Here is a 56541-nt window from a genome sequence, read left to right on the forward strand (position 1 = left end):
GCGCGGCACTACCTGGCCATCTTCGACAAGGGCAAGACCCTGGCGCTGTATCACACCAAACGCCTGGCCTCCCCCGCGCAACGAATCGTGTTGTACGCCAAGGATCGTGGCTGCACCGCACCCGGCTGCACCGTGCCCGGCTACTACAGCGAAGTCCACCACGTCGTCGGCTACGCCACCTGTGGCTGCACCGACATCAACAACCTCACCTTCGGCTGCGGGCCGCACCACCGGTTGCTGCAACCCGGCGGCTGGACCACGCGAAGACGCGCCAACGGTGACACCGAATGGATCCCACCCCCACACCTCGAACGCGGCCAACCCCGAACCAACACCTACTGGCGCCCCGAAAAACTGCTGTGCGACGGGGACGACGATGACGACAACGATGACGACGATGACGACGACGCCGCATAGCGCGCCAATCTCTATGACGTTGCAGCAATAGTCAGGACTTGTGGACGGGGGCGGCATCGACCCAGCGGTGATAAGCGTCCATGTCGACGTTGCTCCCGCATACGACGGTGACTACGTGTCGCCCGGCGAAGCGGTCGCGGTCTTCGAGGATGGCTGCGATGCCGAGCGCGGCCGACGGTTCGACGACGAGGCCAGCGTTCTCGAGAAGCACCCGCATACCGGCAATGATCGATGCTTCCTGGACCAAGACGGCATCGTCGGCCACCAGGAGCAGGTCGTCCAGGACGGCCGGAATCGGACACTGGATGACGGCAGCGTCTGCGATGGTGTCGGTCGACTCGGTGGTGACAACGCGCCGCTGGCGCCACGAATGTGTCATCGCCGGTGCACCGGCTGGCTGAACGCAGATCACCTCCACGCCGGGTGCGAGGGCCTTCATCACGTGCCCTACACCGGTAGCGAGCGCTCCGCCGCCTAGAGCGATGAGCACGGCGTCGAAGGATAGCCCGGCGTCCACCAGTTCCAGGCCAATGGTCGCCGCGCCCTCGCACGTTTCGATGTCCAAGCTGTCTTCGAGCAAGCGGATGCCGTCGTGCCGCGCAATGGCTGCCGCTCGCGCACGGGCCATCTCGTGGTCGCCGTCCACTGACTCCAATCTGGCGCCCAGTGCGCGCACGCGATCGAGCTTGACCTCGGGTGCAATCCGGGATGCCACGACCGTGACGTCAAGGCCCCTAGCGCGACCGGACCAAGCCAGGGCCTGGCCGAGGTTGCCCCCGCTGGCACACACCACGGCGGACGCGCCGTTGTCGGCGAGCAGGCTCGCGACGACCTCGGTGCCGCGCGCCTTAAAGTTGCGCACCGGGTTCGCTGTTTCGAGCTTGATTCTCACAGCGCACCCAAGGCTTCGTTCCAGAGCCTCGCAGCGGTACAGCGGGGTGTCGAGGAAAATCGGGTCGATTACCCGGCGAGCCGCCTGGATCCGAGCAATGTCGAGGCGAGTCTGTTGCACGACACAGCACGATAGCGCTCCGTCCGCCTAGCTGACCGGCCCGCGCTTTTCGGTCGCACGGTTGATCATCGAGAAGATGCCGTTCGGCGCGATCCGCGACATCCCATACAGAAATTTCGCACGTCCGATACGCAGCTCGGTCCTGTCGCGCGCCAGCGCCTTGACGATGGCCGTGCCGACGGCTTCCGGGCCAATTTTGGGCCCGCCATAGCCACTGGTCATTTCGGTGTCGACAAGCGGCGGGAAGACCTCGAGCACATGGATCGGGTCGCGGCGCGTCTGCCGTCGCAGTGACCGGGTGAAGGCGTGCAAGCCCGCCTTGGCGGTGGAATAGCCGGGGTTGAAGGCCCGCGGCGCGTAAACCAGCCCGGTGCTGACGTTCACGATGGCGGCCTCGGGTCGCTGCCGTAGTACGGGAAGGAGCGCGATACACAGATGCACCGGCGCGGTCAGATCGAGTGCGACGTCGTGTTCCAGCAGGGACCTGGCGTTCGGGTCGTGAAGATCGATTAGGGCCATGCTGCCGGCGTTGTTGACCAGAATGTCGAGGGGCCGGCCGTTGCCGAGTTGCTCGATAAGCCGGTCTCGATCGTCCGGGTCGGCCAGGTCGGCCGCCGCGGTCAGGATGCGCGAATCGTCGCCGCGCGCCGCGTCGAGCCGTGCCTTGCTGCGGCCGACGATCAGCACATCCGAGCCGGCGGCGCGCAGCGCCCGGGTGATCGCCAGGCCGATGCCCGCTCCGCCGCCGGTGACCACGGCGAACTTTCCGTCGAGATTCATCGCGCTTCCCTTCTCACCAAGTCTGTTCGGCCGCGCGCACCAGCATGTGGTTGACCGCCACCCGGCGGTCGCGAGTCACCATGTAGCACACCGCATCCGCAATATCCTCCGGCCGCAATTTGACCATGTCGGCGGTTTGCTTTTCGAACGCCGCACGCGAGGGTGCGGCCAAGTGGGAAAAGATCTCGGTGTCAACGGTTCCCGGACTCACCACGCCCACGCGGACCCTCTTGCCGAGCAACTCCTGTCGGATGCCTTCGCTGAACGCGTTCACCCCGAACTTGGTCAGCGAATAGACCGCGGTGCCAGGTCGGGCGACCCAGCCGCCCGTCGAGCCGATGGTGACCAGGTCGGCCACCCCGCGCGGCGAGTCGGCGGCCGCGCCGATCAGGTGCGGCAGCGCGGCGCGGGTGGCATAGAGGACGCCTTGCACTTTGACGGCGACCATGTCGTCCCAGTCTTGCAATGCCGCCTCGGCGGCGGGCCCCGATTGCATCAGCCCGGCGTTGTTGACCAGGACGTCGAGGCGTCCCAATTCCGCGACGGTGCGCTGCACCGCGGAGGCGACCTGCTCGGCGTCGGTGACGTCGGCGGGCACGACAAGCGCTGTGCCACCGGCGGATTCGATCTGGGTTTTCAGCTCGGTCAGCCGGTCGGCCCGGCGGGCGAGGAGGGCCACCGCGGCGCCCTGGGCCGCCAACGCTTTCGCCGTTGCCGCGCCGATACCGCTGCTGGCGCCGGTCACCAGCGCCGCGGTGCCCGCGAGTGCAGCCGTCATGTTCCGAGTATCTCGTGGAGGACGTAACCGTTGTCCTCGCCCAGGTCCGGTGCGCCGCGCGCAATCCGCGCCGGGGCGCGCGCCATCCGCCACGAGGGGCCCAGGACGGGGCGCTGGCCTTCGCGGTGGTCGCTGACGAAGCGATACAGCCCGCGGTCCCAGAGCCGCTGATCACCGATCACGTCGAGGGCGGTGGCGCTCTTGGTCGCCGGTACCCCGGCCGTGCGCAGGCGGTGAGCCAGCGGTTCGGCGTCGTGGTGCCGCGTCAGCACCGCGAGATCGGCGTCGAGCGCGTCGGCGTGGCCATGCCGGTCTGCTGCCGTGCGGTAGCGCGGATCGGCGGCCAACGCCGCGGCGTCGAGCACGTCGCACAGCCGCCGCCACTCGTCGTCGTCGGCCACCGCCACGGCGATCCACGAACCATCGGAGCAGGGATAGCAGCCATGCGGGCACATGTCGGGGTGATTGTTGCCGTCGGGCCCGAGGCCCTTCCCGGTGAGGCTTTGTTCGAGCAGGCGGTCCCCGATCATCGACGACAGGGTTTCCACGGCGGACACGTCGACGAATTGTCCGGCGCCGGTGAGATCGCGATGCAGCAACGCCACGACTGCGGCGTACGCGGCCGCCGCGCCGACCGTGGAATCCCCGTAACGCATGCTCGTTCCGAGCGGCGGTCCGTCGGGATAGCCGACCAGCGACGCGAGGCCGGCCAGCGCGGCGAAGCACGGCGCGTAGCCCGTTTGATGGCCCAGCGGTCCGTCGTTGCCCCACATCTTGACCGACACCGAGATGATGTCCGGCTTGATCGCCGTGAGCTGTTCATAACCGAGGCCTTGCCGTTCCATCGCGCCCGGGCGCAGGTTGTTGATGACGATGTCGCTGCGGGCGATCAGCTCGTGCAGCCGGGCCATGTCGTCCGGCGACTTGATGTCGAGGTCCACGCTGAGGATTTCGGGGTTGATGCTCAGGAAGTACGGGGCGTGGTTGACGTCGGTGCCGCCGTAGGCCCGCATCTCCTCCGGGTGGGCGGCCGTTTCGACCTTGATCACTTCGGCACCCAGCAGGGCCAGGAGTTTGCCGGCGTACGGGCCGGCCCACACCTTGGTCAGCTCGACGACGCGCACGCCCTGCAGCGGGCCGCCGCGCGGATTCTTGGGCGGCTTGAGTTGTGCCGGCTTGAGTTGTGAAGCCGCCGCCGGCGCCCGCGGGCTGTCGAGGTGTTCCAGGATCGCGGCGGTGTGTTGCCCGAGAGTCGGTGCCGCGGTGGTGATTTCGGCGGGCGAGGCGCTGAGCGTGTACGGCACCGTGGGATACGCCGCCCGACCCAGGACGGAATGTGTGACGTCCTGGAAGAAACCGCGATGGCGGTATTGCGGTGCCTGGTGCAGATCCGCGGCGCCATTGACCGGGACCAACGGCACGCCCAGCCGCTGGGCTTGGTCGGCCGCGGTCTCTTTGGCGAGGCCCCGGACCCAGTCCGCGAATCCGCGCCGAAACGCGGCGACCTTTTCCGGGGTAACGGAGAATTCCAGCCAGTCGTCGTCGAACGCGGCGAGCCACTCGGGCTGACCCATGAGAGCCTTGATGCCCTGCCAATGGGCGCGACTGGTCATGTACAGGTAGACGAAGCCGTCGGCGCACGGGAAGAACGCCGCCGGTCCCTGCTGGTCGTAGTCGTCGCGGGTGCCCGCGGCCGCGACCTCGCCGGTGATGAATCGGCCCAGTATCGAGTCGGCGCGCGAGACCAGCACGGCATGCTCGGAAATGTCGATGGACTCGCCCTGGCCGGTATGCAGGCGCCCGAACAGCGATGCCGCAGTGCACAACGCCGCCTCCAGCCCCGCTTCGTAGTCGGCGAGGAACCGGCCCGGTCCTTGCAGCGGGGGCCGGCAGGGGTCCGGATGGCTGGGAGTGTGGTATCCCCAGCCGCTGGCGTGAAAGACGTTGATGCTCTTGGCCTTGTCGAATTCGGCGGGCGCGCCTTGGCCGAAGGGCGTGATCGAGCAGAACACCACGCCCGGATGTCGTTCGGCCCAGTCGGCCGCGCGCTCGCAGATGACCGCGTCGGCGGTGGCGATGAGCTTGTGCAAGCGCGCGGTGTCGCCGACGTCAAGCTCGATCGATTGCTTGTTCGTGTTGAGGTAGGCGAACAACGCACTGCCGTTAGGACCGTCGGCCAGGATGGGCGCCATCGCCCGGGTGCGACTGCCGCGTCCCGCTGGTTCGACCTTGATGACCTCGGCGCCGAAATCGGCCAGCAGCTTCCCGCAGTACTCCCCCGCGACCGACTCGGCCAGCTCGATGACCCTGATACCGGTCAGCGCCGACATGCCCGCCCTCGCAACGAGATCAGGGCTTCTTGCGCCCGGAGCGGCTCAGGCGCCATTCGGGCGGGAAGTTCATATCGTTGTCCTTCACCACGTTGTTGAGTCCCTTGCCGAAGGTTCCCTCGGTGAGGTCGACCTCGTTGTCCCGGTCGTTGGCGATCAGCGGGAGCATGCCCTCGACCATGCCGGTGAGCAGGCTCCCGAAGTACTCGCCCTTGTGCTGCTTGTAGAGCTCCAGGAAGGTCTTCTGCACCGCGACGGTGTCCGTCGGACGGGAGCGCGAGCACGCCATCGCGTATTTGAGAGTCTCGTCTTCGACTTTCTCGCGCGGGACCACGCTGTTGACGAAGCCGCACTCGTACATCTCCTTTGCGCTGAAAGGCCGCCCGGTGAACAGCATTTCGGAGAACTTGCGCAGACCCATCGTCTCGGCCCACCACCACAGCCGCGGGCCCCAGCCGACGTAGCGGAACGCCGGGTGACCGAACAGGGCGTCGTCGGAGGAGATCACCAAATCGGCGTCACCGGCCTGGTAGAAATGCCATCCGTAGCAATAGCCCTTGGCCTCGATGATGCTGATCTTGCGCAGTTCTTGCAGCGGCCGGTTTCCGGCGGCGGCCTTGGCATAGAAATCGGTGACGGTGGACAGATAGCGGTACGAGCCGCCCGGCGGGTACTTGACGTCGTCGTCGTTGATCGCGAGCTCGTGCAGCAGCGGCATGCCGGGGTTCTCCAGCATCGGGCGCTGCTCGGGCAAATCGCCACCGCTACCGAAATCCTCACCCTCGCCGCGGATCACGACGACTTTAACGTCGTCGTCCACGTTGCACTTGTGGATCAGATCGGCGTAGTTCTGCCGCATCCCCAGGGTGGTGGAGTTCTGCGCGTCGGGACGATCGAAAGTGATGTAGGCGATCCTGTTCTTCTTGTCCTTCTCGAATTTGATGTACTGCTCCGCTTCCTTCTTCAGCTTCACGTAGTCGTACTCAGGCATCGGTTCTCTCCACTTCTGTTATCGGTCATCTAGGCAGCAACGACGGCAGGAACTCCCAGCCCCGCACCGTCGACGTCGGGCTGAGCTTGGCATTGCTCATGTCGATCTCCCACTCGGGGAAGCGCTTCAGGATTTCTTCCAGCGCGACGCGGCCTTCCAGACGCGCCAGCGCCGAACCGAGACAGAAATGGGTGCCCACGCTGAAGGTGAGGTGCGGCCGGGCCTCGCGATGGATGTCGAATTCACCTGCGTCCGGGCCGAACTGGCGCTCGTCACGGCACGCCGCCCCGAGGAGCATCATCATCACGCTGCCCTCGGGCACCGTTCGGTCATGCAGCGCGATGTCGCGGGTCACATACCGTGCCATGTGCGGTGCCGGCGGCTCGAAGCGCAACAGCTCCTCGATCGCCTGCGGGATCAGCGCGGGGTTTTCGGCGAGTTCGCGGCGCTGATCGGGATGTTCGGCGAGAACCTTCCCCGCCCAACCGATCAGGCGCGTCGTCGTTTCGTTTCCCGCTCCCGCGACCACGTTGAGGTACACGAGGATTTCCTCGCGCGTCAGGCGCCGCGTGGTGCCGGTTTCGTCGACGAACTCGACGTTGAGCAGCTCGGTCATGATGTCGTCCGACGGATGCTCGGCGCGCCAGTCGATGTAAGCCTCGAACTGTTCGCCGACGGACAGGCCCTGCTCCGCGGCCTTCATGGGCTTGCCTGCTTCCGTGCGCAGCTGTGCGTTGCCCCGGTCGCGGATGTACTCCTGATCGTCCTCGGGGATGCCGAGCAGCATGCTGATGACCTTCATCGGCATGATCGCGCCAAGATCGGTGACGAAGTCGAATCGCCCCGAACCCACCAGTGGATCCAGCAGCTGCGCGCAGAAGTCCCGGATCAAAGGCTCCAGCGCGTTGATCTTGCGCGGGGTGAACATGCGCGACAGTAGCTTGCGGTGCACGTCGTGGATCGGCGGGTCTTCGAAAATGAGCATGCCCGAGGGGATTTCGAGGTTGGCCTTGATCAGCTCGAGGATCACGCCGCGGGCGGAGCTGTAGGTGCCGTGGTCGATGAGCGCCTTGCTGACATCGGCGTAGCGGCTCAACGCGTAGAAGTCGTATTCGGCGTTGTAATACAGCGGCGCCTCGTCGCGCAGGCGGGCGAACATCGGATATGGGTCAGCGATCAGATCGACATCGTAGGGGTCGAAATGAACCTGACTATCGGTGCTCGCCGTCACGAAATCCCTCCTACCATTAGCGTTTCAGTTGGCGCGCCCGCCCGAACCGGTCAAGCGCCCCTTGTCCGGACTCTTCAGCACGCCGGTAGCGATCGCCGCCAAGATCCGGTCGAGTCGTTCGGGGCTGTCAATGATCCTGTCGCCGTGGGCGAATCGCAGCAGCAGCCCGTTGATGAACGTCAGCGTGATGTTGCTCAAATCGTCGACGACCGCCGACTCCAATTCGGCGCCGCGCGGCATGAGCTGCACCAGGATTTCCCGGTGCAACTTGGTGAACCCATCGGTGGCCTGTTGCAGAATGGCGGCCATCGCCGGATCGCGGACGGCCTGCAACGTCAGCTCGTAGCGTGCCTTCGTTCGGGACAACTGCGGCTCGGCGCCGGCTTGGATCACCACCTGTGACAATCGCGACGGCGACGGGTTGTCCCCTCGGCCATCGGCGGTGTCGGCGATGGACTGCAGGCTTGCGAGGTCCAGCTCGGCCAGTCGCTCCGCGACGGCACGCAGCAGCGCCGAACGCGTCCGGAAGTAGAAGGAAGTGGTGCCGTCGGGCACACCGGCCCTGCGGTCCACCTTCAGATGGCTCAGCCCCTTGGCCCCGTCGTCGGCCAGCAGTTGGATCGCCACATCGCAAAGGTCGCGGCGACGCTCCACGGGATTGGGCTTTCGTCGTTTCGCCGCGGCCGGCGTGTATCGAGCCATGAGACGGCCGACATTACTCTATGTTCGTAGTGTCGGTAAAGAACCTGCCGCTACGATCGGCTTGATCCCGTGTGCGAAAGGAGTGCGGTGGGTCCGGCAAAGAAAGCCGCGAAGAAATCGGCAAAGAAATCGGCAAAGAAATCATTGACGACCGTCGTGCTGCTCGGCGCGGTGACGTGTGGCTGCCAGGCGACTCAGCACCCGGCGTCGCCCACCGCCTCGACCACCAAGGCGCCGCCCGCAACGAGCCAATCGGTGGCGGCACCCGTCAACATTCAGCCCTTGCCGGTTCGGAAGGTAGAGAAGTCGCAACCCGCCTCGCCCGACAAGTGCCCCGCCGCGAATCCGAACGCTCCCGCCGCGCCCGACAAGGTTTTGATGGCCTGTGACCTCGCCCGGACCACTCTCTATACGTTGGGCCCCGAGGCGATGCGGCTCGGGCTGACTCAGGTGGACCCGCCCAAGTCGCTGACCGCCGGCTTCTACGAGGTGCTGCTGACGCTGGACCGACCGTCGGCGGCCGCCTGGGCGTCGTTCACCGCCGCGAATCTGCACGACCACGTTGCCTTCATCCGTGACGATCTCGTCCTCGAAGCCCCGTTGATCGAGTACCAGGTCGCCTCCGGGCAGATCGCGCTGACCACGCAGACCGTTCAGGCCGCGGATCAGTTGACACAACTTGCGGGCCGCCCCGCGTGACCGAGCTCGCCGTCGGCTTCCTCAGCGTGTTCGCGCTTCCGCCGGTGGAGTTCGTCGGTGTCGCGGCGGACCTTGGCTGCCGGCACATCTCGACCGTCGTGCGGGGACAGCCGCTGGTGCCTCTCGGCTTTCGGCCATTCTCGCTGAAGGACCCCGCCGAGAGAAAGGCGCTGCGCGCGGCGATGAACGACAGGGGTGTGACGATCACGCTCGGCGACGGGTTTCTCGTGCTGCCCGGGGCCGATATGCGCGACTTCCGCTCGGATCTCGATGTCCTGGCCGAGCTCGGCGTTCCCCGGATCAACGTGGTCAGCCTCGATCCCGACCTCAGCCGCACATTCGACCAATTCGCGGCGTTGACCGAACTCGGTGCGCAACGCGACATCGAAACCAACGTCGAACCGGTACCGGGCCTGACCGTCGGCGACCTGCCCACCGCGGTCGCCGCCCTGGAACACGTCGGGCGACCCGATTTCCGGCTGTTGATCGACACCATGCATCTGGTGCGCTCGGGGTCCGGCGCCGCGGACCTTTCGGCCTTGGAACCCGAACACATCGGCTACGCCCAACTCAACGACACCACGCTGGCGCCGCGCCTGGACAACTACATGGAGGAAGCCATGTACGAGCGCATGGTTCCCGGTGAAGGCGAATTACCGCTGCGCGACATCCTGGCCGCACTGCCACCGGACGTCGTGATCGAACTCGAAGTACCCCAACGCTCGCTGGCGCTGGCGGGCGTCGGTCCTATCGACCGCCTGCGTCCGTGCGTGGCTGCGGCCCGCCGTTTGTTGGCCGAAATGTCAACTGGCTGAACGGGTTACAGCTGGCTCGGCTCGCGCAGCGGGAGGCCGGCGGCGCGATAGATGGCATCGATCACGGTCATGTTCTCGATCGCGTCCTCCGGTGTCGTCTTGATCGGCTCGCCGCGCAGCACCGCCGCGGCGAAAGCGTCGAGCTGATACGCGTAGGAGGCGCGGCGCGGGAATCGCTCGGTGCGTTTGCCGGCCGGCGAACGAATGGAGAGCCGATGAAAATAAGCGGGCATCACCGGGTTGAGCACCCGTAGCTCGCCCCGGTCGCCAACGACCTTGGCGTTGATCTGCAGCAGGCGCGTCGACCACATCGAGCAGCGAATCCGGCCGGTGTGCCCATCGGCAAACCGCAACTCGGCGGTCATGGCCCGGTCGACCCGGGGATCGCGCAATTTCGCTTGCGCGGAAACGACTTCCGGGGTCGAACCGCCGAACGTACGCACCATGTGCACCGCGTAGCAGCCGGCGTCCATGGTCGCGCCGCCGGCGAGGGAATAGTTGTAGCGGATGTCGGAGAACTTCGGCAGCGGGAAGCACAGCGCGGCCTCCACCCGCTGGAGCTTGCCCAGCTCCCCCGACGCGATGATCTGCTCGACCCGCAATGTCAGCGGGTGGTAGCGGTAGTGAAACGCCTCCATCACCACCCGATCCGACTTCGCGGCCAGTTGGGCGATCTCGCGGGCCTCGGCGGCGTTGGCGGTGAACGGTTTTTCGCACAGCACGTGTTTGCCGGCGGCGAGCGCGGCGCGGGTCCACTTGCCGTGCAAGCCATTCGGCAGCGGGTTGTAGACGGCATCGATGCCCGGGTCGGCGATCAGCTTGTCGTAGTCGTCGTGCACCCGCGCGATGTGGTGCTTGGCGGCGAAGGCTTGGGCGCGCGCCACGTCGCGCGCCGCGACGGCGGCCACGTCGACCTCTGCGTTGTCCTTGGCGGGGTTGGCGAGCGCCAACGGCGCGATGCGGGCCGCACCCAGAATGCCGATGCGTAGGAGTTCAGACACGGACCGACGCTAGCAGCCCCCGCGGGCCGGTTAGGCGGATCCGCGCCGCGCGAATGCGGGCGCGTGCTCGGGTCGAACCCCGACGCCGACGAAATACGCGGGCACCACCGACAGCCACGGCAGCCGCTGCACCAGGCCCAGCAGGGCATCCGGTGGGGTGGGGTCCGCGCCGCGCAGCAGCGGACCCAGCAGCGCCCTCTGCAACACCCGTTGCACGGCCTGGGTCACCACCGTAGGAACGACCCGGCGCCGCCGCACGCCGGCCAGGTCGCGATCCGTGACGCGGTGCCGCCGCAGCGGTTCGGCCAGGATCGTCGCCGCCGCGACGGCGTCTTGGACAGCCAGATTGATGCCGACACCGCCCAGCGGAGACATCGCGTGCGCGGCGTCACCGATGCACAGCAGCCCGTCGGTGTGCCAGCGGCGCAACCGATTCACGTGGACGTCCAGGTGCTTGATATCGTCCATCGAGGTGAGCGCCGCCACCGACACGGCCGCATCGGGCAGCAGCGCGTCGACGTCGCGCCGGAAGGCCTCGATGCCGCGTGCGCGCAACTGCGCATCGCCCCCCTTGGGCCCGAGGTAGGCGATCTGGTCGTAACCTTTGCGCGGGATCACGACGAGGGCCTTGCCGGGGGCCAGGCGAGGCAAGAAGGTGAATTGCTCGTCGCCGTCCCGCGGCAACCTGAACCACCACACGTCGAAGTTCACCGGGAATTCCCGAGTCTTGAGGCCCGCCTCCCGGCGCGCGATCGACCACCGGCCGTCGCACGCCACTGTCAACTCGGCCCGCAGTTCACCCGGGCCGTCGGGAGCTTCGTAGCGCACCCCGGTGACCTTGCCGCCTTCCCGCAGCAACCCGGTGACCTCGGTCTTCATCCGCAACGTGAAGGTCGGCTCGGCCTGGGCGGCCTCGGCCAGCAGGTTGAGCAGGTCCCACTGCGGCACCATGGCGATGAAGGGATGGGGTTGGCGCAGACGCTCGAAGTCGACGTAAGTCACCGAGCGGCCATTGGACTCGAACGCCGCCTTGCGGACCTCGCTATAGTCCAGCTCCGAGAAGCGCTCCCACAAGCCCAGCTCGTCGAGGAGCCGCAGCGTCGTCGGATGCACGGTGTCACCGCGGAAGTCGCGCAGGAAGTCGCCGTGCTTCTCCAGCAGGGTGACGTCGATTCCCGCCCGAGCCAACAACAGCCCGAGGATCATCCCGGCCGGGCCGCCGCCAATAATCGCGCACGTGGTTCTGTCGACCATCAGCGCTCAGCGTACGTGGTGATTTCAGCCGAGCAATTGGGTGTCGATTTCGAAAACGGAAACGGGATCGAGAATCACGCCGCTTTCCTTGACGTAGCGATCCCACAACTCGAGCAGTTCGGCCAGCTTCTCGGGCCGCGCGGCGGCCAGGTCGTCGATTTCACCGGGATCGGCCGAGAGGTCGTAGAGCTGCCAGGTGCCCGGGCCGTACGGTTCGGGCAGCCACAGCGCCTTCCAGTCGCCCTGGCGAATGGCGCGGCGGCCGAACAACTCCCAACCGGTGCCGGTGTCGCCCCCGTGCACCGCGTCGGTGTCGCCCGAGAGATACGGCACCAGCGACCGGCCGCGCATGGGTGCTATTTCGCGGCCGCGGTAACTGGTGCCGGGATGCGTGGCGCCGGCGAGTTCCAGGACCGTTGGGGCGATGTCCATCACGGTCGCGAAGGCGGTGCCGATCTCGCGCTGCCGCTCGAATCCGGGCCAGGTGACGAACCCGACCACCCGGATGCCGCCTTCGGTGGTGAACGCCTTGTGCAGCCGCGACGGCGCCGTGGCAGCTTGGGCCCAGCGCGGCCCGTACCAGATGTACGAGGTGGGCCGCCCGAGGTTGTCGAGGCTGTTGTCGTAGTACTTTTCGATCTGCGCGGCGATCCGGGCGCCATGCAGCGGCATCGCCTCGACGATCGCGCCCTCGGCGCCGTTGTCCGACAAGAAAATCACGACCGTGTCGTCGAGTTCGCCGGTGTCGGCCAGGTAGTCGATCACCCGCCCGATATTCCAGTCCATCCGGTCGACCATGCCGGCGTAGACCTCCATGCTGCGGGCCGAGAGCGCGCGCTGCTCGGCGGTCATGTCGGCCCACTCCGGAGCCCCGTCGGCGACCACGGGATGCGGGGTGACGCCCGGTGGGCACAGGCCGAGTCGCTCGAGCGCCGCCAAGCGAGCGTCGCGCAGGGCGTCCGGACCCGCGTCGTAGCGTCCGCGGTAGGTAACGATGGATTCGTCGGGTGCTTGCAGCGGCCAGTGGGGCGCTTGGAAGGGCAGGTAGGCGAAGAATGGCCGGTCCTGATCTCCGGGACGCTCGGCGCGTTCGCGGAAGTAGCGCAGCAGGGTGTCGGTGTAGAAGTCCGACGAGTAGAAGTTCTCGTCGACCGTGACGAACTGGTCATCCTCGGTGTAAAGCCTTGGCACCGGCGCGAAACCCTCTGCCGCGGCACCGCCGTAATGGCTGGCACCGGCCGGCAACAGCGCGAACGAACGCTCGAATCCGCGGGCCCACGGCGACGTCTCGATGGTGTCGCCCAGGTGCCATTTGCCCGACATGAACGTCAGGTATCCGGCGTCACGCAGCAGCTCCGGCAGCGCGACGACGCGATCGTTCAGATAGCCCTCGTAGCCGGGCGCGCCCTGGAATTCGGGGATCGTGACCTCGAGCATCGTTCCGATGCCGGCGATGTGGTGATCGGTTCCTGTCAACAACATCGCCCGGGTGGGCGAGCAGGCCGGCGCCGAATGGAAATCGGTGAGCCGGATCCCGGCGTAGGCGAGCCGGTCCAGATTCGGCGTGTTGATCTCACCGCCGAAGGCGCCGATATCGGAAAACCCCAGATCGTCCGCCACGATGACCAAGAAGTTGGGCCGCGTCACGGTCAAGCATCCTGTCAGGTCTAGCGGCCGAAGGGAACTTCTGCGGCCGGCGCCATCGCCGATATGGTCATGGGATGCTGCAACAGTTTGGGATGTCCATTCCGTTGGTCGCCGCCCCGATGTCGGGCGGCCCGACGACCCCGGCAATGGTGTCGGCGGCGACCCGCGCGGGTGGTCTGGGTTTCCTCGCGGCCGGATACAAGACCGTGGAGGCTGTCGAAGCCGAGATCAAGACCGTTCGCGCCGAGGGAATCCCGTTCGGCATCAACGTGTTTGCCCCCAACCCGCTACCGGTCGACCCCGACAGCTACCGGGCGTACGCCGCAACGATTCAGAGGGAGGCCGACCAATTCGGCCTGACGGTGCCGTCCGAGCCGATCGAGGACACCGACGCCTTCGACGAGAAGATCGCGCTGTTGCTCGACGATCCGGTGCCGATGGTGTCTTTCACGTTCGGGATACCGCCACGTGACGCGATCGCCGCGCTGCAACGGGCGAATAGCGTTGTCGTTCAAACGGTTACAACCGCCGAGGAGGCCGCGCAAGCGCACGAAGCCGGGGTCGACATGCTTGCCGTGCAGGCTTCGGCCGCGGGCGGGCATTCCGCCACGCTTTCGCCGCGAAAACCGTTGACCCCGGTCCCGCTCGCCGACCTCGTCAAACGGATCACCGCGACCGTGCCGTTGCCGGTGATTGCCACGGGTGGGCTCGCCACTCCGGCCGCGGTGGCCGAGGTCATCCGCGCGGGCGCCACGGCCGCAGCGGTCGGAACGGTCCTGCTTCGTGCCGCCGAAAGCGGAGCCTCGGCCACCCACCAGGCGGCCCTCACCGACCCCGCATACACCGAGACGGTGATCACTCGGGCCTTCACCGGCCGGCCGGCCCGCGGCCTGCGCAATGCGTTCATCGACGCGCACGAGGCGGAGGCCCCGCTGGGCTACCCGGCGCTTCACTACCTCACCACCGCGATGCGCAAGGCCGCGGCCGCGGCGGGCAAACCCGACTACGTCCATCTGTGGGCGGGCACCGGGTACCACCACGCCACCGCGGAGCCGACGGGCGACATTCTGCGACGATTGGCCTCCGAGCTCTGATCGACGCCCTCCGCTAGTCTCCCCCGCCGCCGTGCCCCTTGCCGTGGCCCTTGCCGGGGCCGTGCCCTGGCGGGCCCGGGGGCGGTGCCGGCGGCGTCGGCGGCGGCGCGGGATTGCCGACGGGAACAGGCACGGGTGTGCTGGTGGTCACGGGTTTGGTGGGCGCGTGCGAGGACGACGCATCGAGCGCGAACGCCAGCGGGATCAGCATCAGGACGGCCAACACCGCCACCGCACCCAGCACCTTCCTTCGGGTGCCCGTCATCGGTGGGACTAACGCAGGGAAAAACGTGTTCGTGACCAACCCGGGTGGCGGACCGTCCAGCACTTTGGTGGCTGGACGCCGCGGCGCGGCGACCCGCACGCCCGCCGCCGGCGCGATCCGACCGCCGTGCAGGGCGGCCCGCATCTCCTCGGCGCTGCCAAACCGCTGCCGCGGGTCACGGGCCATCGCGCGTTCGATCACCGCTATCAGGCCGGGCTCGACGTCGGGCCGCAGCGCTGCGAGTGGGGGCGGCCGGCCATGCAAGATGGCGCTGGCCAGCGCGGCCACATTCTCTTGTGGGAACGGGCGATGCCCGGCGAGCGCCTCATAGCCGACGACACCGACCGCGTAGAGGTCGTCGGCAACACAGGCGGGCGCACCGGCGAGGCGCTCGGGGCTCAGATAGGCGATGGTCCCGACGATGTGGCCGGTCAGGGTGTTGGTGGCCTCGGGGATCTTGGCGATCCCGAAGTCCGCGACCTTCATGATCTCGCCGCCCGCCGCGAGCAGGATGTTTCCGGGTTTTATGTCGCGGTGCAGGATCGCAGCTTTATGCGCCGCGGTCAGCGCGGCGAGGACGTTGTCGAGCATCGCACCGGTCCGCGCCGGGGGCAGTGGACCAGCGGCTATCTGGTCGGCCAGGCTCTCTCCGGGCAACCGTTCCATCACGATGAACGGTGTGCCGTCGTGCTCGCCGATGTCGTGGACGGCGACGATGTTCGGGTGGTTGAGCGCCGCGGCCGCGCGCGCCTCGGCGTCGAACCGGTTCCGGATGCCGTTCTGGGCACTCAGCGCCGGGTGCAGGAGTTTGATGGCGACCGGCCGGTGCAATCGGGTGTCCCAGCCGTCACGAACCTCGGCCATGCCACCAAGGCCCAGCCTGCCGTGCATCTCGTACCGGCCAGCGAGCAACACGAGAGTATTCATCTGCCCCGCCCACTCTGTGCGACTTCAGTGACGATCGCGCGACCGGCCGCAAAATCGCCGAAGGGGGGTTACCCCCGCATCGGCAGCTCAAAACGCGAGCGAATAGGCCGCCGCCCGGCGCGGGCAGTCAGAATCCGTCCGGATTCTGCTGCACCTCGACCGGCACCGGGTGCTGGTACAGGCGCGACGCGTTCTCCCACGTGAACTTGCGGATCGCGTCGGGCGGTAGGTCGCCGATTTCTTCGTGGATCGTTTGTTGGGTGTGCGGCCACGTCGAGTCGCAATGCGGATAGTCGGCTTCCAACATGATGTTGTCCACACCGATCCGGTCGCGCTGCACGAACGACGACTTGTCCTCCACCGCGCAGAACCAGAAGTTGCGGGTGAAAACCTCTGCGGGAGACAGACTCTCACCGAGCGCCTGCCAGGTGCCGTACATCGCGTGATAGCTGAGCATGTGATCGAGGCGGTCGAGTAACCCTGCGACCCAGCCGATTCCACCTTCCGACAAGCAGATCTTGAGATCCGGGAACCTGCTGGGCAGGCCGGAATACAACCAGTCGACCGCCGCCGAGATGGCGTAGGCGAAGAACAGCACACCCTGCACGTCCGGCGGCGCGTCGTCGGTGGTCGACGGCGACGAGCCCGACGAACCGATGTGGAGATTGACGACCGTGCCGGTCTCGGCGCATGCCGCGATCATCGGATCCCAATGACCCGAGTGGATGCTCGGCAAGCCGAGCATCGCGGGATTCTCGCTGAATGTCACCGCGTGAAATCCACGCTCGGCGTTCTCACGGATCATCTTCGCGCCCAGCTCGGGGTCCAGCAGCCATGGCAGCTGGCACGGAATGATCCGTTCGGGATACGACCCCGCCCACACCTCGAGGTGCCAGTCGTTCCAGGCGCGGACCGCGGCCAAGGCCAGGTCACGATCCGTGGTCACCTGTTGCAACCGCTGGCCGGCGAATCCGGGTAGGAACGACGGGAAATTGAGCGAGGCGTAGATGCCGTTGAGGTCCATGTCCTTGACCCGTTCGTGGATATCCCATGCGCCCCTGCGCATCTCGTCGAATCTGACCGGCTCGAACCCATATTCGGCCACCGGCCGCCCGACCACGGCGTTGAACCCGACGTTGGGCAATTCGCGGCCGTCGTAGACCCACGTTTGTCCGCCTTCGTCGGTGTCCACCACTTTGGGTGCACGCTCGGCGAACCTGCGTGGCAGGCGTCCGGCGAACGTATCCGGCGGTTCGACGATGTGATCGTCCACCGAGATCACGGTGTAGCGCCGCGCTGCCCGGGGCGGGTCCGGGAGAAACGTGACGGAGCGATCCTCACCGGTCTTCGCGGTGGTGAAGTCCAGGTTGGCGGCCAACTCGTCGATCGATTTCATGATTCACCTGAGCACATCGGGATCGGCCTTGATGGTCATCCGGGCGGCCCCCGCCCAGTACACGTCGGCGGCCCGTTCGATCAGCGACCGTTGCATGCCCGCCATGTCCGGCCAGGTCATTTTCACCGGTTCGGCGCCGGTGAGCATGACGTCGTAGGCCAGCTTGCAGACCCGTTCGATCGATGCGGCGCGATAGACGGCTTGGGCCAGGTTGCTTCCGGTCGCGATGACGCCGTGGTTGGCCAGAATCGTCAGGTTGGCGCCGCCGATACGGGCCGCGAGGTCGGCTGCGCGGGCGGGGCTGTCGATTTCGCCGTCGTACGTGTCGACCAGGCACAGGTCATCCAGGAACAGCGAACCGGTCTGGTGCACCAACTCGGGCAGCCTGCCGAGCGCGGCCAGCACGCAGACGTAATAGGGGTGGTTGTGGATGACGACCCGGGCGTCTTCGCGGACCCGGTGCAGTTCGGTATGGATGTGGATCGCCGGCGTCACGTCCCAACGGCCGCGCACCACCCGCGCGTCGCCATCCACCACGCAGATATCCGAGGAGGTGAGTTCGGCCCACCACAGCCCCCACGGGTTGACGAACATGTCGGTGTGCCCGTCGGGCTGCCAGGTGATGTGTCCCGCCATGTTCTCGGCGAAGCCGATGCCGGCCAGGTGGCGAAACGCCACCGCGAGCGCCTGCTCGTCGGACAGTTCCGGAATCGGGGGCACCACCGAAGGTGCCCAGACCTCCAGACCGCCTCGCCGTGCCTCAGGAGCGTTCATGATCGGCCTCCATCCTTACTCGGATATCGCGGCGGAGCTCGCCTTTGGCGATCTTTCCTCCGGACGATCGGGGTAGTTCGTCGACGACGATGAGTCGTTCCGGCAGCAGCTCCTTGGAAACCCCCAGTGCCAGCAGGTGGTTGACGAGTTCGGGCAAGTCGATGGCCCGCGAATCGGCGAGTTCGGCGTAGAGGCACACTTTTTCGCCGAACACCGCATCGGGCATCGCCACCGCGGCCGCCAGCGCGATCGCCGGGTGCGTCATCACCGCGTCCTCGACCTGGGCGGCGCTGATGTTCTTGCCGCCTCGCACGATGAAATCGGACGTTCGGCCCGTGACGCTCAGATAACCGTCAGAGTCGATCTCGCAGATGTCGCCCATGCGCATCCACCCGTCGCTGGTGAACAGCTGGTCGTGGTCGATGCCGTCGAGGTAGCCCAGACTCGTCGCCGGGCCGCGGCATGCGGGTTGCCCACGCCCGGTGTCGGTGACGTCCCGGTCGCCGTCGAAGAGCCGGACCGCCATCTCGGGGACGATCCGGCCCCCGGTGCGCAGCCGGCGCTGCGGTGAGTCATCCAGCGTGGTCCCGCTGAGCAGCCCGGTCTCATTCGAGCCGTAGAACTGCAGAATCCTTGCGCCCGTGAGGCGCTCGAACTCGACGGCGGGCCGATACGGTAACGCCTCGCCGCCAGCGAACACGACGCGCAAGGTGCTGAGGTCGTAGTCTCGGCACGCGGGGTCGGCCATCAGCATCGTCAATTGTGTACTGACACAGCACAATACGGTGACCCGGTGTCGGGCGATCGCCTCACATGCCGCCTTCGCCGTGAAGCGTTCCAGGATCACCGCGGTGGCACCGAGGTGGATCGGGGTGGTGTGGCTGGTCCATATTCCGAAGCCGAAGGGCGTGGGTATGACCGGCAAGAAGATGTCGTCTGACATCAGGAGCCCGTTGGCCACGGCCTTCTGGTGAAAGTAGTACCAACGATTCTGGGTGTGCACGACGCACTTGGGCAGGCCGGTGGTCCCCGAGGTGGAATTGATCAGGAAGACGTCGTCGGGACCGAGCCCGGAACCGACTTCCGGTGGTTTGGGCTCCACATCGATGTTCAGGCGCAGGCCTCCCGCGTCGTGACTCAAGGTCATCGACTCGATGGACATACCCGTTGCGAGCTCGCGGCGCTGGTGGTCGCTGATCAGGACCTGTGGCCGCGCACCGCGCAGTATCGCGGCGACCTCGCGGGTGCCGGCGCGCGCGCCGATGCCGACGACGACCGCGCCGCAGCGTTCGATTGCCACGAACAGCGCGTGGATCGCGCCGGAGTCGCCGTGCCACACCGCGACTCGATCGCCCCGCGTTATACCCACACCCGCCAGTTGTTCCGCCAGGTTGGTTGCCGCATCGTCGAATTCACGCCACGTCAACGAGGCACCGGCGTGGTCGACATAGGCGAGACGGCCCGGCGACCGGACGGCGTTGCGGCGCACCGCATCCGACAGCGTGGTGTCGGACCACCAGCCGGCCGCACGGAACCGGGCCGGGTCCTCGTCGCTGAAAGCCGGCGAGCCCAGGGTTTCCAGCCCGCCGGCGCTCATCCCCAAATGATAGGAAGTCGCTTCGGCGGCCAAGTACTGGTGGGTAGCGGCTACGGAGTCTGAGCGCCTGGAAGAGCGCGTTGGTGGTCGTGCTGAGTGCCGGGACGCGGGTGCGGGGTGGGACAGGTTTGGAACCGAAGACACCCGCAGTTCCAGCCGATGATGCAGCCGCCGCCACCGACAGGGTGCACCGGCAGCGCGCCGCCACCAGCGGGGGCGTGCCCGGGCGACGGGAGTGCCGGCGCCACACCGGATGCGCTCATTGCGTTGGTCAGCGGCTTGTCGAAATCGCCAACACCCGCGACGGCCAATGCAAGCACGGCCACACCACCGCATATCGTGGCCGCCGTCCCACCCTTACGGCTCAACACAGCTTCCAACTGTAGGTGCTGACCACGGGATGCGCAGAAGCGAAACCGGAGGACGGGAGCAGCCTCACCCTTGGGTGCCCCGACTGTAAAGACGCTGTCAAACTCCCGTTAAAACACTTCGCTGCCATCGCGAATGGGCGCGGGGCCTGCGAAAATTTTGGGCATGCCCACCATCGAGAGCCTCCGCGAGGAGTTGCGCAACTACGCCGTCGAACTGCGGCAGCTGGCATACACGATGCCCCACGGCGTGGGCGAGCATGCTCTCCTGCAACTGTCGGACCGAATGCACGCCGCCGCCGACCACGTGGTCCTCAAGGGCGCCTAGCCTCCCTTGAGGCGAATCTTCCAGCGCACGAAGCATAGATAGAAAACGCTGATCACCACCAGCATGGCCATGTCGAACCACCAGGTGCCGGCATTGTGATGCCAATGTGAATCCTTCGGCACCTGCGGTCCCGGCTCCAGGCGAATCAAATCGATGGTGGAGGCCGACGTCGCGAAACCCCACCGCGCCGGTGTGGCCCAAGACATCTGGTCCAGCCCGATGCGCGCGGTGACGGGAATCATGCCGCCGGAGAACACCAGCTGCGACATGACCGCCACGACGAGCAGCGGCATGATCTGGTCATTGGACTTGGCGATGGCCGACAGCGCCAACCCGAGCATCGCCGAGGCGACCGTGGTCGCCGCGACATCGACGAACAGCTCCAGCCCGGGCTTGCCCAGCGCCGCGGCGCCCTGGGTGGGGCCGCCCTTGCCGAGCAGCGTGATGGCGGTGACGATCGCCGACTGAACGATCGCGAACACGGTATAGACGCAGACCTTCGCGAGTAGGTAGGCGGTGGTGGACAGCCCGACCGCCTGCTCGCGCAGGAAGATGGGGCGCTCGCCGATGAGGTCCCGGATGGTGAGCGCGGTCCCCATGAAGACCGCACCGACGTTGAGCAGCACCAGGATCTGGCCGGGCTCGGTCGGCGCGGCACCCATGGGATTGGGTATGCCGAAGCCGACGTCGCCGGGCACCGACATCGACAGCGAGCCCATGATGAACGGCAGTAGCGCAAGGAAAGCAAAGTAGCCGCGGTCGCTCACGATCAAGCGAATCTGTCGCCGCGCGATCGTGGAGAACTGCCGGACAAGGCTGGTTTGCGGCGGATCGCCCAGCTCGGCGGGTTTCTCCGGGGGTGGCGGCGGCGGGGCCGGGCCCGTCTGCGACAAGTACCGTGCTTTGGCCGCGTCGGGGTCGCCGGCGACCGTGCTGAAGATGTCGGCCCAGTTGGTGGTTCCCATCGCGGGGCCGATTTGGCTGGGCGGCCCGCAGAACGCGGTCTTGCCGCCGGGGGCGAGCAGCAGCACCTGATCGCAGACGTCGAGATAGGTCAGCGAGTGGGTGACCACGAGGACCACCCGGCCGGCGTCGGCGAGCTGCCGCAGCATCGTCATGACCTGCCGGTCCAGGGCGGGGTCCAGACCGGAGGTCGGCTCGTCCAGGATCAGCAGCGACGGCCCGGTCAGCAACTCCAGCGCCACCGACGCGCGCTTGCGCTGGCCGCCCGACAACTTGTCCACCCGAGTCTGCAGGTGCTGGCTCATCTCGAGTTCCTCGAGCACCCGGGCCACCACCTGGGCGCGGTCCTCCTTGGTGGTGTCCGGCGGCAGCCGCAGTTCGGCCGCATACATCAGCGCCTGTTGCACGGTCAGCTGACCGTGCACGACATCGTCCTGCGGCACCATGCCGATCCGGCTGCGCAGCGAGGCATATTCGGCGTGAACGTTGTGGCCCTCGAAGGCCACTGTGCCGTTGGTCGGGCTGGTATACCCGGCTACCAACCTGGCGAACGTCGACTTCCCCGCGCCCGACGGGCCGATGACGGCCGTCAGCGTGCCGGGCAGCGCGCCCAGCGAGATGTCGTCCAGCAGCGTCTTGTTGTTGTCGATCGTCCAGGTCACCCCACGCACGTCGAGGCCGCCGGTGCGCGTCGCGGTCGCGGACTCGTCACGACGCGCCAGGACGCCGCCCGCGAAGACGAGGTCGATGTTGCCGATCGTGACGACGTCGCCCTCGTGCAGCAGCGCCACGTCGACCCGGGATCCGTTGACGAAGGTGCCATTGATGCTGCGGTTGTCATGAATCTCGGTGCCGCGCGTCGTCGGGATGAGGGTGGCGTGGTGGCGCGATGCCAGCACCTCGGGAATGACGATGTCGTTGTCGTTGGCGCGGCCGATCTTGATCGCTCCCGGCGTCGACTCCGCCGCTTTACCCGGCCGCAGCATCTTGATCATCGAGGTCGCGAGGTTCGACGCATCGGCGCCGACGCGCATGGTCTCGGGTCCGGCCGCGGGGGCCTGGGGCGCTTTCGCCGGCGGCGCCCGGTAGATCTGGGGTGACGAGTGCGATCCGCTGGGCGGGGCCGCCGGTTGCGGGCCGGTCGGGTAGCGCGGCTGCGGCCCGGATGGGTGACTGGGCAGCGGGCCCGATGGCTGAACCGGTTGCGGGCCGGTCGGGTAGCGCGGCTGCGGCCCGGACGGGGAGGGTTGCGGCTGGCCCACCCACGGCGAGGTGACGGTTGCCCGCGGGCCCTGGGCCGGTGCTGGGCCGCTCGGTTCGCCCTGCGGGGTGAGAAGCGGAATCGACGTCGTCAAGGGTGGGCGCCCGGCCGAGCCGACGTGGCGACCGACCTCGAAGGCCAGCGCCGGACCGTCCGGGTTTCCGATGTTGACCCGAAGGCCGTCCAGGATGTCGACGGTCGGCACCCGCCGGCTGTTGACATAGAGGCCGTTGAGGCTGCCGTTGTCGATCGCGACCCATCGGCCCTGGTCGAATCGCACCAGCAGGTGCGTGCGCGATATCAGAGGGTGAGCGACGCGGACATCCGCCCGCAGGTCACGCCCGATCACGACATCGTTGCCTGCGGCGAAGGTGCGCTCGGCTCCGTCATACCGCACGGTCAGCACAGGCGGGGCTGGTCGGCTCATTACGCCAACTGTATCGGCTGGCGGCAAACGCAGGGCAAGCCATCGCAACGTTTTCGATGGTGAAACGGCGGGTAACCCGCCGTCCATGCAGCACAGCGACAATGACTTCCCCGACGACGTGCCGGTCGCGGATGCCGTTGAGCAACAGCAGCCGACCTCCGGTTCGCCGGCCGACGAGGACGACGCCACATCCTGGCCCGACGACGGCGACGTGCCGCTCGAGGCGGCCCCCTCCGACTGGCAGGAACAACGTGAGTCGGTCGTGATCGACCCGGAACTCGACGAGCCCGAGCAGTACGAATAGCCCTGCGGTGCAGGCGCTTTCGCGGCAGCTGCTCGGCTCCCGCTATCCGGCGGCGGCGGTGATCTCCGGTGTGCGCCAAGCGCTGCCGGGGCCGGTCGTGACATCCTTGACGAAGTCCCCGATGTAGCGGATGGCGCGCCGCCCCTCGGGCAGGATGTCGGCCGCCAACGGAAAGTCGTGAATCTGCCCGTCCCAAAGATGCAAATCGCAGCGGATTCCACTGGCTTCCAAGCGCTTCGCCATGAGCTCGGCGTCTGGGAGCAACAGCTCATCGGAGCTGGCGTGGATGGCCACCGGAGGCAGCGAGGACAGGTCGGCGTCGACCGGTGAGACCACGCGCGCCTTGGCACTCCCGTTGCCCACCGGCAGTTGCACCTCGCCGAGGTATCGGGCGAACATCGACAACGCCCCGCGGGTGAACATCGAGCACTTGCGTGCGTTCCGATGCTTGAGCTTGCGGGCCGGATCCGGGTCCGTGAAGGGCGAAACCGTCGCGATTCCAGCCGGTTTCGCAAGGCGGTTCCGGATGGCGGCCAGCGTGGTCATGAACGCGAGGTACCCACCGGCGGAGTCGCCCGCCACGACGATTCGGTCATCGTCGTAACCCCGCTGCCGCAACCAGCGCAGCCCGCTGAGGCCGTCTTCGATCGCGTCGCTGATTTGATGCGACGGCAGTTTTCGGTATCCGACCGTGAGCACACCGGCGTCGGCCGCCTTCGACAAACGACACACCACGGAGCGGTGGGTGTTCAGGCCGCAGGTCAGAAACGCGCCGCCGTGTAAGTAGAGGATTGCGCGCGCCGGCGACGCCCCCCGCGCGCGAACCCATTCCGCGCCGCAATGTTCGAGTTGTATCGGTTCGATCGTCGCCGACGAGCGAATGCGTGGCAGCAAACCGGCCATGCTGTCGACGTATTCGAATGGCCAGCGCAGATGCGGCTGAATTGCCCAGGCGCGCACTGCGTTTTTCACGATCAACCGGCTGGCCAACGAAACAGCAACCGATTGTGCGCTGTGCCCGTGGTGAATTCGCCGATTGCCCATGTTGCGCCGCAACGAATGACGGCGACGCTTCGGATCCCTTGTGGCCATTGGCAACAACTCCTATTTGGACAAGCGGATACCCGGCCTCCGGACCAGGAAAACTCTGCGTAAAGCCCGTGGCAAAGTTGGGTTTCTCACGGTTTACGCGTGCGAAAGCCGGGTATTCCGGCTTTATCTATGTGCGCGCCGAGCGCGATGGCCCAAGATATGGGCATGGACGCTATCAACGGTCGGCTGTTGGCGGAGCGGGTCGCGGTCGTCACGGGCGGCGGCGGAGGAATCGGCGCGGCCACCGCGCGGCTGTTCGCCCAGCATGGCGCGCGGGTGGTCATCGCCGACAGCGACGCCGAACTCGCACAACGAACGGCCGACGACATCGCGGCGGCTGGGGGTTCTGCCCTGGCGGTGACCACCGACGTTCGCGACGCCAATCAGGTTGCGGCCTTGGCGCAAACGGTGCTGGATCGCGACGGGCGGATAGATATTTTGGTGAACAATGTCGGTCATTGGTTGCGTCACCCGGGCAATTTCGTCGACACCGACCCGCAGCTGTGGGATGAGCTCTACCGCATCAACCTGCACCATGTTTTCCTCGTCACCCACGCATTCCTGCCGGCGATGATCGGCCAGCGCGCGGGTGCGATCGTCAACGTCTCGTCGGTCGAAGGCTTGCGCGGTTACCCGGAGGATCCGGTCTACGCCGCGTTCAAAGCGGCCGTCATCCACTTCACGCGCAGCCTCGCGGTCCAGGTGGGCCGCGATGGAGTGCGGGTCAACGGCGTTGGTCCTGACGTGACCGAATCGCTGCAGGTGCCCTACTCGCAGTGGCTATCCGCCGAGGAGCAGACGCAGTGGCCGCAATGGGTTCCCGTCGGCCGGATGGGCCTGCCCGAGGACCAGGCCCGCGTCATCCTCTTCCTGGCGTCGGACCTGTCGGCGTTCGTCACCGGCCACACCATCCCGACCGACGGCGGCACCGGGGCGGCGGGCGGATGGTTCCGCTCGTCGCGCCGGGCGGATCGCGAATGGACGAATCGCCCGATCGCACCCTGACCCAGCCGTCAACTTCCGGGGACCGAGAGAGTGGCTTGCTGCTCGACCTGCAGCCCCTGTTGCTCGTCTTGCTGGGCTTGCTGGAGGTCCAGTCGCTCTTGCTCTTGGGCCTGCTGTTCGGCCTGTTGCATCTGCTGCTGGGCCTGGAGCTGTTGTTGCAGTTGGGCTTCGTCGTCGTTGCCGTCTGCTACGACGCGGGTAAGCTCCGATCCCCCAACGGTTTTCGTGTCGTCATATTGCGGGGTGTGAAATAGCGCCAGCATCGCAAACGTCGCGATACCGGCGAGAACGGTTTGGATCAAAATGCGTTGCTTGTGCGCCGCCATCACGCAACATTGCGCTTCGGTGTTAGCAGCGGCCTGGATCGCAGTTATCGATCCGCTGTGAGATCAGACGCTTTGCGCGGCTCGAAATCGCGCTTGCTCGTGGATCACGGTGACCGGAATACCGTTGAGGACACCATTACCGGAGGGCTCGTCGATGAACGCCGGCGGGGAAAGCACATTGGTGTTGGCGCCCGGCGAGCTGTTGGCCACCGACATGCGGGTGCCCGGCTTGCCGTGGCCCCAGCCGTGCGGCATCGACACCACGCCGGGTTTGATCGCGTCGGTGATCTCGACGGGGACCCTGATCTCGCCGGCCTCCGATTTCACGGTGACGACGTCGTCGTCGGCCACACCGAAGCGCGCGGCGTCGTCGGGGTGGATCAGCAGCGTGCACCGGTCCTTGCCCTTCATCAGCGCGGGCACGTTGTGCAGCCAGGTGTTGTTCGAACGCAGATGTCGCCGGCTGACCAGCACCAGCGGCTCGTCGCGCCGTTCCAGGCGCGCGGCTAGCCGCGGCAGGTCGTCGAGCAGGTATTGGGGGGCGAGCCGGATTTTCTTGTCGGGCGTGCCCAGGATGTCGGGCAGCTGGGGCACCATCGGCCCGAAGTCGATCCCGTTGGGGTTGGCCTTGAGCATGTCCAACGTGAGGCCGCCCGGGTTCTGCCCGTACTGGTCCCCGAACGGGCCGGTCCGCAGCGTCAGGTCGAGCATCCGTTCCGGGCCGCCTTTCAAACCGGCATCGTCATAGAGCTTGCGGATCTCCGCGCCGTCGAGGCCGCGCGTGAACGCCAGGTAGTCGAAGAAGCCGTCGTCGATCGCCGCGACGTCGACGTCTTCGGCGGGTGTGCCGGTGCACAGGCCCGTCAGCCGGATCAGGATCTCCCATTCGTGCGGGCGATCACCCGGGTCAAACACCGGGGCCGAGTAGTTCGCGATGCTGCGGATCGCAAACAACAAGATGAGGTCGTCGTGGTGAGGTTGCTCGAGCGGGGAGAGCCCCGGCAGGATCACGTCGGCGTGCCGCGTTGTCTCGTTGAGCCACAGGTCAATCGAGATCATCGCGTCCAGCATCGGCAGCACCTCGTCGAGTTTGTCTCCCCCCGGCGTGGACAACACCGGGTTGCCCGCGACCGTGATCAGCGCCTTGAGCTGCCCGTCGCCCCGCGTAGCGATCTCTTCGGCCATGCACGACACCGGCGCCTGGCCGAGAACTTCCTTCGCGCCGCGAACGCGCGTGTGCCACCGGCCGAATTCGGCGGCGCCGCCCTCCAGGCCGGGCAGCGGCTGGGAGGTGATCGACCAGGCCGCCGGCTTCGGGAACATCGCCCCGCCGGGCGTGTCGAAGTGGCCGATCAAGATGTTGATCACGTCGACCAGCCAGCTGGCCAGGCTGCCAAACTCCTGATTGCACAGGCCAATTCGGCCGTACACCACCGACTTGGGGGTGCCCGTGAGCTCACGGGCCAGCCCGCGGATCCGATCCGCGTCGATGCCGGTGACGGCGCTGACCCGTTCCGGCGGCCAATCCGCGGCGACCCGGCGCATCGTATCGACGCCGTCGACGTGCGGTCCTGGGTCGATCAGGTCTTCGTCAAACAGCGTGTGCGCGACCGCAAGCAGCAGCGCCGCATCGGTGCCCGGGACGATAGGAAGCCACTCGTCGGCGCGGGCGGCGGTCAGCGTGCGCACCGGATCGATCACGATCACCTTGCCGCGTTTGCGGATCGCTTCGATCAGGCCCATCACGTTGGGCGCGGCCAGCAGCGATCCCTGCGACGCGGCGGGGTTGGCGCCCATGATGACCATCAGGTCGGTGCGTTCGATGTCGGGCACCGGGAAGTTCCACCAGAGGCCGTACATCAGGTGCGACGACAGGTTCTTGGGCCACTGGTCGACGGTCCCCGGCGAATACGTGACTGGCATCCCCGACATGCCCAGCAGCACGCCCGAGTAGCGGGCCAGCGAGAAGGAATGTGCTAGCGGGTTGCCGGTGTAGGCGCTGACCGCGCCGATCCCGTACTTTTCGATGACCGGCGTCAGCAGCTCGGTGCAGCGGCGAAACGCCGCGTCCCAGCTGACCTCCTGCCAGCGACCGTCGACCTTGATCAGTGGGCGGCGGATGCGGTCCGGGTCGTCGTGCAGCGCGGCCAGTGACACGCCTTTGGGACAGATGTGTCCGCGGCTCCACACGTCGTCGGGATTGCCGCGGATGCTGGTGACCTTCCCGTCTGTGGGGCCGCCTTCGACGTGAATTTCCAAGCCGCACATGGCTTCACACAGTGGACAGGTACGCAGATGCCTGCCGTTATTGCCGGTCGTCACCCACTCACTGTATTCCGCTACTCTCGGTAGCGGAAGTACCCAAAAATCGCGGCACTCGCTGACAAACCGCTGATGATCGGGTCTGAGACACATTTGAATCTGACAAGTCGGCTGTACAACGGCGAGACGCCGACCCTAGCGTCGAGTACATGACCGATCGGCACGACATCGAGTACCTGCGCCGCGAGGTCCTCGACCGGATCGATGCGCACCCTTTCGAGGACTGGTCCCCCGCCCTCTTGCGGGCCCTGATCGCCGTCTTCGACCTAAACGGAGTCACGCGGGCGGCCACCCACGGCTTCCGCCCCCACCTCGTCAGGTAACTCCGCAGCGCTGACTAAAGTCCCGACGATGGAGATGTGGGAACTGGTCGCGCGTGAGCAGATCCGCGACACCCTCGCGCGGTACAACTGGTCGGGTGATGCCGGACGGCTCGACGGACTTGCCGAAACATTCTGCGCGGACGGTGTTCTCGAGATACGTGGGTCCGAACCACTGCGCGGTCGAGCCCAGATCGCGGCCTTTCTCGGCGGTGTCACCGGCAACCTCGCCGACAACATCGACGTCAAACCGGTTGTGCGGCACAACGTCGCCACCGTGGTGTTCACCGGCCTGACCCCGGACGAGGCCCACGTCGAGTCGTACTTCACCGTGGTCACCCATATCGGGCTCGACCATTTCGGTCGTTATCGCGACGTCCTGGTGCCCGACGGTGATACCTGGCTGATCAAGCACCGCAAGGTATCGACCGATTGGGCGGCCCCCGACTCGGTCATGGCCCGACGGCCGCCGAACGTGTAATCAGTGCGACCGGCGTCGGCGTGTCGTCGCAGCGGTTACACGTTCGGCGCCGAAACGCCAACCGTCATGATGTTGAGCCGGCAGCCTTCCGCGCCGGCGCGCCAGGCGTGGTCGACGCCCGTGACCACAGCGCTGTCGCCGACCGTCAGTAGGTGCACACCGTCATCGAGGATCAATTCCACCGAGCCCGAAAGCACGACATCGAAATCGACCGTGTCCGTATGGTGCATGGAGAATTCCGCGCCAGGACCGTACTCGATGGCCGCCCAACGGATCGAGCCCGGCGGGACCGCGAGGTCGAGCAGATCGGCCACGCGGCCGCCCGCATCGATCGATGGGGCCGACGCCGTCGCGTAGAGAATCGAATACCGGATGCCGCCGAGGCCGGCGTCCCCCTGCAGGGTGATTGGGCCATCCTGGGCGGCGCATGACCGCCCAGCCGCGTCAACGCCGGTGACCAGCAAGCGCATGCATCAAGACTGTAGACGAGGCGGCGACCGATCAGCGGAACCACCGCTCCCGCCCGACGCGGCGGCATGGCAGGGTGACCTCGTGGCCAAGACTTCGACCGTCGAGCACGACCTGCGTGAGATCAGCACCCCGAAGGGCGCTTTGCGCTACTACGACTGCGGCCCCGAGTCCGGACCGGTGTTGCTGTTCCTGCACGGCTCCGGCCCCGGGGTCACCGGGTGGCGCAACTTCCGCGGGGTACTGCCTACCTTCGCCGAGCGCTTCCGGTGCCTGATCCTGGAATTCCCCGGCTTCGGGGTCAGCGACGACTTCGGCGGCCACCCGATGGTGACGGCGTTCGGCACCGTGTCGCCCTTCCTGGACGCGCTGGGCGTCGACAAGGTGCACATCGTCGGCAACTCGATGGGCGGCGGCGTCGGTATCAATTTCGCCATCGCCAATCCCGATCGCGTCGGCCGGCTGGTCACCATCGGCGGCATCGGGACCAATATCTTCAGCCCCAGCCCCAGCGAGGGCATCCGGCTGTTGCAGGAGTTCGTCGAAGACCCCACCCGGCAGCGGCTGGTCGACTGGCTGAAATCGATGGTGTACGACCAGTCGTTGGTCACCGACGAGCTGGTCGAGGAACGCTGGTCGCTGGCCACCGATCCCGCGACGCTGGACGCCGCCCGCCGCATGTACGGCAAGGCGGCGTTCGCCGCGATGAACTCCGCCATGGCGGCGTCCGACCGGCCGCTGCCGTGGGCCGTCATGCACAAGCTGACGGTGCCAACCCTGCTGACCTGGGGCCGCGACGACAGGGTGAGCCCGCCCGACATGGCGCTGATCCCCATGCGCACCATTCCCGACGCGGAACTTCACATATTCCCCAACTCCGGGCACTGGGCGATGATCGAAGCCAAGGAGGCGTTCGAAAGTACGGTCCTGGCATTCCTGTCCCGTGGGAACGGCTAACTGCCCGTCGAGCCCTCATCGCTGGGTGGCACCCGCGTCGACGGGCAGGGTCACTGCGGTGATGTACCGCGCCTCGTCGGAGGCAAGGAACAGCGCCGCGTTGGCCACGTCAACAGCATCCACCCACGGCACCCCAAGCATGTTCATGTTCCGCGCCGACTCGGCGAATTCGGCGCGTGTGGGCGGCCGGTCCAAGTCGGGGCGAAACGCGCTCCTGACGGCGTCGTTCTGAATCATCGGAGTGTCGACATTCGTGGGGTGAACGCAATTGACCCGGACGTTGTGCGGCGCGAGCTCGTTGGCCAGGCTGCGCATCAGGCCGACCACTCCGTGCTTGGCGGCAGTGTAGTGCGCAACCCCGACCAGCCCGCGCAGTCCAGCGATCGAGTTCGTCAGAATCATCGCACCGGCACCGCGCGCGATCAGGTGGGGCGCACCGGCCCGGCAGGTGTGCCACACACCGGTGAGGTTGACATCCAGCATGGCGCGCCACGCGGTTTCGTTCAGATCGACGGCCATGCCGCGAGAGGTGATTCCCGCGGTCGCACACACCACGTCCAGTCCGCCGAACCGCTCGACGCCGTGGTCGGTGGCGGCATGCATGCCGGCGAGGTCCCGCACGTCGACGATCTCCGTGTGCACCCGGGCACCAGCCTCGGTGACCAGGGCGGCCGTCCTGTCGAGGTCGGCGGGCGTGCTGTGCGGGATCACCACCGTATCGACGGGTCCGCACACGTCGAGCGCCACGATGTCGGCGCCCTCCTGCGCGAAGCGCACCGCTTGCGCGCGCCCGATCCCGCGCGCCGCGCCGGTGATCAGGGCGACTTTTCCCGCAAGCCGCCCTTTCACGTCGTCTTCTGCGTCAGACCCGCGTCGACGACGAGCTGCGTACCCGTGATGTAGCGGGCCTCGTCGGAGGCCAAGAACACCACGGCGTTGGCCACGTCGACCGGTTCGAGCCACGGCACCGGCAGCAGGTTGCGCGCCTGGAGGACCTCGGCTGCATCGGCCGCCGTGGGGTTCTCCAGATCGGGCCGCAGGCGCTTGAACGTCGCCTGGTTGAGCACCGTGGTTGTTGCGACCGCGCCGGGGTGGACAGTGTTGACCCGGATGCTGCGCGGCCCGAGTTCGTTGGCCAGGGTGCGTGCCAGGCCCACCACCGCGTGCTTGCTGGCGGTGTAGTGGGCGGTGTTGGTCGTGCCGCGAATCCCGTTGGTGGAACTAATGATTGTGATGGAGCCGCCGCCCTCCCCCATGTGCGGCACAGCCGCCTTGATGGTGTGCCATACGCCGGTGAGGTTGACGTCGAGCGTGCGCTGCCAGTCCCGGGGGTCCAGTTCCCACGAGGGCGCGCCGGGGAGGTGGATTCCGGCGTTGGCGACGATCACGTCAAGCCGACCCAGCTCGGCGACGCCGTGATCGATCGCGGCCGTCATCGCTTCGAGGTCGCTCACATCGGCCACGCCGGCCACGCAGCGCCGGCCCCTATTTTCGATTTCCCTTGCGGTATCGCTCAATTCGCCTGCGGCCGCCTGCCCGTCCAGCGCGATCACGTCGGCGCCCTCGTCGGCGAACCGCTCGCAATGCACGCGTCCGCTGCCGCGAGCGGCGCCGGTTACCAGCACGACTTTGTCAACCAGTCCTGTCATTGCGGCATCTTGATCAGGTCGAATCCCCGGTAGCCGGAGTCGGCGACGTCGGCGCAGATGTCGTTGTAGGTCGCGAAGCCGCCGACGAACAGCATGAAACCCCTTGGCTTTCCGGGCACGTTGGCGCCCATGTACCAGGAGTTCGCCTTGGTGAACAGCGTCGTCTCGGCGCGCCGGGAGCATTCGGCGACCCAGCCGTCCACGCTGTCCACGGTGGCTTCGATCGCGGCGTAGTCGTGGTTATCCAGGTAGGTGATGGCCTCAGCAATCCAGTTCACCTGAGCTTCCGCGTGTAGCACCATGTTCGCCAGGACGGCGGGTGCTCCCGGGCCGGAGATCAAAAACAGATTGGGAAACCCGTCCACGCCCAACCCCAGATAGGTGCGAGGTCCGTGCGCCCAGTCGTCACGTAGGGCCGTGCCGTCGCGTCCGACGATGTCGATCTTGCCCAGCGCCCCGGTCATAGCGTCGAAACCCGTTGCCAGAACAATCATGTCGACGTCGTACCGGGCCTCGGTGGTGTTGATCCCGGTCGCGTCGACGGATTCGATCGGGGTGGCGCGCACGCTGACCAGCGACACGTTGGTCCGATTGAAGGTCTGAAAGTAGTTGCTGTCGGTGCAGATTCGCTTGGTACCGATCGGGTGGTCATTGGGAATCAGCATGTCGGCGACCGCGGGATCGTCGATAACGGCCCGGATCTTTTCCTCGTAGAACTTTCGGGCCTCGTCATTGGCCGCCAGATCGATCATCTGGTCGGGGAATGTCTTCGAGAACAGCACGCCACCCAGCCGCCATCGCTTTTCGAACGCCGCTCGACGCTCCTCCGGAGTGCACTCCATCGTCGGCTTCGGGGCGGTGATGTGCGGTGAACCCCCGCCGCTGCGCCACGACAGCCTGCGCCGCTCCGCGTAGCCGGCCTTGATGTCGTCGAGCTCTTCCGCCGACAACGGCTTGTTGCCTGCCGGGACGCTGTAATTGGGGGTGCGTTGGAAGACGTAAAGATGGGACGCCTGCTCGGCGATAATTGGAATCGACTGAATTCCGGAGGATCCGGTGCCGATGACCGCCACCCGTTTGCCGGTGAAGTCGACGGGATCGTGGGGCCATTGGGCGGTGTGGTAGATCTGGCCGGCAAAATCGTCCAAGCCGTCGAAGGTCGGCGTCAGCGCGGCCGACAACGGGCCGGTCGCCATGAGACAAAACCGCGCCGAGAGCACCTGCCCGCCGTCGGTGGTAACAGTCCAGCGCAACGCAGTCTCATCCAGCACCGCCGACACGACGCGGGTGTTGAGCGCGATGTCGCGGCGCAGGTCCAGTTTGTCGGCGACCCAGTTCAGGTAGGCGAGGATCTCGGCCTGGGTGGCGTACTTTTCGGTCCAGTTCCATTCCTGCTGCAGTTCGTCGGAGAACGAGTAGCAGTAGTCGACGCTCTCGACGTCGCAGCGCGCGCCCGGATAGCGGTTGTAGTACCAGGTCCCGCCCACCTCGGGTGCGGCTTCAAGCACCCGCACCGACAGGCCTTGGCTACGCAGCTTGTGTAGGGCGTACAGACCGGCGAACCCCGCGCCGACCACTAGTACGTCGAGAGGCTGCTGGCCGGGATCGGTCACAGGCAGCCACGGTAGGGCCTTAGTCGTCGCGCGCGGTTCCCCTTCCCGGTCAACGGACGCTCCGGCCGAGTTTTCCCGTCCACCGGGCGTGCGCACCCGCCCCCCGCCGCATATCGCAGACCATCGGCTCATGTCGGAAGTTGCGCATGTCGAAGTGGAGCTGGATGGTCAGCGACATCGTTTGCGTTGGCCACGCAGTCAGACTCTGGTCGACCTGTTGCTCGATGCGGGCATTGACGCGCCCCACTCGTGCCGCGAGGGCCGCTGCGGTTCGTGTGTGGCCACCGTCGTCGCGGGCGAGACCGTCATGGCGGCGTGCGACCTCCTGGAAGCAGACGACCTGCGAGACGGTCTGATTCTTGCGTGTCAGGCCAGGCCCGCCAGCGACCATCTCCACATCGAGTTTTGACCGCGTTTGCGTCCGCTCACCGGGATTGCCTTCGGGTTCGGCGCGGACTGCGGTAGACCATTACTACGCCCCCACACGTTAGGACGAACGATATGAGCGAGCGGGTACTCGACCGGGTAGTTGCCATGGCCGATCAGTTGCGGGACCAGGCCGCCGAAGCCGAAAGGATTGGCCGCCTCACCGACGACACCGTCAAGCTGATGAAAGGTGCCGGCCTGATCCGGCTGCTGCAGACCAAGCAATACCAGGGCTTCGAGGTCCACCCCCGCGAGTTCGCCGAGACGACGATGGCCACTGCGGCGCTGGATCCGGCGGCCGGCTGGATCGTCGGCGTGGTTGGTGTGCATCCCTACCAGTTGGCCTATGCCGATCCGAAAGTCTCCGCGGAAATCTGGGCAGAGGACGTCGACACGTGGATGGCCTCCCCGTACGCACCGCAGGGTGTCGCCAAGCCGGTGGACGGCGGCTACATCTTTAATGGGCGCTGGCAGTTCAGCTCGGGCACCGACCACTGCGACTGGATCATTCTCGGGGCAATGCTCGGCGACGAGAAGGGCATCCCGTTGATGCCGCCGCAGATGCTGCACATGATCCTGCCGCGCAAGGACTACGAGATCGTCGAGGACTCCTGGAATGTGGTGGGGCTGCGCGGAACCGGCTCGAAGGACGTCATCGTCAAGGACGCGTTCGTCCCGACCTATCGGACCATGGACGCGACGAAGGTGATGGACGGCACCGCCCAGCGCGAGGCGGGCATGACCGAGCCGCTGTACCTGATGCCGTGGTCGACGATGTTCCCGCTGGGCATCTCGGCGGCGACCATCGGCATCGCCGAGGGAGCGCTCGCCGCCCACCTGGACTACCAGCGGGAGCGCGTCGGAGCCACGGGAACAGCGATCAAGGACGACCCCTACGTCATGCACGCCATCGGCGAAGCGGCGGCCGACATCAACGCCGCGCGCCAGGAGCTGCTGGCCAACGCCGACCGCATTTACGACATGGTTGCCGCCGGCAAGGAGGTGTCGTTCGCGGACCGCGCGGCCGGTCGGCGCACCCAGGTTCGCGCGGTGTGGCGCGCGGTGTCGGCGGTCGACGAGATCTTCGCCCGCTCGGGCGGCAACGCGGCGCGGATGGACAAGCCGCTGCAGCGGTACTGGCGGGACGTGCATGTGGGCCACCTGCACGCTATCCACGTCCCCGGCACCACCTACCACGCGTCGGCGCTGAGCTCGCTGGGCATCGATCCGCCGGAAGGTCCGCTGCGAGCCTTGATTTAGGAGAACGCTTCACCATGAGCGACCTGAAAAGCCTTGGCTACATCACCATTTCGACCAACGACATCGATCGCTGGCGGCAATTCGCCTTCGGCGTCCTCGGATTCGCGGAAGGCTCCCCACCAAAAGGAGGAGGCCCCGACGCGTCCGCGTTGTATCTGCGCATGGACGAGCGCGCGGCCCGGCTGATCGTGGTGCCAGGTGAGACCGACCGGGTGCTCACCGTCGGCTGGGAAGTGCGCGACCACCCGGCGCTGCAGCGGGTCAAGGCCGCCCTCGATGGTGCGGGGGTTGCGTTCAAACAGCTGTCCACCGACGAGGCCGAGGCGCGGCGCGTGGAAGAGGTGATCACCTTCGAGGACCCGGCCGGCACCACGCTCGAGGTGTTTCACGGCGCGGTGCTCGACCACAGCCCGGTCGTCACCCCGTTCGGCGCGAAATTCGTCACCGGCGACCAGGGGCTGGGCCATGTCGTCGTGCCGGCCATGGATCCCAACGGGCTGTTCGACTTCTACACCGACGTGCTGGGTTTCCGTTCCCGCGGCGCGTTCCGGGTGCCCCTGCCGAAAGAGTTCGGCCCGGTGCGGGTTCGCTTCCTGGGCATCAACGAACGACACCACAGCCTGGCGATCGTCCCGGCCGCACATCAGCGCGACCCGCGGCTGGTGCACATCATGGTCGAAGTGGACACGCTCGACGCGGTGGGCCAGGCGCTTGACCGCGTCAACGCGGAGGGGTTCCAGCTGTCGTCCACCCTGGGACGCCACACGAACGACAAGATGGTCTCGTTCTACGTTCGCGCGCCCGGGGACTGGGACATCGAATTCGGCACCGACGGCATGCGGGTCGACGAAACGTATTACACCGCAGAGGAAATCACCGCCGACAGCTACTGGGGTCACCAGTGGGTCGGCGAGATGCCCGCGGCGATGCGGCTATGACGCCCGACACCGACGTCACACCCATTCCCGCCGCGTCGATCACTTCGTGGGACGACGAGGCCGACGTCGTGATCGCCGGCTACGGAGTGGCCGGCGCCGCCGCTGCGGTCGAAGCGGCCCGCTCCGGCGCCGACGTCCTGGTCCTCGAGCGCACCGGCTCGTGGGGCGGCGCGGCGGCTATGGCGGGCGGTTTCATATACCTCGGTGGTGGCACCGCGCTGCAAAAAGCTTGTGGCTTCAGCGATTCCGTCGAGAACATGGCGACGTTCCTCAACGTCGCGATGGGGCCGGGAGCCGACGAGGGCCGGATCGCCGACTATTGCGCGGGCAGCGTCGCCCACTTCGACTGGCTCGTCGGCTGCGGTGTGCCGTTCAAGGCGGAGTTCTTCTCCGAGCCCGGCTGGGAGCCGATGGGCGACCAGGGCCTGATGTACAGCGGCGGCGAAAACGCCTACCCGTTCAACACCATCGCCTCCCCCGCCCCGCGCGGACACGTCCCGCAGATGTCGAACAAGAAGCAGGGCGAGGCCAGCGCCGGCTACATGCTGATGAAGCCGCTCGTCGAGACGGCCACCGCGGCGGGCGCGCGCGCCCTCTACGACGTGCGGGTGCAGTCGCTGATCGTCGAGTCCGACGGGCGGGCGGTCGGCTTGCGCGCGCGGCAGTACGGCACCGAGATGGCGTTGCGGGCGCGCTCGGGCGTGGTGCTCGCGACGGGCAGCTTCGCCTACAACGACGCGATGGTGACGCGCTACGCCCCGCGGATCGCCGGACGCCCGGCCGCGTCGATCGAACAGCACGACGGGCAGGCGATCCGGATGGCACAGGCCCTGGGCGCGGACCTGGCCCACATGGACGCCACCGAGGTCGCGATCTTCATCGACCCGCAGCAGTTGGTGCGCGGGATCCTGGTCAACGGCCGCGGTCAGCGCTACGTCACCGAGGACACCTACCCGGGCCGGATCGGGCAGCTCACCCTGTATCAGCAGGACAACACCGCCTACCTGATCATCGACGGCGATGCCCAGGAGGAGGCGATGGCGTCGTGGTCACCGAAGTTCATGCTGCGGCCCGCGACGTGGGTGGCCGACAGCGTCGCCGACCTGGAACGCGACATGGGGCTGACGACCGGTTCGTTGCAGGCGACCGTCGCCGCCTACAACGAGGGCGCCGCCCGGGGCGAGGATCCGCTGCTGCACAAGAAGCCGGAATGGGTGAAGCCGATCGGTTGCCCGGTCGGCGCGATCGACCTGCGCGAGAGCACTGGCGGCTTCACCCTGGGCGGCCTGAGTACCACGTTGGATGGCGAGGTGCTGCACGTCAGCGGTGAGCCGATACCCGGCCTCTTCGCAGCGGGCCGTTCGACCGCTGGCCTGGCGGCATGGGGTTACGCCAGCGGGATCTCGCTCGGCGACGGCAGCTTCTACGGCCGCCGCGCGGGACGCTCCGCCGCCAAGGGCTGACCTGCGCTAATCCGTCGACTAACCCGCGTCAGGCGGCGCTTTTTCGTGTCTTGTGTGACAACAGCCACACGGGTATGGTACAGATATTCCTAATAGGAATATTCCAGCCAGTTATAGCACAACCCGAGGACACCGATGTCACGAACCGACGCCGTCGCGACCGCCCAACCAACACCCAGTGCCGTTATCGACCGCATCTCGTTGGTGCTTGATGCGTTCGATGGACCGGGACGGCTGACGCTGGCACAGATCGTCCGCCGCACCGGCCTGCCGCGCTCGTCGGCGCATCGGATGCTCGAGCGCTTGGTGCAACTGCGCTGGCTGCGCCGCAGCGGCCGCGACTACGAGCTCGGTATGCGTTTGGTGGAGCTCGGTTCGCTAGCCGTACACCAGGACCGTCTGGTGCGCGCGGCCAGTCCGCTGCTGGGCGAATTGCACCGCGCCACCGGGTTTGTCGTACACCTCGCGGTCCTGGACGGACCCGACGTCGTCTATCTCGACAAGGTCGGCGAACCGATGAACGCCGCGATCCCCACCCGAGTTGGGGGCCGTCAACCCGCGCACTGCACCGCCGTGGGCAAGGCGATCCTGGCCTACAGTGACGAGGACACCGCCGTGGATCTGCGGGCCCGCAAGACCAAGTACTCGATCGTTAACAGCTCGCAGCTGGCGATCGAATTGGCCAAGGTGCGCGCCCACGGCGTCGCGTTCGAGCGTGAGGAGTCGCTGCTCGGATTCGGTTGTGTGGCAGCCCCGATCGGCAGCCCGGGTGAGGCCGTCGCCGCGGTGTCGGTGTGCGGTCCGATGAATCGCATGATGTTCGATCAGCGCCTGGCCGCCCCCGTGCGCATGACCGCGATGGCCGTGTGGCGCAACGTCGAGGGCGGCCCGCAGCGGGTGGCGCCAACCCTGCAACCGCTGCGGCCACTGCGACTGGCGCGCTCCGCGCCGCGTCCCGCCCTGCAGTACGCGTGAGCCTCGATCCACAGATCGCGCCGCTGATCGAGGCGCTGGACGCCGGCTTCCCGCCGGTCCACACCATGACCGGTGCGCAGGCAAGGGCAACCATCCGCTCCCGCTTCGTGCCACCTGCAGAGCTCGAGCCCGTTGCCGAGGTGAGAGACGAATCCATTCCGGGGCCCGGCGGCGACATCGCGGTGCGGATCTACCGACCCGACGGCGAGCACCTGCCGGTCCTCGTGTACGCCCACGGTGGCGGCTTTGTGTTCTGCGACCTGGAGAGTCACGACGGCCTGTGCCGCACTATCGCTAATCATGTTCCTGCCGTGGTGATTTCGGTCGACTACCGCCTGGCGCCGGAGCATGGGTGGCCTGACGCGGCCGAGGACGTCTACACGGTCGCCCGCTGGGCGGCCGACAATGCGGACGCGGTCGGCGGCGACGCACAGCGCGTTGTGGTGGGCGGCGACAGCGCGGGAGGAAACCTAGCCGCCGTCACCGCGGTGATGGCGCGCGATCGCGGCGGTCCCCCGATCGCGGGCCAGTTGCTCATCTATCCGGTGATCGCAGCCGACTTCGACAACGAGTCTTATCGCTTGTTCGGCAACGGTTTCTACAATCCGAAGCCGGCGCTGCAGTGGTATTGGGATCAATACGTTCCGGCACGTGCCGATCGGGAACACCCATACGCGTCGCCCCTTCGGGCAAACCTGGCCGGTCTGCCGCCCGCAGTCATCGTCACTGCCGGTCACGATCCACTTCGTGACGAGGGCAACGCCTACGCCGACGCGCTCGAGGCTGCGGGTGTGATCACTGTGCGATGCCCCTTCGACGGCGGCATCCACGGGTTCATGACGATGCCGATGCTCGATATAGCTCACGAAGCCCGTCGGGAGTCGTGTTCGGCACTGGCTCAACTGCTTCGCTGAAAGGTCGGACGATGGCTGACGGTCGGATATTCGTCATCGACACAGTGGTGACCAAGCCAGGATGCGCCAGGACGTTCGTCGACACCTACCTCGCCGAGTACGCGCCCGGTGCCCGCTCCCGTGGGATGACATTGCGCGACATCCTCGTCAGTCCTCCGATCTGGTCCAATGATCTCTCAAATACCGTCACCATCAGCTGGACGCTGCCGAGCTCGCAGGCATGGTGGGAGATGACCTGGAAGGGTCGGCCGGACCCGGCGCTGGGCGAATGGTGGTCTCGGATCAGCGAATTGGTCACCGAGCGGTCGCGGTCTTTCGCCGCCGCAGCCGACGACGTCGATGGCCTCTGCGATGTATAGCATCACCAGGCTCATCGACATCGCCGAGGAAGAGCGGCCTCGGGTGCTGGCGGCCGTGCGTTCGGCGGCGGAAGCGACTCCCGCACTACACCGTCTCGTCGAGCCGACAATGCCAGGGTCGCGCAACGGGGGCGACGTCCTGGTTCACTTGAGGTTCGATTCCCGAAGTCAATGGCTCTCGGCCGCAGATGATTTCGCTGCGGTGCTGCACGATCCCGGGATTACGCGAGTCAACGGAGCGACTTACCCCGGTGTTCCGAACCACAACGGCGGCGACCCGGGAACCGTCTATCGCGCCCTGTTGTTGCGGGTAGCGCCAGATACCGACGCCGCCACAGCTGCACGTTTCGAAGACGAGCTGTCCCGGATGCCTCACTACATACCGGCCATCAGAGCGTGGCAGCTGAGCCGCGTCGACGATGCAATCGGGGCCTCGTCATGGACGCACGTGTTCGAGCAGGAGTTCAGCGATCTCGACGGACTGATGGGTCCCTACCTGATGCATCCGATCCACTGGGCGGTGGTGGACCGATGGTTCGATCCGGAATGCCCTGACGTGATCGTGCGCGACCGGGTGTGCCACAGCTTCTGTCGATGCAACGCGCCATTGCCGACTAGCTGGTGAAGACGCTGAGCGATCCGACGTGGGCGCGGTTGGCCTTGATCCGCTCTGTCAGGCACCACGTCCCGTCGGCATGTTTCTCTATCTTTCAGGCTATAGCCCCGCGGGGAGGATATTCGGGTTAGCAGATGCCGGCGGTTCCAGCGGCGGCAGCTCCGACCTACCGTCGAGGCTGCGCACCGGCCGTCCATGTGACCACGGGTAGTGCAGGCTGAAGGCCACCAGGCCGGTGCGTTGCGCGGCCGGCAGATGGCACATCGCGAGCACCGTCTCGGCCAGATACTCGACCGGCTCGGTAAAGAAAGTCTCCGGGATCAGCTGTGCTGCACCAGGTGTGCGGACGGCCGTCGACGGGCCGACGCAGTTCACGGCGATGTTGGCATCAAGCAACTCCGCGGCCACGCCCTGGGTGAAGCGATGCAACGCGGCCTTGCACGACGCGTAGATGACGTCACCGGAGGTTTTGTTGTACTCGCGGTACGGCCGCACCGGTGCGAGGCCTGTGACAGAGCCGATATTGACGATCCACCCCCCACCTTGTCTACGCATATGTGGCACAGCAGCTTTGGTCAAAACGAACGGTGTTCGCAGATAGTGCTCGATGGTCCGGTCGAAGGTTTCCAGCGACATGTTCTCGATCACCGAGTAGTCGGCGAAACCGGCGTTGTTGACCAGGATGTCGATGCGGCCGGTGCGTTCCAGCACCGCGTCCACCAGGCCATCGCGCGCCGCGCCGTCCTCGAGGTCCGCGGTCAGTCCGAAGGCTGATCCGCCAGCCTCTTCGATCAGGGCGACGGTCTCGTCGATCGTCCCCGGTAGCGCCGAGGTGGCCCCGGCCCGGATGGACTGCGACGGTTGGTAGGCACGGGCCGTGACCGCGACGGTCGCGCCTTCTGCGGCGAGACGCTGGGCGATTGCGCGTCCAATGCCGCGGCTGCTGCCGGTGACCAAAGCCGTCTTGCCGGTGAGCAATTGGCTCATCGCAACGTGAAATCCTCTTCGATCGGCGCGCGATGCTGATGCCAGACGTCGACCAGTCGATATGGCGTCGCCACCACCACCCGCCCCGATCCCGACCGGTAGTAGGTGTGCGCATTTGGCGTGTGGCACCACACGGTACCGCTCATCGTCTCGTCGATGTCCGCGACGTAGTCCTCGTACGCCCGCCGAGTGACTTCGATAGTGTCGGCGCCGCGCAGCGCCATCAACTGCAGGCATTCGATGATGTAGTGCGCGAGCACCTCCATTGAGAAGTTCGCGCCGGCGCCGTGACCGGGGCTGTAGTTCGGTGCCGACATGGTGAACAGGTTGGGAAAGCCGGGTACGGTTCCGCCGCGGTAGGCACGAGGACTCTCGCCCCATTCGTCTGTCAGCTTCTTGCCGTCACGGCCGCGGATATCGATTGTGGACAGGAAGTCCAGATAGTAGCCGGTGGCATAGATGATCACGTCGAGGTCGATCTGCCGACCGTCCTGTGTGACAATGCCTTTCGCGTTGACCTCGGCAGGTTCGCTGGCCTCCACGTCAACATGGTCGCGCGTCAACGCCGCGTAATACCCGCCCGGATCGCGGATGATCCGCTTGCCGTACGGTGCGAAATCCGGCGTGATCTTTTTAGCCAGCTCCGTGTCTTTGCCGAAGGTCTGCTCGATGTACGCCAGGCACATCTGCAGTAGCACGTCGTTGGCCGCAGAGATGGACAGGTGGTCCTTGGCCCACTCCGGGTCCTGCAGGATGACCGGGTAGTTGTTGTCGGCGGTTCCCCAATACGATTTCAGCCGGTTCCAATTCGCGTAGTACGGCAGGTGGCGCCCGAGGTAGCGCCGATGCGCTGGCACCTCGTCGGTGGGACGTTTGCGTGGCGCCACCCAGTGCGGCTGACGCTGGAACACCGTCAGGTGGTCCACCTGGTCGACGCACGCGTCGACGATTTGCACCGCGGTGCACCCGGCGCCGATGATCGCCACCTTCTTGCCGGTGAGATCCAGCGAGGAATCCCACTGGGCCGAGTGAATGCTGATGCCCGCGAACGTTTCTCGACCCTTGACATCGGGCCAGCGCGGGCGGTTGAGGTAGCCGGCCGCGGTGATCACTACGCTTGCGTAGCTGACGTCACGGTGGCCGTCGGCATCAACCGAATGGATCTGCCACTGGTTCCGATCGGCGTCCCACCACAAGGCGTCGACCTCGGTGCGAAACCGGGTCCGCTCGCGCAGCTGGTATTTGTCGGCAAGCGCCACCAGATAGCGTTGATATTCCGCGCCTTGCGGATAGTAGCTGCTCCAGTCGGGGTTGACCTCCCAAGAGAGCGAGTAGTACGCCGACGGTGTGTCGACGCCGATGCCCGGATAGGTTGTGGTCAGCCAAGTGCCGCCGACCTCCGCGTTGCGGTCGAAGATCTCGTAGGACACGCCCTCACTGGCGGCGGCCAGCGCGACGCTGATCCCCGCGATGCCCGCCCCGATGATGGCGATTGTCACGGTATCGGGGATCGGCACCGTGCGCGGCAACGTCGGCTGCGACCGCTGGAAGCCGCCCTGCTCGAGTAGGAGGTCCACCTGCTCGTCCTCGACTTCCGAACCCAGCGCGATCGGCAGCAATCGGGCGAAGAAGTCGCGATCGTCGGCGGCCACCGCATCGGCTCGCCGCGGCTGACCCAGCGCGTCGATGACGGCGTTCACCAGCGCCTCGCCAGTATCGGGGTCGGTGACACCGGCCCGTTCGGGCGGGTCAGGAATGTGCGAGATTTTGGGCGCGTACGTCTCGATCACCGACGGGTCTCCGGTGAGCTGGGCCAGCACCGCGACCAGGACGCCAGGGTCGGCCTGCCGCAGGTTGTCCCGCAGTTCGCCGGGGTCGGGAACGCCGGGGCCGGTGGGCGACGTCGATTCCGTGGCGGCGGTCATGCCATCGAGTATCGAGGCGGACGGTTGGGTCGCGCGGCGATCTGTCTACTCAGCGGGACACGAGGAGACCTGCGGCGCCATCGCGAGCATAGCCTCCGACGCATGGACCGGGTGCACTTCGGCGAGCGGGTGGACATCGCCATCGCGCGGGCCCGCAGTCATTCGCTCGGCGATATTCCTCGCCGGTCGGCCCGCCGGCAACCGGACAAGACTGCGATCATCGACGGGGATGTCGAACTGACCTTCGCCGAGTTCGACCGTCTCGTCGACAGAGCGGCGGCGGCGTTGCGCGACAAGGGCTTTGCACCTGGCGACCGCGTCGCGTTGCTGGCGCACAACTGCTGGCAGTACGCCGTGCTGGCATTCGCGACCGCGCGCGCGGCGGTGGTTCTGGTGCCGATCAACTTCATGCTTACCGCCGAGGAAATCGCCTTCCTCCTTGGCCACAGTCGAGTCAGTGGATTCATCGTCGAAGCGGAGCTCATGCCCGCGGCCGAAGAAGCGATGCGACTGGGCGGCTCAGTCACGACGAAGGTTGCGCTGCTGCCGGGCGGGCGCACGGCTGCAGCGGGCTGGGAAGACTTCGCAGATTGGTTGATGAGTACCGCCGCGGCCCCCAACCCGCGCATCGACGACGACCAGCTCGTGCGGCTGATGTACACCAGTGGCACCGAGTCGCGCCCGAAGGCGGCCATGCACTCCAGCCGCAGCCTGATGTGGCAATACGTGAGCACCATCGTCGCCGGGTCGATGTCCGGTGACGACATCGAGATCCACTCGCTGCCGCTTTACCACTGCGCACAGCTGGACAACTTTCTGGCCACAGATATCTATCTCGGCGCTACCAGCATCATCCTCCCGCGTCCGGACCCTGAACTGGTCCTGCGCACCATCGCACGCTACGGCGTGACGAATTACTTTGCGCCACCGACGGTATGGATCAGCCTGCTGCGTTGCCCGGTCTTCGACGAGGTGGATCTGTCCAGCCTGCGCAAGGGGTACTACGGCGCCTCGGCGATGCCCGTCGAGGTCCTCAACGAGATCCGCACGCGGCTACCCAATCTGAGTTTGTGGAACTTCTACGGGCAGACCGAGATGGCGCCGCTCGCGTCAGCGCTCGGACCGGACGAACAGGACGCCCACGCGGGTGCCGCCGGCCGCCCCGTGGTCAACGTGGAGACGTCGATTCTCGACGACAACGACATCCCGGTGGCCACCGGTGTCGTCGGCGAGATCGCTCACCGCAGCCCGCATTTGATGCTGGGCTACCTCGACGATGCCGAACGGACTGCCGAGGCCTTTCGCGCCGGCTGGTTCCATTCCGGCGACCTGGGCTACTTCGACGAGCACGGCCTGCTGCACGTCGTCGACCGCAAGAAGGACATGATCAAAACTGGTGGCGAGAACGTGGCCAGCCGCGAAGTGGAGGAAGTCTTGTACCGGCACAGCGGGGTCCAGGAAGTCGCGGTATTCGGCTTGGCGCATCCGGTCTGGATGGAAGCCGTGGCGGCGGCGGTGGTGCCCCGCAATGGAGTGGCCCTGACCGAAGAGGACCTGGTCATCCACTGCCGGGAGCACCTGGCCGGGTTCAAGACGCCAAAACGCATTTTCTTCGTCGATTCACTGCCGAAGAATCCCAGCGGCAAACTGCTTAAACGCGAACTGCGCGAAGGCTTCAGCCTTACTCAGCAGTAAGCGGGCCGATTCTAGACTTCCACTCGGCCCGCACTTGCGCCGGACGCTGACGCCAGTACGGTGTTCCACTGACCGGGCATCCGCGGTGTCATCAGGGCCACACCAGGGTTGACTCGCCGACATGAGCAACGACGTCACGCTGCCGGAACTGCAGGAGTTCATCGGCAGCTTCTGGTACCACTACGACGAAGCGCACTACGACGAACTCGCCGCGAGCTACGCCGAAGACGTGCACTACCTGACCCGCAGCGATTCGGGAGCCAGCCCGTTCGAAGATTTGATGTCACCCGAACTGCGCGGCCGCGATGCAGTGATGGAATGGCTGTCGGAACATCGCAAGCAGAGCCCGTACCCGCTCCGCCACCACGCCACCAACGTGCACCGCACCGGAACCGACGGTGACGTTACCCGCGCGCGGTTCTATATCCTCGTCAACCAAATCGCCAACTTCGTACCGTTCGCGGTGTCGAGCGGTGTCGTCAACGTTGGCGTCCGGCGCGAGGCCGCCGGGCTGGTGTTCACGGAGATGGACGTCGTGCTCGACGCCACCGACTCCGTCCTGCTGTCGGAGCTCGCCGCCGACAGCGCCACAGGTTCGTGAGCGCGCGCGCTACATTCTCCGACGGCGTCGCCGTCATCACGGGGGCCGGCGCCGGGATCGGCGCGGGCTTGGCGCGATATGCCAGCGGCCTGGGCATGGCCGTGGTCCTGGCCGACATCGACGCCGTTGCCATCGCCGCGTTGCGCGGCGACCTTTGCGCCGCGGGCGGCACGGCGATAGACATCGGGTGCGACGTGCGCGACCCCGATGCCGTCCAGGAACTCGCCGACCGTGTCTACCGCGACGTCGGCCCGGTGCGGCTGCTGGTGAACAACGCAGGCATCGAGCAGTTCGGCTACCTATGGGACACCCCAATAGCCAACTGGCGGCGCGTCGTCGACATCAACATCAGCGGCGTCTTCCACGGTATCCGCGCATTTCTGCCGAAGATGATGGCCACCGACGAGGAAGCCTGGGTGTGGAACCTGTCGTCGGTCGGTGCAGTACGCGCAATTCCGTTGCAGGCGCCCTACATCATGAGCAAACACGCGGTGCTCGCGTTGACCGAATGCCTGCATCTGGATGTTCAACTGGCCGGGCACGGCCACCACATCCACGTCCAGGCCGTGCTGCCCGGCGCGGTGGTCTCCAACATCTTCGAGGCGGCCGGCGGAGTCGACCCTGACGCCAGCGATGCCGGCGCCGCCGAGGCGCAACGCTCCGCCATGCTGGACATCAAGGCCGCGGCCATGGATCCGCTTGCGGCCGCTGAGACGTTATTCGAGCAGGCCGCCGAGGGAAGGTTCTATCTACTGACCCAGCAAACCGTCGCATCGGCCATGGCAGACCGCGCGAATGTGCTTGCTGCACAACGACCTCCGGTGCTGAGGTGACGCCGGAACTCGATCCCGACGCCGCCGCGCGAGTGGCGTCCTTCGGAGCAGTACCACCGATGCGCCAGCGCGGATTGGCCGCGGTGCGAGCCGCGGTCGAATCCGCGCCACTGCCCGATGAAATGCCCGCGATGGCCAGCATCGGCGATGTGACGATACCCGGCCCCGCCGGATCGATTTCTGTCCGGATCTACCGTCCCACAGACGATTCCGTTCTGCCCGTGCTGGTCTACTTTCATGGCGGTGGGCTCGTCATGGGCTCCAACCACTCGTTCGAACCGCTTGCCCGCGAGTTGGCGTCGGCGTCGGGCGCCACCGTCGTGGCCGTGGACTACCGGTTGGCGCCAGAGTCGCCGCCCCCCGCGCAGTTCGACGACGCCTACGCCGCCACCGAGTGGGTATCACGGAACGCACGCGGCCTCGGTGTCGACTCCGGCCGCGTTGCGGTAGTCGGCGACAGCGCAGGCGGGTCGCTCGCGGCCGCGGTTGCGTTGGCCGCACGCGACCGTCGCGGGCCGGCGATCTGTGCGCAGGTGCTGCTGTACCCGGGCCTGGATCGCGACATGACGGTCCCGTCGATCATTGGGCTGCCTGATGCACCGCTGCTCGCGCGCGACGACATCGACTACATGCATGCCCTCGTCGACGGCAACGCCGGTCCGCCCCGCGACCCGTACCTGGTCCCGGCCTACGCGTCCGATCTGTCCGGCCTGCCGCCGGCGATCGTGGTGACTGCGGGCTGCGATCCGATCCAGGACTGGGGTGAACGTTACGCGGTCCGGCTCCGAGAAGCCGGCGTCCAGACCACCACGACCCGTTATCCCGGCATGTATCACGGCTTTCTTATGCGCTCTGACGCAACGGCGCGGGGCCGGCTGGCCGTCGCCGAGATCGGCGCCCTGCTGCGAGCGAAGTTCGCGCACCCGATCCGATTCGACGTCCCGATCACCGGACAGGGCGCCGCCGCGGGGCACTGACGCCGCGCACAATCACGCCAACGCAGAATTGGCAGAAGGAGACAGCTGATGCTCAGCGACGAGCGACGGATGGAGCTTTCCGACGTGTTGCGGCCAGCGGCACCCCCTCGCGAGATCGACAACGTCTACACCGAAGACCAACGCGAACGCCTGCTCGATGTCGTGCGTACGGAGGGCCCGTGGAAGTTGATCATTGCGCAACACTTCGCGTCCCCCGAGGAACTGATCGCCACGATGAGCGGCGCCTTCCCCGAAGGCTTCGAGCCGTCGCTGGACCTGTTCATCACGCCCACCTTCCGCGGCTACCTCGCCAACTATGGCGCGGTGCTCTACCCGCAACTGCACGATTGTTTCTACAACGCGCGGTTCCTGGAGATGGCCAAGAGCTATTGGAACGCGCAATACGCCAAGCCGCAGCTGATGCTGTTCAACATCAACGGCCCATGTGCCAATCGCGATCCGGGGCATCTGGATTCACCGAGCTTCCGCGGCGTGCGATACGAGAACGCGCCGACATGGCTCACCAGCGTCATGGGCAAATCGGGCCTCTTCCAGGATTACCTGATCAAAATGGCGCAGGTAATTACCTGGTTTTCGTTGGATGCCGGCAGCGGCTTCACCTATTGGCCAAACGGTCCGCTGCAGCCGCCGCAGCGAGTCCTGCCGCCAATCAACAACCGCGGCGTGGTCGTACAGAACGAGATGATGGTGCATCGCGGCGAGGCGAACGGGCCACTCGATCAACAGGTTCCGGCCGGCTTGGCGTTCGACACGGTTTTCACCGGTGATCCCGAGGACCGCGACCATTGGTTGCTGAAGAACGGCGGCGACGTGATCGCGCGCCACCACACCGACGAACTGCGGTTCCTGGTGCACTGGTCGGCAGAGGTGTTCTCGGATTTCGACGAGCTAAAGAAGAACATGGAGGGCTCGGACGACCTGACCCCCGAGCGGGCCATCGACATCATGGTCAAGGATGTCAATGCGCGGGGCATAAAACTTGCCATGCCGGACGACCCGCTACACGACCCGGAGTTCATCCGCACCCTGAACGCGGCCTACGACCTCGGCGGTCCGTCGAACTATCCGCACGAGGCGCCGCTTAGCGCCTTCCAGCCGGCGTAACGAAAGGTCCTGCATGCTAGATCGATTCGACGGCCGCAGAATCATCATCACCGGCGCGGGCTCGGGCATCGGGCAGGCCACCACGCTGCGACTGCTCGACGAGGGCGGCACCGTCGTGGGATATGACGTTTCGCCTGACGGCCTGGCCATAACCACTGCGGCGGCAGAGACGGCAGGCACGGCCAAACGGCTGAGCACCGAGATAGTCGATGTGTCAGCCGAAGACACGGTCGTCGGCGCGGTCAGCCGTGCCGTCGACGATCTGGGCGGCCTCGACGTTCTGGTCAACGCCGCTGCCATTCAGCGCTGTGCCAACACGCATGAGCACACGCTGGACGATTGGAACCGCACGTTGGCGGTGAACTTGACCGGCACGTTCCTAATGATCCGCCAGGCGTTGCCGGCCCTGCTGGAATCCGGCCGCGGTGTGGTCGTCAACTTCACCTCCACCGCAGCGTCTTTCGCGCACCCCTACATGGCCGCCTATGCCGCCAGCAAGGGTGGAGTGTTGTCGCTGACGCATTCCTTAGCTCTTGAATACTCCAAACAGGGGCTGCGCGCCGTCAACATCCAACCGGGCGGCGTCGCCACCGCGCTGGCGGTGAGCACATTGGACAAGATGCCCGCCGGCTACGACATCGGCTTGTGGGCCAAGCAGACACCGTTGCTGCACGGGAGAGCCGACGACATCCTCGGCGACCCGAGCTCCGTCGCGTCGGTGATCGCCATGGTGGCTTCCGACGACGGTGCGTTCATCACGGGCACCGAGATCCGGATCGACGGCGGCGCGCACGCCTGAGGACCAAGTAGGGAACTGATGGTCACGAGTATTCACATCAGCCGGACCGGCGGGATCGCAACCGAGCGAGCAACCCGCGCTGATGACGAGTATTTGCGATATCGACTTGACGTGTTTGCCGCCGGCGCCGCCGACGTCGTGCAGTCCGCCGGAGGTTGGCTGTTTGACCGGGCCAGGGCGGGTTGGTCGGTGTCGGTGTTGATAGCGCGCGGCTGCGATACCCGACCGCTACGAATCCTCGGGCTGCAGGCTTTGGACCTCAACACGAAATCCGCGTTGGAGTTGGTCTCGACGGCGAGCCGTATGCCGGGGCACAGCTTGGCGGTCAGCGCTGAGGTCCTCACCGGGGATGTTCGCATCCGCGACACAGTGTTCGAAGCCCTGGACCACCAGCCGACCGAAGTGGCGCTGTGGGGTGAGGGGTGGCCCAGCGGGGTCAATCGCACGATGGCCACGGTCCAACACGTGCTAAGCCCGGCGGCGCGGGTGTTCAAGGGCTATGCGCTTGCGGCGGCCGGCAGCCCTTGCGACTCAGTCGATCCGATCGAGACGCTGCTGTGCGACGGCGATGAACGGTGGCGCACATGACTGACGCCCTCCACGAACGACTGACGGCGTCGGTGCGACGGCTCATTGACGTCACCATTCGCAGCGAGGCCGACGAAGGCACCGTGGCGCAGGCCTTGGCTCTGGTCGAGCAAACCGTCGAGCTGCTGAGCACGCGCCTCATGCCTGGATCGTTCGGTGTGCGCACCAACCCCGACGGTGAAAACGTGGTTTGGGGCAATGTGGCCGTCGGGCTGCGTAACCCGATCGCTCCGCCCCTAGTCATCCAGCACGACGAGGCGGGCGGCGTTCATGCCGACGTGCACCTTGGCGCCGGCTACGAGGGGCCGCCGGGCCACGTGCACGGCGGGATGTGCGCTCTCATCCTGGACCATGTCCTGGGCGCGACGGCACACCAACCGGGTAAACCCGCCTACACGGGCACCCTCACGGTGCGCTATCTGCGCCCCACCCGGCTAGGTGCGTTGCGAGCCGAGGCGCGGATGGAGCGGATCGATGGCACCAAAACATATGCGGTCGGGCAACTCCGTAACGTCGACGGCGTCTCGGTGGAAGCCGAGGGCGTATTCATCACGCCACGAGAACACAAGGGCGTGGACGGGTCGCAATCCCCGCCAGCGCCGTAAATTACAGTGACACCCTTGCTATTTCATCCACGATAGCTAAGTCGCCGTGTCGCACCGCCTCGGTTATCGACTCACTTAGCGCTAAGCACGCCAGGAACACACCATGGCCGTGCGCAGATATCTTCTGAGCTTCGGCACGCTCGGCGCAACGCGCCGTCGCCTCGGCGTTCCACTGCACACTGGTCTGGTTCCAACTGCTCTTGCGGGCCGACACGCGCGCGCCGCAACTGCGGCACACGACTGGCATCATTGGCATTTCGTCGAGGCGATTGTCGTGCTGGACAGACGGATCAAGCCTCATCAGATCGAACCGGCTCCCTGCGCCGCCATGTTGGCCTCGATCTCTTTCATCCATGCCTCGTAGGGTCGGGTGGTGTCCAGCTCAAACTCGAAGCGGTCCACCATATCTGGTTGCACATCGGCGACGTCGACGTAGAACTGCTGATACCAACGCCGCAGCTGGTAAACCGGGCCGTCCTCCTCGACCAGCAGCGGGTTGTCGATGCGCGCCTTGTGCCGCCAGATCTCAACATCCTGCTCGAAGCCCAGCTTCACGAAGTCGCCGAGACTGATCGCCGCCTCCGTGGCCTGATCGCCGGGCAACGTGTCCGTTTTCTTCACGATGATGCCGTATTGCAGCACAAAAGAATTCGAGTCAATCGGATAATGACAATTGATCAGGATCGTCTTGGCATCGCCGTGCTGATAGTGATAGGTCAGGTCGTCGATCATGAAGGACGGGCCGTAGTAGGACGCAACGGAGGTGGTACCAAGCATCTGCGCCCCTTCGGCGCTCCCCAGATCGGGTCGGCTCCCGCCGTTCATGTACTGCGTCGCCACGTGCCCCTCGAAGATGTTCTTGAAATGCGTGGGCAACGAGCCGTGGATGTAGAAGAAGTGCGCCATATCCACTACGTTGTCGATGATTTCGCGACAGTTGCTATGCACGACCGTGGTGTACCAGTGCCAGTCGGTCCAGTCGTCGCTGGTGGCGCCCTCGATGCGCGGGATGGCGACTTCCGGCGGCGGCGGTTTGCGCTCGGGGTCGTTCCAGACGAACAACATGCCGTCCTGCTCAAGCGTGGTCCACGCTTGTGTGCGGGCCAGTTTTGGTGCGCGCCTGCTGTAGGGCACCTGCTTGCAGCGGCCGTCGCCGCCCCAACGCCAGTCGTGGAACGGACACGCGATCTCGTTGCCCTTGACCTCGCCCTGCGAGAGATCACCGCCCATGTGCCGGCAGTAACCATCGAGCACACTGATCTTGCCGTCGCCGCCCCGGAAGACGACAAGCTTGTGGCCGAACGCGTTGATCGCGTGCGGCTTGCCGTCACCGAAATTTCTGATCAGGCCCAGGCAGTGCCAGCCGCGGGCGAACCGGGTCGGCGCGGCCTGCGCTTCAATAAGCCGAACCGGGTCGGCCTCAGTCTGCGACGTCATCGCCATGATCTAACTCCCCCGGCCCGACCCGTGGCAGCCGCTTGTTCCACTCATCAGGACGGCTCTTCCTGCGTCGCGCCGCCCCGGCCTACCGTTCTCCCCGTGACTGCGCACGGCACGACCATCCCTGCGGGACTTCCGGTGGCCGACACAACCGTCGATCTCTTAATTGTCGGCTCAGGCACGGGCATGGCCGCAGCGCTGGCGGCCCATGAACTCGGGCTGTCCGTTCTGATCGTGGAAAAGTCCTGCTACGTGGGTGGCTCGACGGCGCGGTCCGGTGGTGCTCTCTGGCTCCCCGCCTGCCCCGTGCTGCGGGAGGCCGGCGCCGACGACACCACGGAGCGCGCCAGTGCCTACCTGGATTCGGTGGTCGCAGGATCGGCGTCCCGGCAGCGTTCGTCCGAGTTTTTAGCGCACGTGTCCGCAACGGTCGAAATGCTGCGCCGAACGACCCCCCTACGACTGTTTTGGGCTCGGGACTACTCCGACTACCACCCCGAGGAGCCCGGCGGCAGCGCGGCAGGCCGCACCTGCGAATGCCGCCCCTTCGATACCTCGGTTCTCGGCGAGTACCGCGCCCGGCTACAGCCCGGCGTGATGGAATCGAGTGTCCCGATTCCCACGACGGGCGCCGACTACCGCTGGATGAACCTGGTTGCACGCGTACCGCACAAGGGCATTCCGACGTTCGGCAAGCGACTGACGCAAGGCGTCGGCGGGCGGCTGCTCGGCCGGCGTTATGCCGCCGGCGGCCAGGGCCTGATGGCCGGGCTGTTCGCGGGTGTGCTGGGCGCCGGTATCGCCGTGTGGACCGACACCGCGCTGCTGCGTCTCACCGGTGACGGCGACCGCGTGACCGGCGCTGTCGTGGACCATGACGGACGCGAGGTGACCATCACCGCCCGGCGTGGCGTGGTGCTGGCTACCGGTGGTTTCGACCACGCCATGGATATGCGGTGGAAATTCCAGTCGGAGTCGTTGGGCGCCAACGTGAGCCTGGGCGCGAACACCAACACCGGCGACGGGATCCGGGCGGGACAAGAATTGGGCGCGGACCTCGATCTGATGGATCAGGCATGGTGGTTCCCCGCCGTCGCGCCGCTGCCCGGTAAGGCACCCGCCGTGATGCTGGCCGAGCGGTCACTGCCGGGCTGTCTGATCGTGGACCAGAACGGCCACCGATTCGCCAACGAGTCGGCGGATTACATGTCCTTCGGCCAGCGGTTGCTCGAGTTGGAACGGACCGGAAGCCCGGTCGAAACGATGTGGATCATCTTCGATCAGCAATACCGCAACAGTTATGTCTTTGGTGCCGTGCTCTTTCCGCGGATGCGGATTCCGCAGGCGTGGTACGACGCCGGCATCGCGGTGCGCGCCGACAACTTCAGCGCCTTGGGCGAGCAGATGGGTGTGTCGGTATCGGAATTCTTCCAGACGATGACTCGCTTCAACCAAAACGCCGCTGCCGGTGCGGATCCCGACTTCGGTCGGGGCCGCAGCGCCTACGACCGCTACTACGGCGACCCGACGATCAAGCCGAACCCCAACCTGCGTCCGTTGATCAAAGGCCCGTTCTACGCCGTGAAGATGGTGCTGTCCGATCTGGGTACCTGCGGCGGCCTGAGAGCAGACGAGCGCGCGCGGGTGCTGCGCGAGGACGGCGGCGTCATCGCCGGGCTGTATGCGATCGGCAACACCGCAGCCAATGCGTTCGGCACGACCTATCCAGGCGCGGGCGCAACCATCGCGCAGGGGCTGGTATACGGCTACATCGCAGCCCGGGACGCCGCCGGATAGTTGTACTGCTAATTGCGCTCCGGGGCCAGACGCTTCAGGGCCAGCCCGCCTTCGAACGGCCGGTACCCGAACGCGGCCGGCGCACGGTAGCCGGTGTCCTCCAGCGGCGAGTGCACCTCGTTGACGGTCGGACCGATCTTGGCGGCAACCTGTACCAGCGCGTCGAGGTCGAAGCGGTAGAGGCGTCCCGCGTTGCCGCCCAGGATCTTTCGGCAGTCGTCCTCGGACCTGTCGTGCAACGCCCAGCGGATGGCCAGCTTGGACTGGGGCGCGAAGCCCTCCTCGTGGGGATAGTCGCTGCCCCACATGATGTGGTCAGCCCCCATGAAGTCGATCATCGCGGAGTCAAACGGGGCCAGCTCGCTGGCCAGGTAGCAGTTGCGCTTGGCGTATTCGCTCGGGGTCATGGTCAGTGCGTCGACCGACGACCCGCCGAACATCCCGTAGGTGCGGTTGTGAGCCTCGGATTTCATGGTGGGCACCATGGCGTCGAGCATCGCCAGTTGCGGAGGAACCCACAACGTGCCCTGCTCTGTCGGCACGAACCGCAGCGTCGGGTACCGCTCGAAAACCCCGGCCAGGATCAGGTGGCCAAGCGTGCGTTGGGCCCATAGCGCCATCTCGGTGATCAAGACGGCGTTAGACGCTGGCTGGTCCATCGGCATCTCGGGGCTACCGGCTCCCGCATGCTGCACCACTGTCAGGTCCAGCTCGGTGCACAGTGCCCAGATCGGCTCGTAGCGGGTATGGAAGAGCGGGGCCACCTGAGGGTCGCCGGGCGATACTGGCGGGATGAGCACGCCGCCGAAACAGTCCTGCTCCGCTCCCCAGCGGATCTCCTCCAAAGCCAGCTCGACATCGTTGGGGAAGATCTGAATCAACCCGCGGCGACGGTCCGGGGCCAGCGAACAGAAGTCGATCTGCCAGCGGTTGTGGGCCTGCACTCCGGCCCACCGCTTCTCGAGATCGTCGCGGGTCCGGGGCAGGCTGATGGTGATGTTGGGAGTGGTCGGAAAGAACGGCGGGACCGTGTTCGGTAATAGCACCTCGGCGGCTACCCCGTCGGCGTCCATCTCGGCGATCCGGAGATCGTGATCCCAGTTTCGGTCTGCAGTTGCGATGATCAGGTCGTCGAAGGGGCTTACGTATTCCTTGGCCCAGGCATCAAACTCGTCGTGCAAGCGGGCGGGCAGATACTGCCTGTAGTCATGGAGATCCGCCCCGGCGTGGGTGTCCGTAGAGATGACGAGGTAGCGATCGATCGTGTCCCAGCTTGCAGCCATCGGTCCTCCGTTGTTGCAAATGTACTCGCTAGGTTCCGGGCCGGCCGAACAGCTAGCGAGGGTTCATCTCAGTGAGCGGGACACTTCGATCGGCTAGTCCGCCGCGCGCTTGGCCTCGACCTGCTTCTCGACCTCACGCCAGTAGCCAGGCGTAGGGCGGGGTCTTCCGAAACCACCCTTTGCGGCCTTCGCGATGATGGCGTCGGCCTCGTCGATGTCCTTCATCAGTTCCAGTGCGAACTCACGCTCTGCCGCATAGTATTTCGCCGCCCAACGCAAGGCGATCACCGAATACGCCCAGGCGGGCTCCGCCTCGGCCCCCTCGGCATCCTCGATCGCTTTGCGATGCCGGGATTCCGCGTACGCCACGTGCTCCTGCAGCAACTCCTTGAGCCGAGCTGGGTTACTGAGATGCCCGAACGTCACCCGCAGCAACACGCTGTGCTTGAGCACCGGCGGGTCCACGGGCGCGTCGTTGGTCCAGTCGGTGACGGCTTCCATCCCGGCCGGGGTGATCTTGTAGAGCCGACGGCTGCGGGTACCCTCGTCGCGTTCGACGCGGGATGTCACCAGTCCCAGGCCCTCCAGCTTCTTTAACTCTGTGTAGATCTGGCTGTACGACGGGCTCCAGTAATAGAGGTCGACGCTCCAATCGATCCACTTTTTGAGGTCATAGCCAGAGACTTCCTCCTCGTAGGACATCATGCCCAGCAGTGCCCAACTGGTAGCGGCGAGTGCCGCCTTCGTCGGGTTCTCGCTGGCAGGATCCGTCTCGGAGTCCACGCCGCCAGGTTAACAACACAGAACGGAACTTTGCGCGACACTGACCGCTGGCCGGGACACCAGCGATGATGGCGGCTTCACCCAAGTTGATCCGTATGGTTCGCTGGCACCATGACCGACTCCGGCCCCACCCGCGTTGCGGTCTACCTCGACTTCGACAACATCGTGATCTCGCGGTACGACCAGGTGCACGGGCGCAACTCATTTCAGCGCGACAAAGCCAAAGGGCTGGACAAGGAGCGTCTCGAGCTCGCGGCCGTCGACATCGGCGCGGTGATCGACTTCGCCTCGTCGTTCGGCACTCTCGTGCTCACCCGCGCGTACGCGGACTGGTCCGCCGACGTCAACGCCGCCTACCACGGCCAGCTCGTGGGCCGCGCGGTCGATCTGGTCCAACTGTTCCCCGCCGCCGCCTACGGCAAGAACGGCGCCGACATCCGGCTGGCCGTCGACGCCGTGGAAGACATGTTCCGGCTTCCCGACCTGACCCACGTGGTCATCGTCGGCGGCGACTCGGACTACATCGCCCTCGCCCAGCGCTGCAAACGCCTGGGCCGC

Annotated in this window: 56 protein-coding genes (1 of these 56 only partly in view); 28 read left to right on the top strand and 28 right to left on the bottom strand. The window is 66.3% G+C overall.

Annotated features, from left to right (window positions below):
• Nucleotides 1-417, top strand: a 417-nt coding sequence (locus A5744_RS14260) for an HNH endonuclease signature motif containing protein (protein ID WP_139331352.1), incomplete at its 5' end; no start/stop codon positions are given.
• Nucleotides 418-448: 31 nt separating this feature from the next.
• Here the strand turns inward: A5744_RS14260 and A5744_RS14265 are convergent.
• From A5744_RS14265 to A5744_RS14295, 7 genes are read right to left on the bottom strand one after another with little or no spacing between them, the layout of a single operon-like run.
• A complete protein-coding gene (locus tag A5744_RS14265) occupies nucleotides 449-1429 on the bottom strand; it encodes a pyridoxal-phosphate dependent enzyme (protein WP_076062033.1) in 981 nt (326 codons plus the stop codon).
• A gap of 27 nt (nucleotides 1430-1456) precedes the next feature.
• Entirely contained in the window at nucleotides 1457-2209 is a 753-nt protein-coding gene (locus A5744_RS14270) for an SDR family NAD(P)-dependent oxidoreductase (RefSeq protein ID WP_076062035.1), read from the bottom strand.
• Between the two features lie 13 nt (nucleotides 2210-2222).
• On the bottom strand, nucleotides 2223-2987 hold the full coding sequence (locus A5744_RS14275) for an SDR family NAD(P)-dependent oxidoreductase (protein WP_076062037.1): 765 nt from the start codon (nucleotides 2985-2987) through the stop codon (nucleotides 2223-2225).
• Complete coding sequence (locus A5744_RS14280) at nucleotides 2984-5317, bottom strand: CoA transferase (protein ID WP_076062039.1); 2334 nt, start codon at nucleotides 5315-5317, stop codon at nucleotides 2984-2986. Before A5744_RS14280 ends, A5744_RS14275 begins: the two co-directional genes overlap by 4 nt.
• A gap of 19 nt (nucleotides 5318-5336) precedes the next feature.
• Nucleotides 5337-6308: an enoyl-CoA hydratase/isomerase family protein gene (locus A5744_RS14285; protein WP_076062040.1), complete on the bottom strand. Its 972-nt coding sequence runs from the start codon at nucleotides 6306-6308 to the stop codon at nucleotides 5337-5339.
• 25 nt (nucleotides 6309-6333) lie between these two features.
• Nucleotides 6334-7539 carry a cytochrome P450 gene (locus A5744_RS14290; protein WP_076062042.1) on the bottom strand — a complete coding sequence of 402 codons (1206 nt, stop codon included), beginning with the start codon at nucleotides 7537-7539 and terminating at the stop codon, nucleotides 6334-6336.
• 24 nt (nucleotides 7540-7563) lie between these two features.
• Nucleotides 7564-8241 (bottom strand): TetR family transcriptional regulator C-terminal domain-containing protein, encoded by a 678-nt coding sequence (locus A5744_RS14295; RefSeq protein WP_076062044.1) that lies wholly within the window; start codon nucleotides 8239-8241, stop codon nucleotides 7564-7566.
• Nucleotides 8242-8328: 87 nt separating this feature from the next.
• On the opposite strand from A5744_RS14295, the gene A5744_RS14300 reads away from it, so the two are divergent.
• Both A5744_RS14300 and A5744_RS14305 read left to right on the top strand, forming a co-directional pair.
• Nucleotides 8329-8940 (top strand): preprotein translocase subunit SecD, encoded by a 612-nt coding sequence (locus A5744_RS14300; protein ID WP_076062045.1) that lies wholly within the window; start codon nucleotides 8329-8331, stop codon nucleotides 8938-8940.
• Nucleotides 8937-9755: a TIM barrel protein gene (locus tag A5744_RS14305; protein WP_076062047.1), complete on the top strand. Its 819-nt coding sequence runs from the start codon at nucleotides 8937-8939 to the stop codon at nucleotides 9753-9755. Before A5744_RS14300 ends, A5744_RS14305 begins: the two co-directional genes overlap by 4 nt.
• Before the next feature lie 5 nt (nucleotides 9756-9760).
• Here the strand turns inward: A5744_RS14305 and A5744_RS14310 are convergent, their stop codons facing one another.
• Genes A5744_RS14310 through A5744_RS14320 form a run of 3 tightly spaced genes read right to left on the bottom strand, consistent with a single transcriptional unit; the run spans nucleotide 9761 to nucleotide 13657 of the window.
• The gene (locus tag A5744_RS14310; RefSeq protein WP_076062049.1) at nucleotides 9761-10756 is read right to left on the bottom strand and encodes a Gfo/Idh/MocA family oxidoreductase; all 996 of its coding nucleotides are present in this window, start codon (nucleotides 10754-10756) and stop codon (nucleotides 9761-9763) included.
• A gap of 30 nt (nucleotides 10757-10786) precedes the next feature.
• Entirely contained in the window at nucleotides 10787-12010 is a 1224-nt protein-coding gene (locus A5744_RS14315) for an FAD-dependent oxidoreductase (RefSeq protein ID WP_076062051.1), read from the bottom strand.
• Between the two features lie 24 nt (nucleotides 12011-12034).
• Nucleotides 12035-13657: an arylsulfatase gene (locus A5744_RS14320; protein ID WP_076062223.1), complete on the bottom strand. Its 1623-nt coding sequence runs from the start codon at nucleotides 13655-13657 to the stop codon at nucleotides 12035-12037.
• A gap of 74 nt (nucleotides 13658-13731) precedes the next feature.
• On the opposite strand from A5744_RS14320, the gene A5744_RS14325 reads away from it, so the two are divergent.
• Complete coding sequence (locus A5744_RS14325) at nucleotides 13732-14751, top strand: nitronate monooxygenase (RefSeq protein WP_076062052.1); 1020 nt, start codon at nucleotides 13732-13734, stop codon at nucleotides 14749-14751.
• Nucleotides 14752-14764: 13 nt separating this feature from the next.
• On the opposite strand, the gene A5744_RS14330 is transcribed toward A5744_RS14325, so the two are convergent.
• The 4 genes from A5744_RS14330 to A5744_RS14345 all read right to left on the bottom strand — a co-directional run bounded on the left by A5744_RS14330 (nucleotide 14765) and on the right by A5744_RS14345 (nucleotide 19710).
• Entirely contained in the window at nucleotides 14765-15943 is a 1179-nt protein-coding gene (locus A5744_RS14330) for a serine/threonine-protein kinase (protein ID WP_076062054.1), read from the bottom strand.
• A 127-nt stretch (nucleotides 15944-16070) separates the two neighbouring features.
• The gene (locus A5744_RS14335; RefSeq protein WP_076062056.1) at nucleotides 16071-17339 is read right to left on the bottom strand and encodes an amidohydrolase family protein; all 1269 of its coding nucleotides are present in this window, start codon (nucleotides 17337-17339) and stop codon (nucleotides 16071-16073) included.
• A 3-nt stretch (nucleotides 17340-17342) separates the two neighbouring features.
• On the bottom strand, nucleotides 17343-18113 hold the full coding sequence (locus A5744_RS14340; protein WP_076062057.1) for a class II aldolase/adducin family protein: 771 nt from the start codon (nucleotides 18111-18113) through the stop codon (nucleotides 17343-17345).
• Nucleotides 18100-19710: a class I adenylate-forming enzyme family protein gene (locus A5744_RS14345; protein WP_076062059.1), complete on the bottom strand. Its 1611-nt coding sequence runs from the start codon at nucleotides 19708-19710 to the stop codon at nucleotides 18100-18102. The genes A5744_RS14340 and A5744_RS14345 overlap by 14 nt, the downstream gene beginning before the upstream one ends.
• A 534-nt stretch (nucleotides 19711-20244) precedes the next feature.
• Between A5744_RS14345 and A5744_RS24670 the strand changes: the two genes are divergently transcribed.
• Nucleotides 20245-20406, top strand: a complete 162-nt coding sequence (locus A5744_RS24670) for a hypothetical protein (protein WP_170874494.1) — start codon at nucleotides 20245-20247, stop codon at nucleotides 20404-20406.
• Here A5744_RS24670 and A5744_RS14350 read toward each other — a convergent pair.
• A complete protein-coding gene (locus tag A5744_RS14350) occupies nucleotides 20403-23057 on the bottom strand; it encodes an FHA domain-containing protein (RefSeq protein ID WP_076062061.1) in 2655 nt (884 codons plus the stop codon). The two genes, A5744_RS24670 and A5744_RS14350, sit on opposite strands and share 4 nt — an antisense overlap.
• Before the next feature lie 85 nt (nucleotides 23058-23142).
• Here A5744_RS14350 and A5744_RS14355 point away from each other — a divergent pair, with 85 nt between their 5' ends.
• Nucleotides 23143-23361, top strand: a complete 219-nt coding sequence (locus A5744_RS14355; RefSeq protein WP_076062062.1) for a hypothetical protein — start codon at nucleotides 23143-23145, stop codon at nucleotides 23359-23361.
• Between the two features lie 42 nt (nucleotides 23362-23403).
• Here the strand turns inward: A5744_RS14355 and A5744_RS14360 are convergent, their stop codons facing one another.
• Nucleotides 23404-24453 carry an alpha/beta hydrolase gene (locus tag A5744_RS14360; protein ID WP_076062064.1) on the bottom strand — a complete coding sequence of 350 codons (1050 nt, stop codon included), beginning with the start codon at nucleotides 24451-24453 and terminating at the stop codon, nucleotides 23404-23406.
• Nucleotides 24454-24612: 159 nt separating this feature from the next.
• On the opposite strand from A5744_RS14360, the gene A5744_RS14365 reads away from it, so the two are divergent.
• The gene (locus tag A5744_RS14365) at nucleotides 24613-25458 is read left to right on the top strand and encodes an SDR family oxidoreductase (protein ID WP_139331353.1); all 846 of its coding nucleotides are present in this window, start codon (nucleotides 24613-24615) and stop codon (nucleotides 25456-25458) included.
• An 8-nt stretch (nucleotides 25459-25466) separates the two neighbouring features.
• Here A5744_RS14365 and A5744_RS24415 read toward each other — a convergent pair whose 3' ends face one another.
• Complete coding sequence (locus A5744_RS24415; protein WP_139331354.1) at nucleotides 25467-25784, bottom strand: hypothetical protein; 318 nt, start codon at nucleotides 25782-25784, stop codon at nucleotides 25467-25469.
• A 63-nt stretch (nucleotides 25785-25847) separates the two neighbouring features.
• Entirely contained in the window at nucleotides 25848-28106 is a 2259-nt protein-coding gene (locus A5744_RS14375) for a molybdopterin-dependent oxidoreductase (protein WP_076062068.1), read from the bottom strand.
• Between the two features lie 149 nt (nucleotides 28107-28255).
• Here A5744_RS14375 and A5744_RS24675 point away from each other — a divergent pair, with 149 nt between their 5' ends.
• Both A5744_RS24675 and A5744_RS14380 read left to right on the top strand, forming a co-directional pair.
• The gene (locus tag A5744_RS24675; RefSeq protein WP_170874496.1) at nucleotides 28256-28429 is read left to right on the top strand and encodes a hypothetical protein; all 174 of its coding nucleotides are present in this window, start codon (nucleotides 28256-28258) and stop codon (nucleotides 28427-28429) included.
• 28 nt (nucleotides 28430-28457) lie between these two features.
• Nucleotides 28458-28907, top strand: a complete 450-nt coding sequence (locus A5744_RS14380) for a nuclear transport factor 2 family protein (RefSeq protein WP_076062070.1) — start codon at nucleotides 28458-28460, stop codon at nucleotides 28905-28907.
• A 35-nt stretch (nucleotides 28908-28942) separates the two neighbouring features.
• Here A5744_RS14380 and A5744_RS14385 read toward each other — a convergent pair whose 3' ends face one another.
• Nucleotides 28943-29377 carry a cupin domain-containing protein gene (locus A5744_RS14385; RefSeq protein WP_076062072.1) on the bottom strand — a complete coding sequence of 145 codons (435 nt, stop codon included), beginning with the start codon at nucleotides 29375-29377 and terminating at the stop codon, nucleotides 28943-28945.
• 82 nt (nucleotides 29378-29459) lie between these two features.
• Between A5744_RS14385 and A5744_RS14390 the strand changes: the two genes are divergently transcribed.
• Nucleotides 29460-30332 (top strand): alpha/beta fold hydrolase, encoded by an 873-nt coding sequence (locus tag A5744_RS14390; protein WP_170874497.1) that lies wholly within the window; start codon nucleotides 29460-29462, stop codon nucleotides 30330-30332.
• 15 nt (nucleotides 30333-30347) lie between these two features.
• On the opposite strand, the gene A5744_RS14395 is transcribed toward A5744_RS14390, so the two are convergent.
• The 3 genes from A5744_RS14395 to A5744_RS14405 are packed head-to-tail and all read right to left on the bottom strand — an operon-like array spanning nucleotide 30348 to nucleotide 33594.
• Nucleotides 30348-31181, bottom strand: coding sequence for a mycofactocin-coupled SDR family oxidoreductase (locus tag A5744_RS14395; protein ID WP_076062074.1), 834 nt, complete (start codon nucleotides 31179-31181; stop codon nucleotides 30348-30350).
• Complete coding sequence (locus A5744_RS14400; RefSeq protein ID WP_076062076.1) at nucleotides 31178-31981, bottom strand: mycofactocin-coupled SDR family oxidoreductase; 804 nt, start codon at nucleotides 31979-31981, stop codon at nucleotides 31178-31180. Before A5744_RS14400 ends, A5744_RS14395 begins: the two co-directional genes overlap by 4 nt.
• Entirely contained in the window at nucleotides 31978-33594 is a 1617-nt protein-coding gene (locus A5744_RS14405; protein ID WP_076062078.1) for an NAD(P)/FAD-dependent oxidoreductase, read from the bottom strand. The genes A5744_RS14400 and A5744_RS14405 overlap by 4 nt, the downstream gene beginning before the upstream one ends.
• A gap of 130 nt (nucleotides 33595-33724) precedes the next feature.
• Between A5744_RS14405 and A5744_RS14410 the strand changes: the two genes are divergently transcribed.
• The 8 genes from A5744_RS14410 to A5744_RS14445 all read left to right on the top strand — a co-directional run bounded on the left by A5744_RS14410 (nucleotide 33725) and on the right by A5744_RS14445 (nucleotide 40554).
• The gene (locus A5744_RS14410) at nucleotides 33725-34003 is read left to right on the top strand and encodes a 2Fe-2S iron-sulfur cluster binding domain-containing protein (protein ID WP_076062080.1); all 279 of its coding nucleotides are present in this window, start codon (nucleotides 33725-33727) and stop codon (nucleotides 34001-34003) included.
• Nucleotides 34004-34095: 92 nt separating this feature from the next.
• Nucleotides 34096-35280 (top strand): acyl-CoA dehydrogenase family protein, encoded by a 1185-nt coding sequence (locus A5744_RS14415; protein ID WP_076062082.1) that lies wholly within the window; start codon nucleotides 34096-34098, stop codon nucleotides 35278-35280.
• A 14-nt stretch (nucleotides 35281-35294) separates the two neighbouring features.
• Nucleotides 35295-36218 carry a biphenyl-2,3-diol 1,2-dioxygenase gene (gene bphC / locus A5744_RS14420; RefSeq protein ID WP_076062083.1) on the top strand — a complete coding sequence of 308 codons (924 nt, stop codon included), beginning with the start codon at nucleotides 35295-35297 and terminating at the stop codon, nucleotides 36216-36218.
• Nucleotides 36215-37681, top strand: coding sequence for an FAD-dependent oxidoreductase (locus tag A5744_RS14425; RefSeq protein WP_076062085.1), 1467 nt, complete (start codon nucleotides 36215-36217; stop codon nucleotides 37679-37681). Before bphC ends, A5744_RS14425 begins: the two co-directional genes overlap by 4 nt.
• Before the next feature lie 135 nt (nucleotides 37682-37816).
• Complete coding sequence (locus A5744_RS14430; protein ID WP_076062087.1) at nucleotides 37817-38656, top strand: IclR family transcriptional regulator; 840 nt, start codon at nucleotides 37817-37819, stop codon at nucleotides 38654-38656.
• The gene (locus A5744_RS14435; RefSeq protein ID WP_076062089.1) at nucleotides 38653-39570 is read left to right on the top strand and encodes an alpha/beta hydrolase; all 918 of its coding nucleotides are present in this window, start codon (nucleotides 38653-38655) and stop codon (nucleotides 39568-39570) included. Before A5744_RS14430 ends, A5744_RS14435 begins: the two co-directional genes overlap by 4 nt.
• Nucleotides 39571-39581: 11 nt before the next feature.
• Nucleotides 39582-39929, top strand: a complete 348-nt coding sequence (locus A5744_RS14440; RefSeq protein WP_076062091.1) for a hypothetical protein — start codon at nucleotides 39582-39584, stop codon at nucleotides 39927-39929.
• Nucleotides 39922-40554 (top strand): Dabb family protein, encoded by a 633-nt coding sequence (locus tag A5744_RS14445; protein ID WP_076062092.1) that lies wholly within the window; start codon nucleotides 39922-39924, stop codon nucleotides 40552-40554. The genes A5744_RS14440 and A5744_RS14445 overlap by 8 nt, the downstream gene beginning before the upstream one ends.
• 90 nt (nucleotides 40555-40644) lie before the next feature.
• Here A5744_RS14445 and A5744_RS14450 read toward each other — a convergent pair whose 3' ends face one another.
• Nucleotides 40645-41532 (bottom strand): SDR family NAD(P)-dependent oxidoreductase, encoded by an 888-nt coding sequence (locus A5744_RS14450; protein WP_076062094.1) that lies wholly within the window; start codon nucleotides 41530-41532, stop codon nucleotides 40645-40647.
• Nucleotides 41529-43457 (bottom strand): NAD(P)/FAD-dependent oxidoreductase, encoded by a 1929-nt coding sequence (locus tag A5744_RS14455; RefSeq protein WP_076062096.1) that lies wholly within the window; start codon nucleotides 43455-43457, stop codon nucleotides 41529-41531. Before A5744_RS14455 ends, A5744_RS14450 begins: the two co-directional genes overlap by 4 nt.
• Before the next feature lie 102 nt (nucleotides 43458-43559).
• Here A5744_RS14455 and A5744_RS14460 point away from each other — a divergent pair, with 102 nt between their 5' ends.
• From A5744_RS14460 to A5744_RS14495, 8 genes are all read left to right on the top strand, one after another.
• Nucleotides 43560-45152 carry an acyl-CoA synthetase gene (locus tag A5744_RS14460; RefSeq protein WP_076062098.1) on the top strand — a complete coding sequence of 531 codons (1593 nt, stop codon included), beginning with the start codon at nucleotides 43560-43562 and terminating at the stop codon, nucleotides 45150-45152.
• A gap of 121 nt (nucleotides 45153-45273) precedes the next feature.
• Nucleotides 45274-45753 carry a nuclear transport factor 2 family protein gene (locus A5744_RS14465; RefSeq protein ID WP_076062100.1) on the top strand — a complete coding sequence of 160 codons (480 nt, stop codon included), beginning with the start codon at nucleotides 45274-45276 and terminating at the stop codon, nucleotides 45751-45753.
• Complete coding sequence (locus tag A5744_RS14470; RefSeq protein ID WP_076062102.1) at nucleotides 45750-46586, top strand: SDR family NAD(P)-dependent oxidoreductase; 837 nt, start codon at nucleotides 45750-45752, stop codon at nucleotides 46584-46586. The genes A5744_RS14465 and A5744_RS14470 overlap by 4 nt, the downstream gene beginning before the upstream one ends.
• Nucleotides 46583-47563 (top strand): alpha/beta hydrolase, encoded by a 981-nt coding sequence (locus tag A5744_RS14475; protein WP_076062104.1) that lies wholly within the window; start codon nucleotides 46583-46585, stop codon nucleotides 47561-47563. Before A5744_RS14470 ends, A5744_RS14475 begins: the two co-directional genes overlap by 4 nt.
• Before the next feature lie 48 nt (nucleotides 47564-47611).
• Nucleotides 47612-48688 (top strand): hypothetical protein, encoded by a 1077-nt coding sequence (locus tag A5744_RS14480; RefSeq protein ID WP_076062106.1) that lies wholly within the window; start codon nucleotides 47612-47614, stop codon nucleotides 48686-48688.
• A gap of 13 nt (nucleotides 48689-48701) precedes the next feature.
• Nucleotides 48702-49487 (top strand): SDR family oxidoreductase, encoded by a 786-nt coding sequence (locus tag A5744_RS14485; protein ID WP_076062108.1) that lies wholly within the window; start codon nucleotides 48702-48704, stop codon nucleotides 49485-49487.
• Nucleotides 49488-49505: 18 nt separating this feature from the next.
• The gene (locus A5744_RS14490) at nucleotides 49506-50075 is read left to right on the top strand and encodes a hypothetical protein (protein ID WP_139329653.1); all 570 of its coding nucleotides are present in this window, start codon (nucleotides 49506-49508) and stop codon (nucleotides 50073-50075) included.
• A complete protein-coding gene (locus A5744_RS14495) occupies nucleotides 50072-50680 on the top strand; it encodes a PaaI family thioesterase (RefSeq protein WP_076062229.1) in 609 nt (202 codons plus the stop codon). Before A5744_RS14490 ends, A5744_RS14495 begins: the two co-directional genes overlap by 4 nt.
• Nucleotide 50681: 1 nt before the next feature.
• Here A5744_RS14495 and A5744_RS25055 read toward each other — a convergent pair whose 3' ends face one another.
• Both A5744_RS25055 and A5744_RS14505 read right to left on the bottom strand, forming a co-directional pair.
• Nucleotides 50682-50981 (bottom strand): ferredoxin, encoded by a 300-nt coding sequence (locus tag A5744_RS25055; RefSeq protein WP_076062112.1) that lies wholly within the window; start codon nucleotides 50979-50981, stop codon nucleotides 50682-50684.
• Nucleotides 50981-52117, bottom strand: coding sequence for a Rieske 2Fe-2S domain-containing protein (locus A5744_RS14505; RefSeq protein ID WP_076062231.1), 1137 nt, complete (start codon nucleotides 52115-52117; stop codon nucleotides 50981-50983). The genes A5744_RS25055 and A5744_RS14505 overlap by 1 nt, the downstream gene beginning before the upstream one ends.
• A gap of 102 nt (nucleotides 52118-52219) precedes the next feature.
• Here A5744_RS14505 and A5744_RS14510 point away from each other — a divergent pair, with 102 nt between their 5' ends.
• Nucleotides 52220-53917 (top strand): 3-ketosteroid-delta-1-dehydrogenase, encoded by a 1698-nt coding sequence (locus A5744_RS14510; RefSeq protein WP_076062114.1) that lies wholly within the window; start codon nucleotides 52220-52222, stop codon nucleotides 53915-53917.
• A gap of 8 nt (nucleotides 53918-53925) precedes the next feature.
• Here A5744_RS14510 and A5744_RS14515 read toward each other — a convergent pair whose 3' ends face one another.
• Both A5744_RS14515 and A5744_RS14520 read right to left on the bottom strand, forming a co-directional pair.
• Nucleotides 53926-55200 (bottom strand): amidohydrolase family protein, encoded by a 1275-nt coding sequence (locus tag A5744_RS14515; protein WP_076062116.1) that lies wholly within the window; start codon nucleotides 55198-55200, stop codon nucleotides 53926-53928.
• Nucleotides 55201-55293: 93 nt separating this feature from the next.
• Nucleotides 55294-55983, bottom strand: a complete 690-nt coding sequence (locus tag A5744_RS14520) for a PadR family transcriptional regulator (RefSeq protein WP_076062118.1) — start codon at nucleotides 55981-55983, stop codon at nucleotides 55294-55296.
• Between the two features lie 111 nt (nucleotides 55984-56094).
• Here A5744_RS14520 and A5744_RS14525 point away from each other — a divergent pair, with 111 nt between their 5' ends.
• Nucleotides 56095-56541, top strand: the 5' portion of a protein-coding gene (locus A5744_RS14525; protein WP_076062120.1) for an NYN domain-containing protein. Its footprint extends 426 nt past the window's final position; only the first 447 of its 873 coding nucleotides appear in the window; it begins with the start codon at nucleotides 56095-56097; its stop codon lies off the right edge, out of view.

Source organism: Mycobacterium sp. IS-1264 (assembly GCF_001954195.1).
Taxonomy (GTDB): Bacteria; Actinomycetota; Actinomycetes; order Mycobacteriales; family Mycobacteriaceae; genus Mycobacterium.

Bases quoted from the DNA above. Each gene is read 5' to 3' on its own strand.
- A5744_RS14270 (WP_076062035.1), bottom strand. From the start codon at position 2,209: ATGAATCTCGACGGAAAGTTCGCCGTGGTCACCGGCGGCGGAGCGGGC.
- A5744_RS14275 (WP_076062037.1), bottom strand. From the start codon at position 2,987: ATGACGGCTGCACTCGCGGGCACCGCGGCGCTGGTGACCGGCGCCAGC.
- A5744_RS14280 (WP_076062039.1), bottom strand. From the start codon at position 5,317: ATGTCGGCGCTGACCGGTATCAGGGTCATCGAGCTGGCCGAGTCGGTC.
- A5744_RS14285 (WP_076062040.1), bottom strand. From the start codon at position 6,308: ATGCCTGAGTACGACTACGTGAAGCTGAAGAAGGAAGCGGAGCAGTAC.
- A5744_RS14295 (WP_076062044.1), bottom strand. From the start codon at position 8,241: ATGGCTCGATACACGCCGGCCGCGGCGAAACGACGAAAGCCCAATCCC.
- A5744_RS14315 (WP_076062051.1), bottom strand. From the start codon at position 12,010: ATGGTCGACAGAACCACGTGCGCGATTATTGGCGGCGGCCCGGCCGGG.
- A5744_RS14325 (WP_076062052.1), top strand. From the start codon at position 13,732: ATGCTGCAACAGTTTGGGATGTCCATTCCGTTGGTCGCCGCCCCGATG.
- A5744_RS14330 (WP_076062054.1), bottom strand. From the start codon at position 15,943: ATGAATACTCTCGTGTTGCTCGCTGGCCGGTACGAGATGCACGGCAGG.
- A5744_RS14335 (WP_076062056.1), bottom strand. From the start codon at position 17,339: ATGAAATCGATCGACGAGTTGGCCGCCAACCTGGACTTCACCACCGCG.
- A5744_RS14340 (WP_076062057.1), bottom strand. From the start codon at position 18,113: ATGAACGCTCCTGAGGCACGGCGAGGCGGTCTGGAGGTCTGGGCACCT.
- A5744_RS14345 (WP_076062059.1), bottom strand. From the start codon at position 19,710: ATGAGCGCCGGCGGGCTGGAAACCCTGGGCTCGCCGGCTTTCAGCGAC.
- A5744_RS24670 (WP_170874494.1), top strand. From the start codon at position 20,245: ATGCCCACCATCGAGAGCCTCCGCGAGGAGTTGCGCAACTACGCCGTC.
- A5744_RS14350 (WP_076062061.1), bottom strand. From the start codon at position 23,057: ATGAGCCGACCAGCCCCGCCTGTGCTGACCGTGCGGTATGACGGAGCC.
- A5744_RS14355 (WP_076062062.1), top strand. From the start codon at position 23,143: ATGCAGCACAGCGACAATGACTTCCCCGACGACGTGCCGGTCGCGGAT.
- A5744_RS14360 (WP_076062064.1), bottom strand. From the start codon at position 24,453: ATGGCCACAAGGGATCCGAAGCGTCGCCGTCATTCGTTGCGGCGCAAC.
- A5744_RS14365 (WP_139331353.1), top strand. From the start codon at position 24,613: ATGGGCATGGACGCTATCAACGGTCGGCTGTTGGCGGAGCGGGTCGCG.
- A5744_RS24415 (WP_139331354.1), bottom strand. From the start codon at position 25,784: ATGGCGGCGCACAAGCAACGCATTTTGATCCAAACCGTTCTCGCCGGT.
- A5744_RS24675 (WP_170874496.1), top strand. From the start codon at position 28,256: ATGACCGATCGGCACGACATCGAGTACCTGCGCCGCGAGGTCCTCGAC.
- A5744_RS14380 (WP_076062070.1), top strand. From the start codon at position 28,458: ATGGAGATGTGGGAACTGGTCGCGCGTGAGCAGATCCGCGACACCCTC.
- A5744_RS14385 (WP_076062072.1), bottom strand. From the start codon at position 29,377: ATGCGCTTGCTGGTCACCGGCGTTGACGCGGCTGGGCGGTCATGCGCC.
- A5744_RS14400 (WP_076062076.1), bottom strand. From the start codon at position 31,981: ATGACAGGACTGGTTGACAAAGTCGTGCTGGTAACCGGCGCCGCTCGC.
- A5744_RS14410 (WP_076062080.1), top strand. From the start codon at position 33,725: ATGTCGGAAGTTGCGCATGTCGAAGTGGAGCTGGATGGTCAGCGACAT.
- A5744_RS14415 (WP_076062082.1), top strand. From the start codon at position 34,096: ATGAGCGAGCGGGTACTCGACCGGGTAGTTGCCATGGCCGATCAGTTG.
- bphC (WP_076062083.1), top strand. From the start codon at position 35,295: ATGAGCGACCTGAAAAGCCTTGGCTACATCACCATTTCGACCAACGAC.
- A5744_RS14425 (WP_076062085.1), top strand. From the start codon at position 36,215: ATGACGCCCGACACCGACGTCACACCCATTCCCGCCGCGTCGATCACT.
- A5744_RS14430 (WP_076062087.1), top strand. From the start codon at position 37,817: ATGTCACGAACCGACGCCGTCGCGACCGCCCAACCAACACCCAGTGCC.
- A5744_RS14440 (WP_076062091.1), top strand. From the start codon at position 39,582: ATGGCTGACGGTCGGATATTCGTCATCGACACAGTGGTGACCAAGCCA.
- A5744_RS14445 (WP_076062092.1), top strand. From the start codon at position 39,922: ATGTATAGCATCACCAGGCTCATCGACATCGCCGAGGAAGAGCGGCCT.
- A5744_RS14450 (WP_076062094.1), bottom strand. From the start codon at position 41,532: ATGAGCCAATTGCTCACCGGCAAGACGGCTTTGGTCACCGGCAGCAGC.
- A5744_RS14455 (WP_076062096.1), bottom strand. From the start codon at position 43,457: ATGACCGCCGCCACGGAATCGACGTCGCCCACCGGCCCCGGCGTTCCC.
- A5744_RS14460 (WP_076062098.1), top strand. From the start codon at position 43,560: ATGGACCGGGTGCACTTCGGCGAGCGGGTGGACATCGCCATCGCGCGG.
- A5744_RS14465 (WP_076062100.1), top strand. From the start codon at position 45,274: ATGAGCAACGACGTCACGCTGCCGGAACTGCAGGAGTTCATCGGCAGC.
- A5744_RS14480 (WP_076062106.1), top strand. From the start codon at position 47,612: ATGCTCAGCGACGAGCGACGGATGGAGCTTTCCGACGTGTTGCGGCCA.
- A5744_RS14485 (WP_076062108.1), top strand. From the start codon at position 48,702: ATGCTAGATCGATTCGACGGCCGCAGAATCATCATCACCGGCGCGGGC.
- A5744_RS14490 (WP_139329653.1), top strand. From the start codon at position 49,506: ATGGTCACGAGTATTCACATCAGCCGGACCGGCGGGATCGCAACCGAG.
- A5744_RS14495 (WP_076062229.1), top strand. From the start codon at position 50,072: ATGACTGACGCCCTCCACGAACGACTGACGGCGTCGGTGCGACGGCTC.
- A5744_RS25055 (WP_076062112.1), bottom strand. From the start codon at position 50,981: ATGAGGCTTGATCCGTCTGTCCAGCACGACAATCGCCTCGACGAAATG.
- A5744_RS14505 (WP_076062231.1), bottom strand. From the start codon at position 52,117: ATGACGTCGCAGACTGAGGCCGACCCGGTTCGGCTTATTGAAGCGCAG.
- A5744_RS14515 (WP_076062116.1), bottom strand. From the start codon at position 55,200: ATGGCTGCAAGCTGGGACACGATCGATCGCTACCTCGTCATCTCTACG.